Origin of the sequence: Peterkaempfera bronchialis (assembly GCF_003258605.2) — a bacterium.
GTDB lineage: Bacteria > Actinomycetota > Actinomycetes > Streptomycetales > Streptomycetaceae > Peterkaempfera > Peterkaempfera bronchialis.
Window position 1 is genome coordinate 4836106 of the sequence record NZ_CP031264.1, and the last position, 57671, is coordinate 4893776.

Below are 57671 nucleotides of genomic sequence, written 5' to 3' on the forward strand. Positions count from 1 at the left end.
CGCCCTGCGGCTCGCCGACGTCCGCGACGCCCTGCACCTGGTCACCGGCCGCGCCACCGACCGGCTCAGCCTCCAGGAGCAGGACCAGGTCGCCCGGCTGCTCGGCGTACTGGACGCCGACACCCTGCTGCGCCAGGTCTACCGGGCCGCCCGCACCGTCGCCTATGCCTCCGACGTCACCTGGCGCGAGGTCGACCGGGTGCTGCGGGCCCGCTCCCGGAGCGGGCGGCGCAGCCCGCGCCTCGGCTTCCCGTTCGGCGGCGCCGGGCGGGTCTCGGGGGCGGTCGCCCGGGGCGCCCTGGAGCGCCGCCCGCTCGCCGAGGGCGTGGTGGAGCAGGACGGCGAGGCCGTACTCGCCCAGAGCGCCCGGCCCGCCCAGGACCCGGTGCTGCCGCTGCGGGCCGCCGCATCGGCCGCGCAGGCCGGGCTCACCGTGGGGCACGCCACCGTCCGCCGACTGGCGGCGGAGACCCGCCCGCTGCCGGTGCCCTGGCCGGACGAGGCCCGCGAGCAGCTGGTCACCCTGCTGGGCGCGGGCAGCGCCTGCCTGCCGGTCTGGGAGGCGCTGGAGGCGGAGGGCCTGGTCACCCGGATGCTGCCGGACTGGGAGCGGGTACGGTGCCGCCCGCAGCGCAACGCCGTGCACCGCTGGACCGTGGACCGCCACCTGGTGGAGACGGCCGTCCGCGCCGCCGCCCTCACCCGCCGGGTCGCCCGCCCCGACCTGCTGCTGGTCGCCGCCCTGCTGCACGACATCGGCAAGGGGTGGCCCGGCGACCACGCCGAGGCCGGTGAGGTGATCGCCCGCGACCTGGCGCTGCGGATGGGGTTCGGCCGGGAGGACATCGAGGTGCTGGCGCTGCTGGTCCGCCACCATCTGCTGCTGGTCGAGACCGCCACCCGCCGCGACCCGGGCGACCCGGCGACCGTGGAGGCGGTCACCAAGGTCGTCGGCACCACCCGCACCCTGGAGCTGCTGCACGCCCTCACCGAGGCCGACGCACTGGCCACCGGGCCCGCCGCGTGGAGCGGCTGGCGGGCGTCGCTCGTCTCTGACCTGGTGTCCAGGGCCGCCGCGCTGCTGGCCGGTTCCCCGCCGCCGGTGCCGCCCGCCGCCGAGCCCAGCGCCGAGCAGGAGCGGCTGGCGGTGGAGGCCGCCCGTACCGGCGGGCCGGTGCTCACCCTCCACGCCCATGCGCAGCGCGCCGATCGGCCGGACCTGCCGGACCTTCCGGAACGGCTCGACCAGGCCGACGCGCCGGACCAGGCCGGGCGGCCGGTGGGTGACTCCATGGGCGTGGAACTCACCCTGGCGGTTCCCGACCGGCCGACGCTGCTCGGCACCGTCGCCGGGGTGCTGGCGCTGCACCGCCTCACCGTCCGCGCCGCCGCCCTCCGCGAGATCGACCCGGTCGGGGCCGGCCCGGTGGTGCTGCTCTGCTGGACCGTGACCGCCGAGTACGGCGACCTCCCGGAGGCGGCCCGGCTGCGGGCGGACATCCGGCGGGCCCTCGACGGCGGCCTGGACGTCGCCGGGCGGCTGGCCGAACGCGATGCGGCGGCCCCCGCCGCCGGGGCGCCGGCGTCCCGCCGCCCCGGGTCACGGTCGCCCCGGGCGGCGCCTCGGCCTCCGCCACGGTGCTGGAGGTCCGTGCCCACGACGCCCCGGGCCTGCTGCACCGCATCGGCCGCGCCCTGGAGGAGACCGGCGTACGGGTCCGCACGGCGCGGGTCTCCACCCTGGGCGCCGACGCGGTGGACGCGTTCTATGTCACCGACGCCGGCGGCCGTCCGCTGGCCGACGCCCGCGCGGCGGAGGTCGCGCGGGCGGTGCAGCGGGCGCTCTCCTGAAACGGCGCCCCTGAAACGGCGCCCCTGAAACGGCGCCGCCCCGCAGCCCTCGGGCGAGGACTGCGGGGCGGCGCCGGATACGGCCGGGTCGGCTAGGTCATGTGCGGGTCACTTGAGGACGACGATGCCGTCGGTGGTGATGGTGGGACGGCCCGAGGTGGCGACCACCACGATCTTCAGCTTGTGGGTGGCGCTGGTGCTCCAGTTCTTGGTCCAGACCGCCTGGCGGTAGAGGACCTTCGACGACTTCAGGTCGTAGGTGGCGACCTTCTTGCCGTCCAGGTAGATGTACGCCTGGCCGGAGTCCGACGCCCGCGAGACCACCCAGGCCACCGACCGGCCGGTGAAGGTCCAGGTGAGGCTGGCGTTCTTGGCCTTGCTGGAGTACGAGGCACCGCCCAGGTAGCTGCTGTTGGTCCGCTTGGTCCAGGTCCCGGTCTTGGCGGCTGCGGTCTCCTGGGAGATCGCCGGTGTGCGGGCCACCGAGGCGGTTGCGCTGTTGCCGGCCATGTCGGTGGCCTTGAGCGCCCAGCTGGTGGACACCCCGGACTTGGCGGTGGTGGCGTAGCTGGTGACGGTGGGGCCGAACGTCTTGGCGGCGGGGGAGGTGAGCGCGACCGACTTCAGCAGCTTGTTGTCGGTCGCCTTCCACGTCAGGGTGACCGGGACGGCCCCGGTGGACACGGTGCCGGTGCGGAGCTGCATCGCCGGAGCGGTGGAGAAGACCGGCTTGGTGGTCTCCGCAATGACGGTGGTGGCGGCGGAGGTGCTGGTGCTCTGGGCGATGTGCACAGCGCGCACGGCCACGGTGTGTGTGCCAGGAGCGAGGCTGATCGCGCCGGAGCGAGCGGTGTTCACGATGGTGGCAGCGGTCTTGCCGTCGACCAGCACCTCGAAGCGGCTGATCAGGCCGGAGGGCCAGCTTTCCGACCAGGAGACGGTGGCCTTGCCCGTGGTGTACCAGGTGGTGCCGGACTTGGTGGCTCCGGTGAGCCCGGTGACGACAGGGGCGGCGGCAGGCCCTGCGGCGTAGCTTCGAATGTCGGCGAGCTGCGGGTAGAGGGCGTTGCCGGGGCACTCGGTGGCGAAGGCGTCGCGGTGGCCGGAGATGGTGTTGAAGTCGACCTTCGTCCCCAGGGGGAACTTGACTCCCTTCCCGGCGCTGGTGGTGGGGTCCGCTCCTTCGACCAGGGTGCTCTTCCCGGTTGCCGTCAGTCCGTACATGCCGAGCTTCCAGTCGGCGAGCGCCGCGAGGGAGGTCAGCACTACGGCGGGCGCCTTGACGTCGGTGTAGGTACCGAGCACCGCGACACCCATGCTGTCGGTGTTGACCCCGAGGGTGTGGGCGCCCACGACGGGCAGGTCCGGGCCGTGGCCGTCGTCGAGCCCGCCCCATCGGCCCTCGAAGATGGTGCCGCACTTGTCGACCAGGAAGTTGTAGCCCAGGTCGCGCCAGCCGTTGGCCTTCACGTGGTAGGCGTAGTCGGCCTGGACCACCGCTGCGGAACCCGAGGGGTCAGCCGGATCGGTGCTGCACCGGTAGTCGTTGGAGTTCGCGGTGTGGTGGACGAAGACGACCTTCACCCCATTGGGCGAGTAGCTCGGCAGCGTCTGGTCGCGAAGCGTCTCGTCGGCGCCCCACTGGGCACGGGTGACAATGGCCGGCTTCGGCATTGTCGAGGTCGGCGGTGCCGGGATGTCGGGGGAGGCATCGGACAGCACGGCCGCAGCCGGCTGCGCGTCGGGCAGGGTAACCGCCCCGGTGCCTGCCTCGGCGGCAGCCGCCGCGCCCGACGCCGAGGAGTCAGCGGAGCTGCCAAGGTCGCCGGAAGCGACGAACTCCAGCCGCAGCCCGGCGGGCAGCCTGGTGGTTCCGCTGTCGGAGGTGACCCGAAGCTCCACGCCGTTGGACGGCCCGGTCCAGAGAGGTTCGGTGGCGCCGCGGGCGGGGGCGGCCTCGGCGCTTCGCGGGTCCGGCGAGGAGTCCGCGGCGGAGAGCTCCGACCAGTCGGACCACGTGCCGGTGGCCATGTCCCGGGTACGTACCTGAACGGTGCCCTTGAGCTCTGTACGGGCGTCGTCCCAGCTGACACCCAGCAGGTTGAAGGGCTGGGTACTGCGTTGGGTCAGCCCGCGCACCGGCCTGTTGCCATGGGCCCGGGGCAGCTCGCCGAGGGGGCTTCGGAAAAGCGTGGGCCTGACCGGGCCGTGGGCCCTTCCGTGCCGTCCGGTCTGGTTCGGCACGTCCGTACCGGCGAAGGCGACTGCGGTCGCTCCGCCGCCGCCCAGCAGAACGGCGCTTAAACCGAGCCAGACCTTCCCCTTGAGTCCCAGTGCTCTGTGCGCGTGCGCATTGCGCGATGCCATGTCCCGCCCTCATGAGTGTCGGCGTGGCGCATTGTGTGGCCCCGCCCTGCGCCAGGTGGATGATGCGGATCATAGGGCTCTGTGCAGCGCACGGGCGGGGGAGGGGGGCGGCCGGTCGGCCGTGGGAGGTGCGCAAGTGCCTCCGAAACGGACACCGCGCCCCGTGCGGACGGCGGCCGGATACCCTGGGGGCGACGACCGTACCCGTACCGATGCCACGAGGGACCCGCGACCGACGTGTTCGACACCCTTTCCGACCGCCTCGCAGCGACGTTCAAGAGCCTCCGGGGCAAGGGCCGCCTGACCGAGGCGGACATCGACGCCACGGCCCGTGAGATCCGCATCGCCCTGCTTGAGGCGGATGTGGCGCTCCCGGTTGTCCGGGCCTTCATCAAGCAGGTCAAGGAGCGGGCGCTGGGGGCCGAGGTCTCCCAGGCGCTCAACCCGGCCCAGCAGATCATCAAGATCGTCAACGAGGAGCTCATCGCCATCCTCGGCGGCGAGACCCGGCGGGTGCGCTTCGCCAAGCAGCCCCCCACCGTGATCATGCTGGCGGGCCTCCAGGGCGCCGGCAAGACCACCCTGGCGGGCAAGCTCGGCCGCTGGCTGACGCAGCAGAAGCACACCCCGCTGCTGGTCGCCTGCGACCTCCAGCGGCCCAACGCGGTCAACCAGTTGAAGGTGGTCGGCGAGCGGGCCGGCGTGCATGTCTTCGCGCCGGAGCCGGGCAATGGCGTGGGCGACCCGGTGCAGGTGGCCCGCGACTCGATCGAGTACGCGAAGACCAAGCAGTACGACGTCGTCATCGTGGACACCGCCGGGCGGCTCGGCATCGACACCGAGCTGATGCAGCAGGCCGCGGACATCCGCGACGCCGTGCAGCCGGACGAGGTCCTCTTCGTCGTGGACGCCATGATCGGCCAGGACGCGGTCACCACCGCACAGGCGTTCCTCGACGGCGTCGACTTCACCGGCGTGGTGCTGTCCAAGCTGGACGGCGACGCGCGTGGCGGTGCGGCGCTGTCCGTCGCTCATGTGACCGGCCGTCAGATCATGTTCGCCTCCAACGGCGAGAAGGTCGACGACTTCGACGCCTTCCACCCCGACCGGATGGCCTCCCGCATCCTCGGCATGGGCGACATGCTCACCCTGATCGAGCAGGCGGAGCGGACGTTCTCGCAGGCCGAGGCCGAGAAGATGGCCTCCAAGCTGCGCGGCGGCGGCAAGGAGTTCAGCCTTGACGACTTCCTCAGCCAGCTGGAGCAGGTCCGCAAGATGGGCTCCATCTCCAAGCTGCTGGGGATGCTGCCGGGCATGGGCCAGATCCGCGACCAGATCAACAACATCGACGACCGGGACGTCGACCGGGTCGGCGCCATCATCAAGTCGATGACGCCGATCGAGCGCGAGGACCCGAAGATCATCAACGGCTCGCGGCGGGCCCGTATCGCCAAGGGCTCCGGCGTCACCGTCACCGAGGTCAACAACCTGGTGGAGCGGTTCTTCGAGGCGCGCAAGATGATGTCCCGGATGGCCAGCGGCCAGGGCATGCCCGGGATGCCGGGCATCCCCGGCATGGGCGGCGGCGGCCCCCGGAAGCAGAACAAGAAGCAGGTCAAGGGCAAGGGCAGGCAGCGTTCCGGCAACCCGCTGAAGCGGGCGGCGGAGGAGAAGGCGGCCGCCGAGCGGCGGGCCAACCCCGACGCGCAGCCGGGAGGCGCCTTCGGCCTGGGCGCCGGCCAGGGGCCCGCCGACTTCGAGCTGCCCAAGGAGTTCAAGGACCTGCTGCCGCCCCAGTAATCCGGCACGAGTAGTCCGGCACCCTCGTCCCATGCGGCCCGCCGCCCCCCGAAAACGGGGGCGGCGGGCCGCCGCCGTGTCCGATGATGGACCCGTGCGAGTGACGATCCGAGCCCCCAAGCCCTCCGACAGCGACGCCTACGCCGACGCGGTGCTGCGGTCCGCCGACCACATCGGCCCCTGGAACCCCGTGGAGGCGGACCTCCCCGGTCTGCTCCAGCGGCAGGGCCCGGGGCTGCGCACCTTCCTGATCGTGGACACCGGCGACGGCGGCCTGGTCGGCAAGTGCAATGTGGCCAACATCGCGATGGGCCGCTTCTGCAACGCCTCGCTGGGCTACGACTCCTACCTGCCCTACGCCGGCACCGGCCGGATGACCGAGGGGATGCGCCTGGTGGTGGACCGCTGCTTTGCGCCGCAGGGCGCCGGCGGCCTGGGCCTGCACCGGCTGGAGATCAACGTCCAGCCGGACAACCAGCGGTCGACCGCGCTGGCCAAACGCCTGGGCTTCCGGCTGGAGGGCTACTCCCCCCGGATGCTCTGGATCAACGACGCCTGGCGCGACCACGAGCGCTACGCCCTGACCGCCGAGGAGTGGCCCGGCCTGCCCGGCTGACCGCTTCCCCGGCCCTGGCCCGGCCGGGTCAGGGCCCGCTCAGACCGCCTGGGCGACCACATAGCGGAAGACGTTCGCCATCCGCACGGAGCCGCCCTCCCGCCGATAGGGGTGGAGCGCCTCGGTGAGCTCCTTGACCACCAGCGCCTCACCGGAGTACGCCGCCGCCGCGTCATAGGCCCCGGTGGAGAGCAGCCCGCGCACCGCGCTCTCGAGGTCCGGATAGGCGAACGGGCAGGAGACCCGGCCGCTGCCGTCCGGGCGCAGCCCCGCCCCCACCACCAGCGACTCCAACTTTCCGGGGGCGCTTAGCCCGAACGGGTCGTACCGCCGCCCCCGGCCCCGCCGCCTCCCTGCCGACGCCGACGCCGAGGCCGAGGTCGCCGCCGGCGCGGCCAGCCGCCGGGCGACCTCCAGCACGCCCGCGCTCTGGCAGCGCTCCGGCGGCCCCCAGGTCGCCAGCACCACATGCCCGCCGCGCAGCGTGAGCCGGGCGGCGCTGCGCACCAGCGCCTGCGGGTCGGCGGCGCAGTACAGGTTCTCGAAGGCCGTGACCAGGGAGTGCGTGGTCGGCGGCGGTGCGCCGGGGGAGGCGTCGCGGTGCACATCGGCGAGCACCCGCAGCCGCCGCCCCTGGGCCAGCGAGCGCAGCTCGCCCTCCGGCTCCATGCCCGCGACCTCGGCGCCCCGGGCGGCGGCCAGCAGCAGGGCGAGCCCGGAACGGCAGCCCAGGCCCAGCACGCTGGTGGCCGGGCCCACCTCCAGCCGCTGGTAGACGGCCTCGTACAGGGGCACCAGCATGCGTTCCTGGATCTCGGCCCAGTCGCGCGCCCGCTGCTGCGCCCGCGTGAGCTCCGTGGCCGTGCTCCTCACCTGAGCAGAAGCCATCCTGCGGCCTCCCATCCGGTCCGTCGGCTGCCGTGCCGGTTCGCGGCACGATGGACGACCCCCCGCGTTGCTCCCCGAATCCCCCCGAATACAGACAACCCCCGTCGCGGCCCGGCGTCCAGAGGAGTGGCGGAGGCGCGCGCCCCCGGCGGTCGTGCGCCCCTCCGCCGTGCGCGGGCGGGACGGGAGGGGCATAGCGATTCACGGTCGGGTGCACCGGCCCCGTAACATTCGCCCCATGGCAAAGGCTCCCGTGCTCACTCCCCAGGCGGACGACTTCCCGCGCTGGTACCAGGACCTGATCAACAAGGCCGAGCTGGCCGACAACGGCCCGGTGCGCGGCACCATGGTCATCCGACCGTATGGCTACGGCCTGTGGGAGCGGATGCAGCAGGAGATGGACGCGCGGATCAAGCGCGCCGGAGCCCAGAACGCGTACTTCCCGATGTTCATCCCGCAGTCCTATCTGACCCGGGAGGCGGAGCACGTCGAGGGCTTCGCTCCGGAGCTGGCCGTGGTCACCCACGGCGGCGGCAAGGAGCTGGAGGAGCCGGTCGTGGTCCGGCCCACCTCCGAGACCATCATCAACGAGTACTTCTCCAAGTGGGTGCAGAGCTACCGCGACCTGCCCCTGCTGATCAACCAGTGGGCCAATGTGGTCCGCTGGGAGCTGCGGCCCCGCGTCTTCCTGCGCACCACCGAGTTCCTCTGGCAGGAGGGCCACACCGCCCACGCCACCTACGAGGACGCGCGCGCCTACGCCGACATGATCCACCGCGAGGTGTACGGCGACTTCATGGTGAACGTCCTCGCCATCGACGTGGTGCTGGGCCGCAAGACCGCCCGGGAGCGCTTCGCCGGCGCCATCAACACCCTCACCCTGGAGGGCATGATGGGCGACGGCAAGGCGCTGCAGATGGGCACCAGCCATGAGCTGGGCCAGAACTTCGCCAAGGCGTTCCACACCCAGTACCTCTCCGGCGAGGGCAAGCAGGAGCACGTCTGGCAGACCTCCTGGGGCAGCTCCACCCGTATGGTCGGCGGCCTGATCATGTCGCACGGCGACGACAACGGCCTGCGGGTGCCGCCCCGGCTGGCGTCGGTGCAGGTCGTGGTGCTCGCCATCAAGGGCGATGACGCGGTGGTCGCCAAGGTGCGGGAGATCGGCGCGGCGCTGGAGGCGGCCGGCGTCCGGGTGGTCGTGGACGACCGCACCGATGTGCCGTTCGGCCGCCGCGCGGTGGACTGGGAGCTCAAGGGCGTCCCGGTGCGCATCGAGGTGGGCCCCCGCGACCTGGAGGCCGGTACCGCGATGCTGGCCCGCCGCATCCCCGGCGGCAAGGAACCGGTCTCCATCGATGCGCTGACGCAGCTGGTACCGGCCGTGCTGGAGGAGGACCAGGCGCTGCTGCTGCGCCAGTCGCGCGAGCGCCGGGAGGCCCGGACCGTCGATGTGACCTCCATCGAGGAGGCGGTCGAGGCCGCCGCCACCGGCTGGGGCCGCATCCCCTGGGCCGACCTCGGCCCGGAGGGCGAGGCCAAGCTGGCGGAGCAGGGAGTCTCGGTGCGCTGCCTGGTCGCGGCCGACGGTTCGGTGCCGGAGGCCGACGATCAGTCGGGCAACATCGCGATCGTCGCCCGCGCGTACTGAGCGGGCGGATATCGTGTTCGGCCCGTGGTCATGTTGTGGTGGCCACGGGCCTTACCCTCACCCTCCGTACGGGGCTCAATGGGCCGCGTAGGACAGGAGTTTGACGTTGTATCAGGTGCTCGATAGACGCCTCTGCGCAGCTCGGGGCGTACTCCGCGATCAACGGGGATCGCGATCGTTCGGCTGTGGACGGAACATCGGACCGCTCTCTATCGTTGGCATAGCGTGAGCACGACACAGCCTCTCGTCCTCGCGGCCGAACTTGCCGCCGCCTGGAGCGACATCCAGCGCCATCACCCCGACCTGCCCGATCTCGCGGCCCCGGAGTCGCTGATCGGCGAATCCTCCTCCGCCTGCGGCACCGAGCTCAGCTTTGAGCGGCTGCTGCACGAGGCGGCGCACGGACTGGCCGCCGCCCGTGGTATCCGCGACACCTCGCGGGCCGGGCGGTACCACAACCGGCGCTTCCTCGGCATCGCCGACGAGCTGGGCCTGGCCCATCCGGTCGAGCCCCATCCCAGCAGCGGCTTCTCGCTGGTGACCATGGAGCCGGAGACCAGGGCCCGGTACGCGGACACCATCGAGCGCCTGGACAGGGCGCTCGGGGCACACTCCGAGGCCGTCAGCGGGGACGGCCGCGGCCGCGCCTTCCGTGGCCCGGCCACCCGCCATGGCTCGTCCGGCGGCGGCGTCCGCGTCAAGGCGGTCTGCGGCTGCGGGCGGAACGTCCGGGTGGTCCCCTCGGTGCTCGCTCAGGCATCCATCGTCTGCGGCGCCTGCCAGCAGCCGTTCCGGATCGCCGAGCCGGCTTCGGAGTCCTGAGCCCGGAGTCCTGGGCCCCGGCGTCCTGAGCCCGGCGTCCTGCCGGGTGTCCTGAGCCCGCAGGTCGGGCCCGGGACCGCCGCACGGCACCGCGAGGCGCGTCTCGCGGCGCCGCGATGGCGGCTGCCCGGATCCGGCGGCGCCGGGCGCGGTCGGGAGAGCGCCCGCGCTGTGGCACAATGGGCAGCTGAGTACTCGGCAGCCGAGCAGGACCCCTCTCTCCTCCGGCTGGCGTGTCAGTCGAGCAGCCGACGTCCGCAACCCCACGTGGAGCGCGCGGCCGCTCACCCACGTCAAGACCAGGAGACCCCACTCCAGTGGCAGTCAAGATCAAGCTGAAGCGTCTGGGCAAGATCCGCGCCCCGCACTACCGCATCGTCGTCGCCGACTCGCGCACCAAGCGCGACGGCCGCGCCATCGAGGAGATCGGCGTCTACCAGCCGACCTACAACCCCTCGAAGATCGAGGTCGACTCGGACCGCGCCCAGTACTGGCTGAGCGTCGGCGCCCAGCCGACCGAGCCGGTGCTCGCCATCCTCAAGCTCACCGGTGACTGGCAGAAGTTCAAGGGCGAGCCGGCTCCGGCTCCCCTGAAGGTTGCCGAGCCCAAGGTCGAGGACTACAGCCACCTCTTCGCCAAGGCCGTCCAGGGCTTCGAGGACAGCACCACCGGTGCCGCCATCACCCCCAAGGCCAAGAAGTCGGACAAGAAGGACGAGGCCGCTGAGGCCGAGACCGCGTCCAGCGAGGCCTGAGGATGCTCGAGGAAGCCCTCGAGCACCTGGTGAAGGGCATCGTCGAGAACCCCGATGAGGTCCAGGTGCGGTCACGCAACCTGCGCCGGGGGAACACCCTTGAGGTGCGGGTGCACCCCGAGGACCTCGGCAAGGTCATCGGCCGTGGTGGCCGCACCGCCCGTGCGCTGCGCACCGTGGTCGGCGCGCTGGGTGGACGGAACGTCCGCGTCGACCTGGTCGACGTCGACAACGTCCGCTGAGCCGCACGGCTCCTCTTCAGGGCCGATCCTCTTCAGGGCCGATCGGGACGCACCTCGTCCCGGTCGGCCCTGCCGCATTCACCAGTCCCAACCAGTCGTGAACCACAGGAGCGCGATCACCGTGCAGCTCGTCGTCGGCAGGATCGGCCGTGCCCACGGCATCAGAGGGGATGTGACCGTCGAGGTCCGCACCGACGAGCCGGAGCTCCGGCTCGCACCCGGCGCGGTGCTGCTCACCGACCCGCCCTCCGCCGGACCGCTCACCGTGGAGTCCGGCCGGGTGCACAGCGGCCGGCTGCTGCTGCGCTTCGCGGGGGTGGGTGACCGCAACGCCGCCGAGGCGCTGCGCAACACCGTCCTGATCGCCGAGGTCGACCCCGCCGAACTCCCCGACGACCCCGACGAGTACTACGACCACCAGCTGGTCGGCCTCGATGTGGTGCTGCGCGACGGCACCCGGGTCGGCGAGGTCTCCGAGGTGGTCCATCTGCCGTACCAGGACCTGCTCTCGGTGACCACCGGGGACGGCCGCGAGGTACTGGTGCCGTTTGTGGAGCGAATCGTCCCCGAGATCGACCTGGAGGAGCAGCGGGCCGTCATCGACCCGCCGCCGGGGCTGATCGACCCCGACCGGGCCGAGACCGCCGGCTCCGACGCAGGTCAGGAGTAACCCGCGCCCATGCGCATCGATGTCGTCACCATCTTCCCCGAGTACCTCGAACCGCTGAATGTGTCGCTGGTCGGCAAGGCCCGGGCCCGTGGCCGACTCGACATCCACCTCCACCACCTGCGGGACTGGACCACCGATGTGCACCGCACGGTGGACGACACCCCGTACGGCGGCGGCCCCGGCATGGTGATGAAGCCGGAGCCCTGGGGCGCCGCCCTGGACGCCGTGCTGGAGCGCGGCGCCGAGGAGCTGGCCGGCCGGGGCCTCGGCGAGGGCGCCGTACCCACCCTGGTGGTGCCCACCCCCAGCGGCCGCCCCTTCACCCAGGAGCTGGCCCAGCGGCTGGCCGCCGAGCCGTGGCTGGCGTTCGCCCCCGCCCGCTACGAGGGCATCGACCGCCGGGTCATCGAGGAGGCCGCCGACCGGATGCCCGTGGTGGAGGCGTCCATCGGCGACTATGTGCTGGCCGGTGGCGAGGTCGCGGTGCTGGTCATGGTGGAGGCGGTGGCCCGGCTGCTGCCGGGGGTGCTCGGCAACGCCGAGTCGCACCGCGACGACTCCTTCGCCGCCGGGGCCATGGCGGATCTGCTGGAGGGCCCGGTCTACACCAAGCCCGCCGAGTGGCGCGGCCGTGCCGTCCCCGAGGTGCTGCTCAGCGGCAACCACGGCCTGATCGCCCGCTGGCGCCGGGAGCAGGCGTTCCGCCGGACCCTGGCGATGCGCCCGGACCTGGTGGGCCGCTGGGAGAAGGCCGCGTTCGACAAGCACGACCGCAAGGCGCTGGACGCCCTCGGCGTGACCTGGGACGAAGCCTGCGGCCGATTTCGGCCGGAACCGGGTGGTGTGGAAGAATAGGCCGCTGCTGCATGCCGTTGCCCCTGCCACGGGGGGAACACCGTCCGCCGGCCTCGCCGGTGCGCAGCAACCCCCATCCTTACGAATTCCGTGGGTGACCCGTGGCGCCCATGATGGAGAGTTCCGATGAGCAATCTGCTCGACGTCATCGACTCCGCGTCGCTCCGCGACGACGTCCCCGCCTTCCGTGCCGGTGACACCCTCAAGGTGCACGTCCGGGTCATCGAGGGCAACCGCTCCCGTGTCCAGGTCTTCCAGGGCGTCGTCATCCGCCGCCAGGGCGCGGGCGTCCGCGAGACCTTCACCGTCCGCAAGGTCAGCTTCGGCGTCGGCGTCGAGCGCACCTTCCCGGTGCACACCCCGATCGTGGAGAAGATCGAGGTCGTGACCCGGGGTGCCGTCCGCCGCGCCAAGCTGTACTACCTGCGCGACCTGCGCGGCAAGGCCGCGAAGATCAAGGAGAAGCGCGACCGCTGAGGTCGGCTGCTCGGTCCCGGCTCCGGTCGGGGAGGGGAACCCTCGTACGAGGCCGGATAGGCTTCGCCCGATGAGCACCCACGAACCACTCGCGGACCGCGACAGCGCCCCCGCCCCCGAAGACGGGGCAGGGGCGTCGTCGCGGTCCGCGGCCGTTCCGGCGCTCCCCGACGCCGGGCGTCCCCGCCGGTGGGTCGGCGGGCTGCTGGTGGCCGTGGTCTGCGTGCTGGTGCTGGCCCTGGTGAACGCCTTTGTCGCCCAGCCCTTCGCCATCCCCTCCGGGTCGATGGAGAACACCCTGCGGGTGGGCGACCGGGTGGTGGTCAACAAGCTCGCGTACCGCTTCGGCGGCACCGTGCACCGGGGTGACGTGGTGGTCTTCGACGGCCGGGACTCCTTCCTCCAGGACGACGGAGCCGGGTCTGGCGGACTGGGCGGCGCCCTGCGGCAGCTCGGCTCCTACCTCGGCCTGGCGTCCCCCTCCGAGACCGACTTCGTCAAGCGCGTCGTCGGCGTGGGCGGGGACCGGGTGGTCTGCTGCGACCGGCAGGACAGGATCACCGTCAACGGCGTGCCGGTGGACGAGTCCGGGTACCTCTTCCCTGGTGACACCGCCTCCTCGGTGCCGTTCGACATCGAGGTGCCGGACGGCAGGCTGTGGGTGATGGGCGACCACCGCAGCGACTCCCGGGACTCCCGCGACCACCTCGGGGAGCCCGGTGGCGGCACCGTGCCCGAGGACCGGGTGATCGGTCGGGCCGACTGGGTCGTATATCCCGTCGGGCGCTGGCACCACCTCCGGCGCCCCGGTGGGTACGACGCGGTGGACGCGGCAGGGAGGGGCGGTCGGCATGGGGACCAGGGGTAGGCTGCGGGTCGCCGAACCGCCGGAGGGGAGCAGCGCCGCCCCCGAGTCGGCGACCGACGGCGGCGGGGCGCCCGGACGCGGCGAGAAGCGCCGCCGCACCTCGGGGATGGGACGCGCCGAGCGCCGCCGCATCGCCCGCCGCGCCGCCCGCCGCCGCAAGCGCTCCTTTCTGCGTGAGGTGCCGCTGATCGCCGTGGTGGCGCTGGTGATCGCGCTGCTGCTGAAGACCTTCCTGGTCCAGGTGTTCGTGATCCCCTCGGGGTCCATGGAGGACACCATCCGGATCGGCGACCGGGTGGTGGTGGACAAGCTCACCCCCTGGTTCGGCAAGGACTACAAGCGCGGCGATGTGGTGGTCTTCAAGGACCCGGGCGGCTGGTTGGAGCAGGACCACAAGACGTCCGAGGACGGTCCGGTGATGCGCGGGGTGAAGCACGCCTTCGCCACCATCGGCCTGCTGCCCTCCGACAACGAGGGCGACCTGATCAAGCGGGTGATCGGGGTCGGCGGCGACACCGTGGTCTGCTGCGACGCCGGTGGGCGGCTCACGGTCAACGGCACCCCGGTCGACGAGCCGTATGTCGCCCCCGGCAACCCGGCGTCACGGATCACCTTCACCGTGACGGTGCCGCGCGGCAGGCTCTGGGTGATGGGCGACCACCGCGACTTCTCCGCCGACTCGCGCTTCCATATGACCGACTTCGGCAATGGCACCATCCCACTCTCCAATGTCATCGGCCGCGCCTTTGTGATCGCCTGGCCGGTCTCCCGGTTCCACCGGCTGCCGGAGCCCGACACGCTGGCGTCGCTGCCTCCGCCGCCCGGGAGTGTGATCGACGCGGCCCGCGCGCCCTCCGGTCGGGGTCCCGCCTCCAGTCAAAATCTTGGCCAACCCTCCACCGCCGTGCCCGCCGGGCCGGATCCCGGGGAACCGTCGCTCGTTATGGGTGTGGTGGCTGCGCTGCCCTTCGCTGCCCGCCGATGGCGGAGGGGCGTCGCCCGTCGCGGCTGAATGACGGGGGACGCCGTGTGTGCTGGCGCTGGGCGGCCCCACCGGGTGATAGAGAGGTGCAGGTGTGCGGCGCGATGCGTCGGGCACCTGGAGGACGTCGGGCCGCGGTCAGCCATGCGGGTCCGGGAACCGCGGTGCCGCCGGATGGCACCGCATCGGCGTGGGCGCGGTCGCGTCCGCAGTGCAGGGAGGAGATGTCGTGGGGGATCTCGTGATCGGCGCCCGTTCGGGTGCCGGTGAGCCCGAGGACCCCGGCAGCCGTACCGCGGATTCCGTGGGCGACCCGGGAGCCGGCGGACAGCAAGCGGACCGGAGCGGTGGCAGGACGGCGGCCGGAGTGGCCGCCGAGTCCGGTACCGGCGACGACGAGGCGGCGGACACCCCGGGGGAGGCCCGGCCGGCGAAGTCCGACACGGCCTCCCGGGAGCACAAGCAGCGCTCGTTCTGGAAGGAACTGCCGATCCTGATCGGCATCGCGCTGGTCCTGGCGCTTGTCATCAAGACCTTCTTCGTGCAGGCGTTCTCCATCCCTTCGGAGTCCATGCAGGACACCCTTCAGAAGGGTGACCGGGTGCTGGTGGACAAGCTCACCCCGAGGTTCGGCGCCAAGCCGGAGCGCGGCGACGTGGTCGTCTTCCACGACCCGGGCGGCTGGCTCAACAAGGAGCCGGAGCAGTCCGGCAACGGGGTGCTGCGCGGTGTGCAGAACGTCCTCAGCTTTGTCGGGCTGATGCCCTCCGCCGATGAGAAGGACCTGATCAAGCGGGTCATCGCGGTCGGCGGCGACACCGTGGAGTGCCAGGGGAGCGGCCCGGTCAAGGTCAATGGCGTGGCGCTGGACGAGCCCTATGTCTACCCGGGCACCACGCCCTGCGGTGACAAGCCCTTCGGGCCGGTCAAGGTGCCCGACGGCGGCATCTGGGTGATGGGCGACCACCGCAATGACTCGCTGGACTCCCGCTTCCACATGGACCAGCCCGGCGGCGGCAGCGTCCCGGTCGGCAATGTCGTCGGCCGCGCCTTTGTGATCGCCTGGCCGGCCTCCCGCTGGAACACCCTGCCGGTGCCCGACACCTTCAGCCAGCCCGGCCTCTCGGCCGCCGGAGCGTTCGCCCCGCCGGCGCTCGGCCTGGTCGGAGCCGTGCCGGTGACCCTGCTGATCCGCCGCCGCAGGCGCCGGGCGGAGGCAGCCGGCTGACGGAGCGCGCCCGGGCGGCGGCGTCCGAGGCATTGCGCGGGCCGTGGTACCGACGAGTAGTCTGCTCGGGCGTACCACGGCCCGCCTGCTTTCCGCCCGCCGGCCCCGGTACGGCTGTCGCGACCGGCGGCCCCTCGCGGGCGGTCGGCAGGAGCAGGCCGGCCCCTGGGCCCGGCCGAGGGGGGACGGCGCCGATGAGCGGGACCGCCGGTGGGACCACGGACCAGGCCCCGGACCGGACCGGTCCGGGGGCGGGAGCAGCCGCCGCCCCCGATACACCCGGCGGCCGGCTGGGCCGGGTACTCCAGGGCGTCGCCCTCGCCCTCGGTCTGCTGCTGATGGTCGGCGGCTTCGCGCTGATCGCGGCCGACTACCGGCCCTACAACGTCCCCACCGACTCCATGGAGCCCACCGTGCGCCCCGGGGACACCGTGCTGGCGCGCAACAGCGACGGCAGCGACATCGGGCGCGGTGACGTGGTGGTCTTCCGGGACTCCGAGTGGGGCGGCGCCCTGATGATCAAGCGGGTCGTCGCGGTCGGCGGGGACACCCTGGTCTGCTGCGACGCCCGGCAGCGGCTCACCGTCAACGGCACGCCGGTCGACGAGCCGTACCTCGCCAGGGGCTACAACGGCGGCGCGTTCACGGCGCGGGTGCCGCAGGGGCGGATCTTCCTGCTGGGCGACAACCGGCTGGGCTCGCTGGACTCCCGGGTCCACCTGGACCGGGCCTCCGGCACGGTCCCCGCAGCCGATGTGCTCGGCCGGGTGGAGGGCACCGCCTGGCCGTTCGCCCGGATGGGCGGCATCGACCGGACCGCCGCCTTCGACCCGGTCGGCGGCTCCCGGGCCTCCCGGCCCGGACCGCTGGTGGCGGCTGCCTGGGCCTCGGTCTCCGGGGCGGTGCTCGTCCTGGTGACCGCCGCCCTCGGCCCGGCGGCGGCGTTCCTCCGCCGACTGCGCCGCAGTGGACCCTAGGGGGCCTGCCGAGGCTCTCCGCCACCCGCCGGTGGTCCACAATGGGAGGACACGACAGCTAAGGGGACGTGGGGATGAGTGCCGAGGACCTCGAAAAGTACGAGACCGAGATGGAGCTCAAGCTCTACCGGGAGTACCGCGACGTCGTCGGCCTGTTCAAATTCGTGATCGAGACCGAGCGCCGCTTCTACCTCACCAATGACTACGAACTCCAGGTCCACTCGGTGCAGGGCGAGGTCTTCTTCGAGGTGTCCATGGCCGACGCCTGGGTCTGGGACATGTACCGGCCCGCCCGCTTCGTACGCAAGGTACGGGTGCTGACCTTCAAGGACGTCAACGTCGAGGAGCTTGCCAAGACCGATCTGGAGCTCCCCTCCGACGACGCCGGATTCGGCCGCTGACCGTACCCGCTGTCAAGCCCCCGCCCGCTTATTGACCCCTGCGGGGGAACGCGCTTTTCCACAGCCCCGGGTTGTCCACAGGAATCCGGCCGCCCCTCGCGCTCCCGGCCCGCCACCGGCACGCTCCGTGCCGGAGGTGACCGCCATGACCAATCCCCGCACCGCCCTCGGCCGCTACGGCGAGGAGGTGGCCGCCCGCCGCCTGGTGGAGGCCGGCCTGACCGTCCTGGAGCGCAACTGGCGCTGCCGGGAGGGCGAGCTGGACATCGTCGCCCTGGAGGGCGACACCCTCGCCGTCTGCGAGGTGAAGACCCGCCGCGAGACCGGCTTCCAACAGCCCGCCGAGGCCGTCACCGAGGCCAAGGCCGAACGGCTGCGCAGACTCGCCGCACGCTGGCTCGACGAACGCTGGCCGGTCCACCGGGCCCGGCTCGGCGGCGCCGCCGCCGGCCCGCCGCGCCCCGCCCCACCGCCACCCGGCGGCGTACGCATCGACCTGATCGCGGTCACCGGCCGCCTCCGGGGCGCCGCCCTGGTCGAGCACCTGCGCGGGGTGGTATGACCGTGGCCTTCGCCCACACCTGCTCCGTCGCCCTGCTCGGCGTCGACGGGGTGGTCGTCGAAGTACAGGCCGACCTCGAACCCGGCGTCGCCGCCTTCACCCTGGTCGGCCTGCCCGACAAGGCCCTCAGCGAGGCCCGCGACCGGGTCCGCGCCGCCGTCGTCAACAGCGGCGAGAGCTGGCCGCAGCGCAAGCTCACCGTCGGGCTGAGCCCCGCGTCGGTACCCAAGAGCGGCAGCGGCTTCGACCTGGCGGTCGCCTGCGCGGTCCTCGCCGCAGCCGAACGCCTGGACCCCGCTGCCATCGCCGACCTGCTGATCGTGGGCGAACTCGGCCTCGACGGCCGGGTCCGGCCGGTCCGCGGAGTACTGCCGGCCGTTCTCGCCGCCGCCGACGCCGGCTACCGGCAGGTCGTCGTCCCCGAGCAGACCGCCTCCGAGGCCGCCCTGGTCCCCGGCATCTCGGTGCTCGGCGTACGCAGCCTCCGCCGACTGATCGCCGTCCTCACCGGCGACCCCCCGCCCGACGAACCCGACGACCGCACCGCCCCCGGCCGCCCCGACCCGATGATGGCCGGGCTCACCCTCCCCGGCGTCGGCGCCCGGGGCCTCACCGGGGAACGGACCCACCACCTGGACATGGCCGATGTCGCCGGCCAGTACGAGGCCCGCCGCGCCCTGGAGATCGCGGCGGCGGGCGGCCACCACCTCTACCTCAAAGGACCGCCCGGCGCCGGCAAGACCATGCTGGCCGAGCGGCTGCCCGGACTGCTGCCACCGCTGCGCCCGAAGGAGGCCCTGGAGGTCACCGCCGTGCACTCGGTCGCCGGACTGCTGCCGCCCGGACGCCCGCTGATCGACACCGCCCCCTACTGCGCCCCGCACCACTCCACCACCATGCCCGCGATCATCGGCGGCGGCAGCGGACTGCCCCGGCCCGGCGCGGTCTCGCTGGCCCACCGGGGCGTCCTCTTCCTGGACGAGGCCCCCGAGTTCCCCGTCCGGGTCCTGGACGCGCTGCGGCAGCCGCTGGAGTCCGGCGAAGTGATCGTGGCCCGGTCGGCGGGGTCGCTGCGGCTGCCCGCCCGCTTCCTGCTGCTGCTCGCCGCCAACCCCTGCCCCTGCGGGCGCTACTCCCGGCGCGGCGAGGGGTGCGCGTGCACCCCGGCCATGGTGAGCCGCTATCAGGGGCGGCTCTCCGGCCCGCTGCTGGACCGGGTGGACCTCCAGGTCGAAGTGGAACCGGTGACCCGGGTGCAACTGCTGGACCGCGACACCACCGCCGAGACCACGGCCACCGTCGCCGCCCGGGTCCTGGCCGCCCGTGGGCGGGCCGCCGCCCGGCTCGCCGACACCCCCTGGCACGGCAACGCCGAGGTGCCCGGCCACGAACTGCGCACCCGCTGGCGGCTGGCGCCCGGGGCCCTGGACGACGCCGAACGCGAGATGCAGCGCGGCCTGCTCACCGCGCGCGGCCTGGACCGGGTGCTCCGGGTCGCCTGGACCGTCGCCGACCTGGCCGGCCGCGACCGCCCCAACCGCACCGACATCCGCACCGCCCTGGTCCTCCGCACCGGCGTCCACCGCGGCCTCCCCCTCCCCACCCCCTGACCCGCCCCTCGCCGCCACCCCCGCCCCCGTCCCGTTCACCCGACCCCGCCCCGCTCACCCGATCACCCGACCCCTGCCTCCGCCCCGCTCACCCGCCGGACCTGCCCGCTCACCTGACCTCCCGCCGAGCCCCCTCCCCCGATCACCCGCCCCCGCCCTGCTCACCCGACCCTCGCCGCCGAGCCCGCCCCGCTCAGCCGCCGGACCTGCCCGCTCCCCCGACCTCCCGCCACCGAGCCCGCCCTGCTCACCCGATCTCCCGCCGTCGAGCCCCCGCCCCCGCCCCGCTCAGCCGCCGGACCTGCCCGCTTGGCGTGGGCCCGGGTCTCCGGCCGTGGCCGGGCCGGGCGTCACCCCGCCCGGGCACCCCGATTCCCCCCCACACGTAGAAAGGCCGTCTCCGGTGACTCCGATCCAGATCCCTCTCGACCTCGAAGGAACCGACCCCGAGGAGGCCGCGCCGCCTACCGGCCCCGACGACCGGGAGCGGCTGGCCAGGGTCGCGCTGACCCGGCTTGCCGAGCCCGGCGACCTCACCGTCGGGCAGTGGATCGCGGAACTCGGCGCAGCCCGCCTGCTGCGCACCATCGAGACGGGTGGCAAGCCCCCCGGAGCCACCGCCGCCCGGCTGGCCCGCTACCGGGTCCGCGCTCCCGGGCTTGACCCGGCCGCCGACCTGGAGCGGGTCCGGGCCCTGGGCGGCCGGTTCGTCATCCCGGGCGATCCGGAATGGCCGACCCAACTGGACGACCTCGGACCGGCCCGGCCCATCGGCCTCTGGACGACCGGCGCCGCCTCGCTGCGGCTGCTGGCCCTGCGCTCCGTGGCCGTCGTGGGTGCCCGCGCCTGTACGGCCTATGGCGCACATGTCGCCGGGGAACTCGCAGCCGGACTGGCCGAACGCGGCTGGGTGGTGGTCTCCGGCGCCGCGTACGGGATCGACGCCGCCGCCCACCGGGGCGCCCTGGCGGTCGGCGGCCCCACCGTCTCCATCCTCGCCTGCGGGATCGACATCGCCTACCCGCGCGGCCACACCGAACTGATCCGCCGCATCTCCCAGCAGGGCCTGCTGGTCAGTGAACTGGCGCCGGGTGAGCACCCCAACCGCTTCCGCTTTGTGCTGCGCAACCGCGTGATCGCCGCCCTCACCCGGGGGACCGTGGTCGTCGAAGCGGCCCTGCGCAGCGGCGCGCTGAGCACCGCCCGCCGGGCCAGGGACCTCAACCGGCTCACCTGCGGCGTCCCCGGCCCGGTGACCTCGGAACTCTCCGGCGGCGTCCACGCCCTGCTGCGCAGCGGCGCGGCGACGCTGGTCACCGACGCGGCCGAGGTGGTGGAGCTGGTCGGCGGGATCGGCGGCGACCTTGCTCGGCCGCAGCAGGGCCCGGTGCTGCCGTGGGATGTGCTGCCCCCCGAGGCCCGCCGGGTCCTGGAGGCACTGCCGGCCGCCGCCGACGGTGCACCGGTCGAGGCGGTCGTCCGGGCCGCCGGGCTGCCGCCGGACGAGGTGCTGCACCGGCTCTATGAGCTGGCCTCGCTGGGGTTTGCCGAGCGCTCCGGAGCGCACTGGCGTACCGCCCGCCGCCGCAGGGGCGACCCGCCCGGGTGACAGCGGGTCCCCCGATCGATATCGAACGCAACACCGTACGGCGGCCAGGTGGGGGGAATCCTGGCGGAGGCGCCACACGGCTCCCGCAGCCCCCGGCGCACCCGCCCGACCTGCGCATACCCACCACCAGATCGAGGGATGGACAGGAGTGGGTAGCTCTCAGCACTCGTCCGATCACGCTACGCTCGCCACGACTTCCATACGGACACACGACTCGGCAGAACGGCGCACAAGGACGCATGCCCACACACATTCCCCGGCGGAGAGCGACCGGCGGCGACAGAGCCCTGACGGCTTCGGCTGCTGGGCCGGGGCCTGCCCCCGAGATCCACTCGGCGGTGGCGGGGGCGGCAGCTGCGGCCGGAGGCGCCGGACCCGCCCGGTCCGGGCTCAGCGGGCAGAGCGCCGCCCCGGCTCCGGCCGTGGAGGCAGCCGCTCCGCCGCCGACGGCCTCGTCCGAGCCTCCGAGGCCGCCCGGCGCCCGGCGCGGCGGTGCGGCCGCCGAGCGCCCGGCACTCGACCAGCTGTGGCGCTCCTATAAGTCGACCGGCGACGGCCGCCTGCGGGAGCAGCTGATCCTGCACTACTCACCGCTGGTCAAGTACGTGGCCGGGCGGGTCGGGGTGGGCCTGCCGGCCAATGTCGAGCAGGCGGACTTCGTCTCCTCGGGCGTTTTCGGGCTGATCGACGCCATCGAGAAGTTCGATCTCGACCGCGCCATCAAGTTCGAGACCTATGCGATCAGCCGCATCCGTGGTGCCATCATCGACGAGTTGCGGGCGCTGGACTGGATCCCCCGCTCGGTGCGGCAGAAGGCGCGGGCGGTGGAGCGCGCGTACGCGACCCTGGAGACCCGGCTGCGGCGCACCCCCCATGAACCCGAGGTGGCCGCCGAGATGGGCATCCCGGTGGAGGAGCTGCACGCCATTTTCAGCCAGTTGTCGCTGGCCAATGTGGCTGCTTTGGACGAGTTGCTGCACCCGGTGGGCGAGGGCGGCGACGGGCTCAGCCTGCTGGACACCCTGGTGGACACCGCTGCGGACGACCCCGTGGAGGTGGCCGAGGACCGGGAGCTGCGCCGGCTGCTCGCCCGTGCGGTCAACACCCTGCCGGACCGGGAGAAGACGGTGGTGACCCTGTACTACTACGAGGGCCTCACCCTCGCCGAGATCGGCCAGGTGCTCGGGGTCACCGAGAGCCGGGTGAGCCAGATCCACACCAAGGCAGTGCTGCAACTGCGCGCCAAGCTCTCCGACGCCAGGTAGCCGCAGCGGGCCTGTTCCCGTGCCGCCCTGGGACGCACCGCCGCTGCCTCCGTACAGTGGACAGGTGCCAAAGATCCGAGCGGCCAACCTGGCCGCGCACCGCGAGATGCAGCGCACCGCCCTCCTCGCCGCCGCGCGCGCGCTGCTCGTCGAAGGCGGCGTGGATGCGCTGACCTTTCCCGCGCTCGCCTCGCGCACCGGTCTGGCGCGGTCCTCCGTGTATGAGTACTTCGGCTCCCGGGGTGCGGTGGTCGAGGAGCTCTTCGCCGCCGACTTCCCCGTCTGGTCGGCCCGGATCGAGACCGCGATGGCCGAGGCAGCGACCCCCGAGGCCCGGGTGGAGGCGTATGTACGCACCCAGCTGGCCCTGGCCGGGGACCCCCGGCACCGCGCGGTCACCGCGATCTCGGCCGCCGAACTGGACGATGACGCCCGCGACCGCATCCGGGCCGCCCACGGCCGACTGGTCGAGCTGGTGGTCTCCGCGCTGCGGGAGCTGGGCCATGAGCAGCCGGGGCTCGCCGCCGGGCTGCTCCAGGGGCTGGTGGAGTCGGCCGCCCGCAGGCAGGAGCTGGGCGCCGCCGAGGACCCCGAGGTGATCGCGGACGCCGCGGTGGAGCTGGCCCTGCACGGTGTGGCCGCCGGTGCGCCCGGGCGGGGCCACGCCGCCGGTGCCGCCTGCTGCACATGGGACGGCAGCAGCCGGACCCGGCCGAGGCCGAGCAACGCCAGCGGGTCCAGGTAGCGGCGGCCGCGCAGCAGTCCCCAGTGCAGGCAGGGCGTCCGGCAGTGGCCACCGCCGGCCGACCCGCCTGTCTCAGGCGGCCCGTCCGCCCGAGGCTGTCCGTCCGCCTCAGACTGTCCGCCCCTCTCCGACTGTCCGCCCGCCTCCAGCCGGCCGACCGTCTCCCCGGCCGCGACCCGGGCGCCGACCGGCAGCGCGGCGGCCACCGGCAGATAGGTGGTCCGCAGCGGAGGCTCACCGGTCCCGGGGTGGACCACGGTCACCGCGCCCCGCCCGCCGACCCTCCCCGCGAAGGCGACGATCCCGGCCGCCGCCGCCCGCACCTCGGCACCCCCTGCCGAGGCCAGGTCCACCCCGCGATGCCCCGGTAGCCAGGGCAGCGGCGGCGGATCGAAGCCGCGCAGCACGGCGATCCGGCCGCCCAGCGGCCAGGCCCGTGCGGGCCCACCCCCGTCGCGGCCGGCGGCTTCGGCGGCCCGGTGCGGCGGAGCGAGGCAGAGCGCCAAGGTGAGCACCAGCCCGCCGAGCAGGGCCAGCACCCTCCGGTCGGGGACGGGCGGTGGCAGCGGTCCGGCGCAGCCGGGGAGCACGCAGCGGGGGAGTACGCGGCCGGGGAGCAGCAGAGGACGAGGACCGGTCATGGCCGGTACGGTGCCTGCGACCGCCCCGGCCCGCCACCGCCCTTCGCCATCCTGTGGACGACTCGCGGGGTGTGGATAAACGTGTCACCCGCAGGAGGGGCGCAGCCGACCGGGCCGGGCGTCCCCGGGCCCGCGCGGCGCTGTGTCGCCTGCCATGCCGCCTGTCCCGTACACTTCTGTCGCGACCCGGCGTGCCGGGTCGACTTCGCACGCCCCGCCACCGATGCGTCAGCACGCGGTTCGCAATCCGCGTCAGCACGGTGCGAGTGCCGCTCGGTCCGATGAGCCGTGGCGCAGCCTCCGCTGCACCCGGTCCCCACGGCAGGCACGGCCGGGGCGTCAGGCGCGGTGGCCACCCGGTCGCCGCGGACAACCGAGCCTGACTCCGTCCGCCACGGCGCGACGGGGGCACGATCCGAGGAGTACGGCAATGGCCGTCGTCACGATGCGGGAGCTGCTGGAGAGCGGCGTCCACTTCGGTCACCAGACCCGCCGTTGGAACCCGAAGATGAAGCGCTTCATCTTCACGGAGCGCAACGGCATCTACATCATCGACCTCCTGCAGTCGCTGAACTACATCGACCGCGCCTTCGAGTTCGTCAAGGAGACCGTTGCCCACGGCGGCAGCGTCCTCTTCGTCGGCACCAAGAAGCAGGCCCAGGAGGCCATCGCCGAGCAGGCCACCCGCGTGGGCATGCCCTACGTGAACCAGCGCTGGCTGGGCGGCATGCTCACCAACTTCTCGACCGTCTACAAGCGCCTCCAGCGCCTGAAGGAGCTTGAGGAGATCGACTTCACCGATGTCGCGGGCTCCGGCCTCACCAAGAAGGAGCTGCTCGTCCTGCAGCGCGAGCACGAGAAGCTCGAGCGCACCCTGGGCGGCATCCGCGACATGCAGCGCGTCCCGAGCGCCGTCTGGGTGGTCGACACCAAGAAGGAGCACATCGCGGTCGGCGAGGCCCGGAAGCTCAACATCCCGGTTGTCGCCATCCTCGACACCAACTGCGACCCCGACGAGGTCGACTACAAGATCCCGGGCAACGACGACGCCATCCGCTCCGTCACTCTGCTGACCCGCGTGATCGCCGACGCCGTGGCCGAGGGCCTGATCGCCCGTTCCGGTGCCGCCACCGGTGACGCCAAGGCCGAGCCGGGCGCCGACCAGCCGCTGGCCGACTGGGAGCGCGAGCTCCTGGAGGGCGAGAAGAAGGCCGACGAGGCTCCGGCCGCCGAGGCGCCGGCCGCTGCCGAGGCCCCCGCTGCCGAGGCTTCGGCCGACGAGGCCCCCGCTGCCGAGGCCGCCGAGGCCACCGAGGCTCCGGCCGCCGAGGGCGAGCAGCAGGCCTGACGTTCCGCAGTCGAGGGGTACGGCGGCCGCCGCAGCACGCGTCGGCCGCCTACCCCTCGCACCTGTGCCGGGCGCGGTGGCGACCCCGCCGGCCCGGTGCCACCCCAGCAGACACGCGAGACGCGAGAAGAGATTCACAACCATGGCGAACTTCACCGCCGCGGACGTCAAGAAGCTCCGTGAGCTCACCGGCGCCGGCATGATGGACTGCAAGAAGGCGCTGGACGAGGCCGAGGGCAACGTCGAGAAGGCCGTCGAGATCCTGCGCATCAAGGGCCAGAAGGGCGTGGCCAAGCGCGAGGGCCGCGACGCCTCCAACGGCGCCGTCGTCTCCCTCCTGGAGGGCGGCAACTCCGGCGTCCTGGTCGAGCTGAACTGCGAGACGGACTTCGTCGCCAAGGGCGACCGGTTCGTCGAGGTGGCCAACGCCATCGCCGCGCATGTCGCCAAGGCCGCCCCGGCCGATGTCGACGCCGCGCTGGCCAGCGAGATCGAGCCCGGCAAGACCGTCCAGCAGTTTGTGGACGAGGCCAACGCCTCCCTCGGCGAGAAGATCGTCTTCCGCCGCTTCGCGCAGTTCGCCGGTGACGGCTACGTCGCCGTCTACATGCACCGCACCTCTCCGGACCTGCCCCCGCAGGTCGGCGTCCTGGTCGAGCTCGACAAGGAGAACGCCGAGGTCGCCAAGGACGTCGCGCAGCACATCGCCGCCTTCGCGCCGAAGTTCCTCTCCCGTGAGGACATCCCGGCCGAGGTGCTGGAGAGCGAGCGCCGCGTCGCCGAGGCCACCGCCCGCGAGGAGGGCAAGCCCGAGGCCGCCCTGCCGAAGATCATCGAGGGCCGCGTCACCGGTTTCGTCAAGGAGAGCGCCGTGCTGGAGCAGGCGTTCGCCAAGGACAACAAGAAGACCGTCCAGAAGGTTCTGGACGAGGCGGGCGTCACCCTCAAGCGCTTCGCCCGCTTCCGCGTCGGAGCCTGAGGTCGTTCCGGGGATCTACCCCTAGGGTAGAGAGCGGAACACGTCGAACAGCCCTCCGACGCCCTGGGGGAGCGGGTTCGACACCATGAACGACGAGGAGGCCATTGCCGTGCAGGTGACCATACCGGTTCCCACGGCGGTGGCCTCCTCATCTGTACGTGCTGGAGAAGGAGTCGTCCCATGCAGATGACCGGGCGGGAGACCACTGAGGACGGCGTACGCCGCCGCGTGCTGCTCAAGCTGTCCGGCGAGGCGCTCGCCGGGGGAGGCGGCCTCGGCGTCGATCCCGATGTGGTGCACGCCATCGCCCGCGAGATCGCGGCGGTGGTCCGCGCGGGCACCCAGGTCGCCGTGGTGGTCGGCGGCGGCAACTTCTTCCGTGGCGCGGAGCTTCAGGTCCGTGGCATGGACCGGGCGCGCTCCGACTACATGGGCATGCTCGGCACGGTGATGAACTGCCTCGCCCTCCAGGACTTCCTGATCAAGGAGGGTGTGGAGACCCGGGTGCAGACCGCCATCACCATGGGCCAGGTCGCCGAGCCCTACCTTCCGCTGCGTGCCGTGCGGCACCTGGAGAAGGGGCGCGTGGTGATCTTCGGCGCCGGTATGGGCATGCCGTACTTCTCCACCGACACCACCGCCGCCCAGCGGGCGCTGGAGATCCACGCCGAGGCCCTGCTGATGGGTAAGAACGGGGTGGACGGCGTGTACGACTCCGACCCCAAGACCAACCCGGACGCGGTGAAGTTCGACGCCCTGGAGTACTCCGAGGTGCTGACCCGCGACCTCAAGGTCGCCGACGCCACCGCGATCACGCTCTGCAGGGACAACGCCCTGCCGATCCTGGTCTTCGAGCTCCTCACCGAGGGCAACATCGCCCGTGCGGTGCGGGGTGAGAAGATCGGCACGCTGATCAGCCGGGAAGCAGGCAGGGCCTGACCGCGCCACGCGGCCCGGCGAGTTACGACGTTACGGACCCCTGGCCCCGCCATTCGGGCGCGGGAGGGGACGAGCAGGGAACCGGACAGGAGCAGACTGTGATCGAAGAGACCCTCCTCGAAGCCGAGGAGAAGATGGAGAAGGCGGTCCAGGTCGCCAAGGACGACTTCGCCGCCATCCGTACCGGCCGTGCGCACCCGGCGATGTTCGCCAAGATCACCGCCGACTACTACGGCGCCCCGACGCCGATCAACCAGCTCGCCTCCTTCTCGGTGCCCGAGCCCCGGATGGCCGTCGTCACCCCGTTCGACAAGACGGCGCTGCGGGCCATCGAGACCGCCATCCGCGACTCCGACCTCGGCGTCAACCCGACGAATGACGGTTCCCTCATCCGGGTGGTGTTCCCGCAGCTGACCGAGGAGCGCCGCCGGGAGTACATCAAGGTCGCCCGCCACAAGGGCGAGGACGCCAAGATCTCCATCCGCAGCGTGCGCCGCAAGGCCAAGGAGACCCTGGACAAGCTGGTCAAGGACGGCGAGGCCGGCGAGGACGAGGTGCGCCGCGCCGAGAAGGAGCTCGAGGACGTCACCGCCCGCTATGTGGGCCAGGTGGACGAGCTGCTCAAGCACAAGGAAGCCGAGCTGCTCGAAGTCTGATGAACCACGCCACGACTCCTCCCGGCGGGTCATCTCCCGGCTCCGGGACCTCCCCGCAGGGCCCCGACGGGCCCGACCTGCCAGGCCGCCCCGCCGCCGGGGTCGCGGCGCACCGACAGTGGGCCGGCCGCCAGGCGCCGGCCCACTCGGACCTGTCCCCGACCGACCCCGGCGCCGGGCACCTCCCCGGGCAGGAGACTCCCGTGGCCCCACCGGACGACCAGCAGCCCCGCAAGCCGCGCGCGGGCCGCAACCTGCCGGCCGCGATAGGGGTCGGCGTCGGCCTGGGCGCGGTCATCGTCGCCTCGCTCCTCTTCGTCAAGGTGCTCTTCCTCGTCGTGGTGATGGCGGCGGTCGGCATGGGCGTCTGGGAGCTCACCAGCCGCCTGGCGGAGCGCAAGGACATCCGGGTACCGCAGATCCCGCTGGTCGCGGGCAGCGCGGCGATGCTCGCCGCCGGGTATGCGTTCGGTCCTGAGGGCTCGGCGGCGGCGCTGGCGCTCACCGCGCTGGTGGTGCTGGTGTGGCGGATGCGGGAGGCCCCGGAGGGCTACCTCCGGGATGTCACCGCAGGCATCTTCACCGCCTTCTACGTACCGTTCCTGGCCACCTTTGTGGCCCTGATGCTGCACGCCGACGACGGCCCTCGGCGGGTGCTGCTCTTTCTGCTGATCACGGTCTGCAGCGACACCGGCGCCTATGCGGTGGGCTTCAAGTTCGGCCGCCACAAGCTGGCGCCCCGGATCAGCCCCGGCAAGACCCGCGAGGGTCTGGCGGGCGGCGTCGCGCTCTCCATGGTGGCCGGTGCGCTGGGCATGCAGCTGATGATCGAGGGCGGTGCCTGGTGGCAGGGCCTGGTGCTCGGCGGCTGCGCTGCGGTCGTCGCCACCCTGGGCGACCTGGCCGAGTCCATGATCAAGCGGGATCTGGGGATCAAGGACATGGGCACCCTGCTCCCCGGCCACGGCGGCATCATGGACCGGCTGGACTCCCTGCTGCCCACCGCCCCGGTCAGCTGGCTGCTCTTCGCCGCCTTCGTCGGAGCCTGACACCCTTCCCGTAGCACCCCGTACGTCCACGGCGGCCCCGGCGACCGGCCCGGGGCCGCCGCCGTCTCCGGGCCCGGCCCGGGCATGCGCGCGCATCTGAGACACTGGGGGAACCATGCCTGCACCCGGAGAACTCACCTTTGCCGCGCCGCGCGGTGCCAAGCCGCCGCGCCACCTCGCCGACCTCAGCGCCGCCGACCGCCGGGAGGCGGTGGCCGAGCTGGGGGAGAAGCCGTTCCGCGCCAACCAGCTGTCCCGCCACTACTTCGGGCGGCTCTCCGCCGACCCCGCCGAGTGGACCGACATCCCCGCGGCCTCCCGCGACCGGCTGGCCGAGGCGCTGCTGCCGGACCTGATGTCCGTGGTGCGGCATGTCTCCTGCGACGGCGACACCACTCGCAAGACGCTCTGGAAGCTCTTCGACGGCACCCTGGTGGAGTCGGTGCTGATGCGCTACCCGGACCGGGTGACCATGTGCATCAGCTCCCAGGCCGGCTGCGGTATGAACTGCCCCTTCTGCGCCACCGGCCAGGCCGGGCTGACCCGCAACCTCTCCACCGCCGAGATCGTGGAGCAGATCGCCGCAGGCATGCGCGACCTCCGGGCCGGAGCCCTCGGCGGGCCTGCGGAAGCGCCGGAGAGCACCCCCGGCGGGCCGACGCGGCTCAACAACGTGGTCTTCATGGGCATGGGCGAGCCGCTGGCCAACTACAACCGGGTGCTGGCCGCCATCCGCCGGCTCACCGACCCCGCGCCCGACGGCTTTGGCCTCTCCCAGCGCGGTATCACCGTCTCCACCGTCGGCCTGGTCCCGGCGATGCACCGGCTGGCCGACGAGGGCCTGAGCGTACGGCTGGCGCTGTCGCTGCACGCCCCCGACGACGAGCTGCGCGACACCCTGGTCCCGGTGAACACCCGCTGGAAGGTGTCCGAGGTGCTGGACGCCGCCTGGACCTACGCGGAGAAGTCCAACCGCCGGGTCTCCATCGAGTACGCGCTGATCAAGGACATCAACGACCAGGCGTGGCGTGCCGACCTGCTCGGCCGCAAGCTGAAGAACCACCGGGTGCACGTCAACCTGATCCCGCTGAACCCCACGCCCGGCTCCAAGTGGACCGCCTCCCGTCCCGAGGACGAGCGCGAGTTCGTCCGCCGGCTGGAGGCCCACGGCGTTCCGGTCACCGTCCGCGACACCCGTGGCCAGGAGATCGACGGCGCCTGCGGCCAGCTCGCCGCCGCCGGCTGACCCACGGCGGTACGCCGCCTGTCAGCGGCCCAGCGGCCCAGCGGCCCAGCGGCCCAGCGGCCCAGCGGCTCAGCGGCTCAGTGCCAGCGCCGTCAGCCCGGCCGCTGCGGTCGCGGTGACCAGCACCACGGCGCTCGCGGCGGCGGCCCGCAGCAGGGCCGCGCTGCGCAGCAGGCCGGCGGGGGCGCCCAGGCGGCGTACGGCGGCGAGCAGCGGGCGGCGGACGGTGCGGGTCTCGATCAGCGTCACGCCGACTGCGGCCACCGCGCAGAGGCCGATCAGCACGGCCTCGACCACCGGCAGCGGCCCACCCGGTCCGCTGCCGGTCGCCCAGCGCACCCCGGCGGCGGCCACGGCGGCGAGGGTGAGCGACAGCAGCCCCAGGGGCGTCCCGAGCCGCAGGGCCTCGGCCTCCAGACCCCGGCCGGCCAGCAGCCGGGCGGCCCGGGGGTGCCGTGCGACCAGCAGCCGGCCCGCCAGCGAGAGCTTCAGCGGCACGGTGAGCGCCAGTCCCAGCAGCGCCAGCGCCCAACCGCAGGCCGCGACGGCGGTGGTGGTGCCCAGCCCGGCCGCCACCCGCAGCGGGCGGGCACCGCTGTGCAGGCCGTAGAGCTCGATGGCGACCCCGACCACCACGGCGGCCAGTGCCACGACGGTGCGGAGCGGCCCGAGCGGGCGTACGGCCGGTTCGGTGGGCCGCCCGGGCAGGGTGTCGCGGGCCGGTACGGCCCCGGCGGCGGCCGCCGCGCCCATCAGCGGTACCAGCAGCAGCAGGGTGAGCGGTGCGGCGGTGGGGAGCCCGGTGCCCATGCCCACCTCGGGGGCGAGGGTGGCCCCGGCGATGTCATTGCGCAGTACCAGGAAGCCGAGCAGCGCCAGCAGGCTGCCCGCCGTGCAGGCCAGGGCGGTCTCACCGGCCACCAGCAGCCGGATGCGGACGGGTCCGGCACCGGCGGCGGTCAGACCGGCGATGCGCTCGGGCCGCTGCCCCGGCAGGGCGCGGGCGCAGGCGGCGGAGAGCCAGCCGATCACCGCGAGCGGTGGCAGGCACCAGCCGAGCCGGGCGGCCGAGACCGCGGCGGCGGTACCGGGCGGGTCGACCAGGGCGCGGCCGAGGGCCCGGAGCAGCAGCGCTGCGGCGGCTGCGGAGACGGCTGCGGTGAGGATCCAGCGACCGAGGTCGAGGACCCGGTAGCCCCGGGCCAGGCGGAGGTAGAACACCGGTGGACGGCTTCCTTCCAGGTCCGACCGCCCGGGTGGGCGGTCGGGCGGTCGGGTGGGCGACGGTGCGTCAGGCGCGGTGCGTGCCGGTGCGTGACGGTGCGTCGGGTGTGCGACGGTGCGGCGGTACGTCAGGCGGGGGTGGCGGCGGCCGTCACGGCGGCGGCCACGGGTGTGGCGACCGGAGCCGGGAGGTGCCCGTCCAGCAGCGCCACGACGCGGTCGGCGTGCTTGGCCTGCTCGGGTTCGTGCAGCGCCAGTACCAGGGTGAGGTCATGCGAGCGGGCGGCCGTGGTGAGTATCCGCAGCACCTGCTCCTGGGCCTCGCGGTGGAGCGGCGCGGTGGGGTCGTCGGCGAGGACCACCCGGGGCTGCGGCGCCAGGGCGCGGGCGACGGCGATCCGCTGCCGCTGGGACTGGATCAGCTCGGCGGGGCGGCTGCGGGCGCAGTCGGCGACGTCCAGGCGCTCCAGCCACTCGTAGGCCGCCGTGGTGGCGGCCCGGTGGCCGGCGCCGGCCAGCAGCAGCGGCAGGGCGACATTCTCCCTGGCGGTGAGTTCGGGCAGCAGCTGGGGCTCGGAGCCGACCCAGCCGAAGTTCTCCAGGCGCAGCCGCTCGCGGGCCGCCCGGGGGAGGGAGTGGACGGGGATGTCGTCGAACCAGACCTCGCCGTCGTCCACCGGCAGCAGACCGCCGAGGCACCCCAGCAGGGTGGTCTTCCCGGATCCTCGGGGGCCGGTGACCGCCAGGACCTCGCCCTGGCGCACCCCGAGCGAGACGCCGCGCAGTGCGGGGGTGCCGTCGTGGGACTTCACCACGCCGCACGCCCGGAGCATGTCGTTGTCCGGCGGGGCCGCTGTCAAGAGAACCTCCGGCTCTAGGTGTCGGATGTCAGATTAGAACGACAAGGACACGAAGAGGTCGCGGCACACGGTGCGAAGTACATCCAATCAGACATATAGGACCGCATGGATGCGCCAAAGGGCGGTTCCCATTGCCGGGAACCGCCCCTGGGCGGAGGGTGGGACAGAAGGTCCTCGTCCGATCCTGCGGATCAGATCTTGGTCCACGCCTCGGTGAGGGTGGCCCGCAGGATCTGCTCGATCTCGTCGAAGGTCGACTGGTCGGCGATCAGCGGCGGGGCCAGCTGGATCACCGGGTCGCCACGGTCGTCGGCGCGGCAGTACAGGCCGTTCTCGTAGAGCTTCTTGGAGACGTGGCCGTACAGGACGCGCTCGACCTCGTCGTCGTTGAAGGACTCCTTGGTGGCCTTGTCCTTCACCAGCTCGATGCCGTAGAAGAACCCGTTGCCGCGCACGTCGCCGACGATCGGCAGGTCGTGCAGCCGCTGGAGGGTCGACAGGAACTTGTGCTCGTTGTCGAGCACATGCTGGTTGAGGCCCTCGCGCTCGAAGATGTCGAGGTTGGCCAGCGCCACCGCCGCGGAGACCGGGTGGCCGCCGAAGGTGTAGCCGTGCAGGAAGGTGTTGTCGCCCTTGTAGAACGGCTCGGCGAGGCGGTCCGAGATGATCGTGGCGCCGATCGGGGAGTAGCCCGAGGTCATGCCCTTGGCGCAGGTGATCATGTCGGGCTGGTAGCCGAACTTGTCGGCGCCGAACATGGTGCCCAGCCGGCCGAAGGCGCAGATGACCTCGTCCGAGACGAGCAGCACATCGTGGCGGTCGCAGATTTCGCGGACCCGCTGGAAGTACCCGGGCGGCGGCGGGAAGCAGCCGCCGGCGTTCTGCACCGGCTCCAGGAAGACGGCGGCGACGGTCTCCGGGCCCTCGAAGAGGATCTGCTGCTCGATCTGGTCGGCGGCCCAGCGGCCGAAGGCCTCCGGGTCGTCGCCGTGGATCGGGGCGCGGTAGATGTTGGTGTTGGGGGCCTTGTGGGTGCCCGGCACCAGCGGCTCGAACGGGGCCTTCAGGCCCGGCAGGCCAGTGATGGAGAGGGCGCCCTGCGGGGTGCCGTGGTAGGCGACGGCGCGCGAGATGACCTTGTACTTGGTCGGCTTGCCGGTCAGCTTGAAGTACTGCTTGGCGAGCTTCCAGGCGGTCTCGACCGCCTCGCCGCCGCCGGTGGAGAAGAAGACCTTGTTCAGGTCGCCCGGCGCGTAGTTCGCCAGCCGCTCGGCCAGCTCGATCGCCTTCGGGTGGGCGTAGCTCCACACGGGGAAGAAGGCGAGCTCGGCGGCCTGCTTGGCGGCGACCTCGGCCAGCTCCCGCCGTCCGTGGCCGGCCTGCACCACGAACAGGCCGGCGAGGCCGTCGAGGTACTTGCGGCCCTCGGCGTCGTAGACGTAGGTGCCCTCGCCCCGGACGATGGTCGGGACGGGAGCGTTCTCGTACGACGACATCCGGGTGAAGTGCATCCACAGATGGTCGTAGGCAGACTTCGACAGGTCCTTTTGGGCCGGGTTCGCGGTCATCTGGTGCCCCAGGTGTAGGTCTGTTTCCGGAGCTTCAGGTAGACGAAGCTCTCGGTGCTCCGCACCCCGGGAAGGGCGCGGATGCGCTTGTTGATCAGTTCGAGGAGATGCTCGTCGTCCTCGCAGACCAGCTCGGCGAGCAGGTCGAACGAGCCTGCGGTGGCGACGACGTAGTCCACCTCGTCCAGTGCGGCCAGTGCGTCGGCGACGGGGTCGATGTCCCCTTCGATGGTGATCCCGACCATCGCCTGCCGGGTGAAGCCGACCGTGAGGGGGTCGGTGACGGCGACGATCTGCATCACGCCCTGGTCGAGCAGCTTCTGGACGCGCTGCCGCACCGCTGCCTCGGACAGGCCGACGGCCTTGCCTATGGCGGCGTAGGGGCGGCGCCCGTCCTCCTGCAACTGCTCGATGATCGCCTTCGATACGGAGTCGAGGGGAACGCTGCCGTTCCGGTCGCGGTTGGCCACGGCCACCACTCTGCACGATTGATCGCCCATTAGCAAGGGAATCCGTTGCAGATGTTCCGGATCATCACTGATTCCATCGTTGTGGCTGCGGAGGTATGTCGATACCGTCGCCTCCAGCGCTAGGCTGGGCCATATGTACGGGCAGCAGGACTGCCTGTCCGCAATCCGTACATACTTCAGTGCACCGTGCATCGCCCGGTGCGGCCACCCGGCGACCCGAATGCAGGATTCGAGGAGAGGTCCGTGAGCGATCTTCGCGCGCTGCGCAACTACATCAACGGTGAGTTCGTCGACGCGGTGGACGGCCGCACCCTCCAGGTGATCGACCCCACCACCGGCGAGGCGTACGCCACCTCCCCGCTCTCCGGCGAGGCCGACGTCGACGCCGCCATGGCCGCCGCCGCCGAGGCGTTCACGACCTGGCGCGACACCACTCCCGCCGCCCGCCAGCTGGCGCTGCTCAAGATCGCCGACGCGATCGAGGCCCGGGCCGAGGAGCTGATCGAGGCCGAGTGTCGCAACACCGGCAAGCCCCGGGAGCTCACCCGCTCCGAGGAGATCCCGCCGATGGTGGACCAGATCCGGTTCTTCGCCGGTGCGGCCCGCCTGCTGGAGGGCAAGTCGGCCGGTGAGTACATGGAGGGCCTGACCTCCTTCGTCCGCCGTGAGCCGGTGGGCGTCTGCGCCCAGGTGGCGCCGTGGAACTACCCGATGATGATGGCGGTCTGGAAGTTCGCGCCCGCCATCGCGGCCGGCAACACCGTGGTGCTCAAGCCGTCCGACACCACCCCGGCCTCCACCGTGCTGCTCGCCGAGATCATGGGCGAGGTCCTGCCCAAGGGCGTCTTCAACGTCATCTGCGGCGACCGCGACACCGGCCGCCTGATGGTGGAGCACAAGACCCCCGCCATGGCCTCCATCACCGGCTCCGTACGGGCCGGCATGCAGGTCGCCGAGAGCGCCTCCAAGGACCTCAAGCGGGTCCACCTGGAGCTCGGCGGCAAGGCCCCGGTCGTGGTCTTCGAGGACGCCGACATCCCGGCCGCCGTCGAGGGCATCTCGGTGGCCGGCTTCTTCAACGCCGGCCAGGACTGCACCGCCGCCACCCGGGTGCTGGTGCACGAGTCGGTGCACGACGAGTTCGTGGCCGCCCTCGCCAAGGCCGCCGCCGAGACCAAGACCGGCGGCATCGACGAGGAGGACGTGCTCTACGGTCCGCTCAACAACGCCAACCAGCTGAAGCAGGTCAGCGGCTTCATCGAGCGGCTGCCCGAGCACGCCAAGGTCGAGGCCGGCGGCAAGCGGGTCGGCGACCGGGGCTACTTCTTCGCCCCCACCGTGGTCTCCGGGCTGCGCCAGGACGACGAGATCATCCAGAATGAGGTCTTCGGCCCGGTCATCACCGTGCAGAAGTTCACCGACGAGGAGCAGGCCGTCGCCTACGCCAACGGCGTGGACTACGCGCTCGCCTCCTCGGTGTGGACCAAGGACCACGCCCGCGCCATGCGGATGTCCAAGGTGCTCGACTTCGGCTGCGTCTGGATCAACACCCACATCCCGCTGGTCGCCGAGATGCCGCACGGCGGCTTCAAGAAGTCCGGCTACGGCAAGGACCTCTCCGCCTACGGCTTCGAGGACTACACCCGCGTCAAGCACGTGATGTCGGCGATCTGACCCACCCGGCGATCCGGCGCCACGCGATGTGAGCGGCCCCGGAAGGCAGTGCCTTCCGGGGCCGCCGCACACCCCGGCTCAGCCCACGTCCCACAGAAAGCGGTGGGTGTGGATGGAGAAGTACGGGAAGGTCTCCACCCCGGTCACGCCCTCGATCGGCCGCACCACGTCATTGACCAGGTCCAGCAGGTCGGCGGGCTGACGGCACACCACCTCGGCGAAGAGGTCGTACGGACCGGCGGTCAGCACCATGTAGACGACCTCCTCGCACCCCGCCAGCTCGTCCGCGACCGCCCGGGGGTCGCCGTCGACCGAGATGCCCAGCAGCGCCATCGACTGCCGGCCCATCGCCATCGGGTCGGTGACCCCGACGACCTGCACCATCTTGGAGTCCAGCAGCCGCTGCAACCGCTGCCGGGCCGCCGAGGCGGAGAGGCCCACCTTGGGGCCGAGGTCCGCGTAGGCGATGCGGCCGTCACTCTGCAACTCCTTGAGGATCGCCCGGTCGATGTCGTCCACGTGCCCCGCCGTCCCTGTCCTGTCGGTGTCTGGCCTGTCGGTGTCTGGGTGTTGCTGTGCCGCGGCGGCTCCGAGCCGCCGCCACTCTCGCTCGGCTGCTGCCGAACTGTACCCACGGCCCCGGCGCCGGGTCAGCCCACGGGCCCACCCGTCCGCAGGCCCCGGCCTACAGAGTGTCAGCCGAGGCGGCCTGCCGACGACGCCCTGGGAGTTGCCCGGTCGGGCCCCGCCCGGACATGCTGCGATCCTCCCTCCGATCCTCCCTCCTCCCCCCGCCGGTCCCCCCGCCCCTCCCAGGAGCCAGAACTCATGCGCCGTACCGCCCGGCCCGCCGCCACCCCCGCCCCGAGCCGCCGCACCGTGCTCCGCACGGCCGGCGCCGGAGCCGCCGGACTGCTGGGCGGTGCCGCCCTGGCCGGCTGCGGCGTGCCGTCCGCCTACGTCGCCGAGGACCGGCGCTCCGCCGCCGACCGCTCGGCCCGCGACCGGCTGCTGCGCTTCTCCAACTGGACGCTCTACATCGACGTCGACGACGAGAACCCGAACAAGCGGCCCACGCTCGACGCCTTCAGCAAGGAGACGGGCATCAAGGTCGCCTACACCGAGGAGATCAACGACAACGACGAGTTCTTCGGCAAGATCAGCCCGGCGCTGATGAACGGCCAGGACCCGGAGCGCGACCTCGTCGTCATCAGCGACTGGATGGCCTCCCGCTATGTCGCCCTCGGCTGGGTCCAGACGCTGGACAAGGCCAACCTGCCGCATGTCGTCAAGAACCTCGACCCGCAGCTGCGCCACCCCGCCTTCGACCCGGAGCGCGCCCACAGCGTGCCCTGGCAGTCCGGTATCACCGGCATCGCCTACAACCGGAAGAAGCTCGGCCGGGAGCTGAAGAGCAGCGCCGACCTGTGGGCAGCCGACCTCAAGGGCCGGGTCACCCTCTTCTCCGGCATGGACGAGGCGCTCGCGCTGCTGCTGCTCGCCCAGGGGAGCGACATCGCCCGCTTCACCGCCGACGACTACCACCGCGTGGTGGCGCACCTCCAGAAGATGGTGGACACCCGGCACATCCGCCGGTTCACCGGCAACGACTACACCAAGGACCTCACCACCGGGGACGTGCTGGCCTGCCAGGCGTACTCGGGGGATGTGATCCAGCTCCAGGCGGACAACCCCGACATCGAGTTCGTGGTCCCGGAGGAGGGCGGCGAGCTGTGGTCGGAGAGCCTGATGATCCCCAACCGCGCCGAGCACAAGCGCAACGCCGAGCGGCTGATCGACTACTACTACCGGCCCGAGGTCGCCGCCGAGCTGGCCGCCTGGGTCAACTACCTCTGCCCGGTGCCCGCCGCGCAGGCCGTGCTCGCCGACAGCGACGACGAGGAGACCGCCGAGCTGGCCGACGACCCGCTGATCTTCCCCACCGCCGAGCTGCGCAGGCGGCTGCATGTGATGCGTGACATCACCGCCGAGGAGCGCCCGGAGTTCCACCGCACCTGGGACAAGATCGTCGGCCTGTAAGGCCCCGCACAGCGCCCCCTGTCCCGCCGCTACCGCCGTACCGCGTCCAGCGCCAGCAGCGCCACATGGAGCGACAGGCAGGACTCCACCTGGTCCAGGTCGACCCCCAGCACCCGCTCGACCTTGTGCAGCCGGTCGTAGAACGACGGCCGGGAGAGGTGCGCGGCATCCGCCGCCGCCGACTTGTTGCGCCCCTGCTCCAGGTAGACCCGCAGCATCCGCACCAGCTGGGTGGAGTGCTCCGCGTCATACGCCAGCAGCGGCCCCAGCTCCCGCTCCACATACGTCTGCAACCGGGCGTCGTCCCGCAGCAGGTGCAGCAGGCCGCGCAGCCGCACATCCGGCAGCCGGTAGTACGAAGCGCCGCGCGCCCCCGGGGCGGCGACATGGACGGCGGAGTCCGCGACCTGGGTGGCCTCCAGCAGGGTGCGCCGGGCGTCCCGCACCGATCCCACCGAGGAGCCGACGGCCACCACCGGCTCCGGGGCCGCCCCCTGCCCTGCCCCCGCGCCCTGCCCGACCAGCCGGCGCAGCGCCGCGGTGAAGCCCTCCAGCGAGGCATGCTCGTCGTCATGCGGCCCCAGCGCCACCAGCAGGCCGACGCTCTCGTCGTCCAGTGCGCCGACCAGCGCGGTCATCCGGCGCTCCTTGACCGCCGCGGCGGCGGTCTCCGCGAAGTCCCGCAGCCGGGCCTGGGCCTCCAGCGCCGCCGTGGCCGCCCCGTACCGCCGCCGCAGCACCACGCCGACCAGCCGCCGCCCCTCAAGTGGCACGCCGAGCGCGGTGGCCCGCAGGGAGACCTCGGAGACCGTCAGGGCATGGGTGAGGATGCCCGACAGCAGGGTGCGGTGGGTCTGCCGCTCCAGGCTCTCCCGGTCGCGCACCAGCAGCCGGTTGAGGGCCAGCGTGGAGGCGCCGCGCTCCAGCAGCATCGCATGCCGGTGCGGGACCGCCGTGCCCGCTTCCGCCCCCGCCCCCTGTGCCGCCTCCGCCCCCTGTGCCATCTGGGCCTCCGGCGCCGGGCCGGGCTCCCCGACCAGGACCAGCCGCCCCCAGTCATGGCCGCGCGCCCCCACCGTGGTGACCAGCCAGCCGGTCCTCGGGTCATGGCCGGTACGCCCGGCCGGCCGCACCCCGCGCGAGCGCTGCTCCCACCCCTCCAGCAGCTCCTCGGCCTCTCCGCCGGCGGTGTCGTACGCGAGCACCTGGTGGGCGAGGTTCTCCAGCACCACCGGCAGGCCCGACATCAGCGCCACCTGGCGGACCACCTCCGCAGGCTCCGCGCCCTCCACGGCCAGCTCGTTGAACGTCTGGTGCACCGCCTCCGACGCCCGCAACTCCTCCAGCTGCGCATTGACCACCAGGGCGTGCACCGCCTCGGTCACCGCGACAAAGCGCAGCTCGCGGCGGAGCGCGATCAGCGGCAGGCCGCGCTGCTCGGCGGCGTACACCAGGGCGCGCGGCAGAGTGTCGAAGTACCGGCGCCCGAACTCCACCACCAGCCCCGCCGCACCGACCTCGGCCAGTTCCCGCACATAGCGGGCCAGGCCGTCGCGGTCCTCGGGCAGCGCGATGCCGGTGGTGAGCACCAGCTCCCCGCCCTGGAGCAGACCGGCGACATCCGGCAGTTCGCTGACATGTACCCAGCGGACCGGACGTTCCAGCCGGTCACGCCCGGCCAGCACCACCGGCAGTCCTCGGCGGACGACGTCCAGGTCCAGCACATGGGCGACGGTGGGGAACAACGGCTTGCCTCCTGGAGCAGGGTGTCAGGGGAATCATGCATCTCCGCGACGACCTGTTGCCTCGCGGCGGCATTCGCAAGGTGTAAGTGCGATGGCGCTTCACCTGTCAGAGTGATAGTTGTCCCTTTCACGCCGTAGACGGCATGGTCACGGGGTCGACAGTGGTGGCAACCGTGATCAGTCGCAGATTCCGTCGATTTACCCAATGGCAACAACGGAATCCCTTGCCGCATCGGCCGGGCTCTGCGAGGATCGCGCAATCCCGGCGTTCGACACTACAGACAAGGCGCGGGCTGCTACACGCCGATCCATCGGCGCAGCGGCGCAAGGGCCCGGCAGGGCCGGTGACACTCGGGCGGCCTCCCCAGCCGCCCACCGGGGCGCGGGACACGCGCATGGAGGACAGACACATGGACCGGACAGCTGTCGGCACTCGCCTCGCGGCGGGGACCCCGAAGTTCCCGGGGGCCCAGTACATCGCCGGAGAGCTGCGCGAGGGCACCGCCGAGGAGGAGTTCGACGTCGTCGACCCGGCCGACGGCTCGCTGGTGCAGCGGGTGCGCCTGGCCTCCGCCGAGGACGTCGACGCCGCCGTCGCCGCCGCCCGGCAGGCCCTCCCCGAGTGGTCGGGCGCCACCCCCGGCGCCCGCTCCGAGGCGCTCTCCCGGCTCTCCGCCCTCCTCGCCGAGCGCGCCGGCGACCTCGCCGCCGTGGAGAGCGCCCAGACCGGCAAGCCGATCAAGCTCTCCACCGAGTTCGACGTGCCCGGCACCGTCGACAACGCCGCCTTCTTCGCCGGCGCCGCCCGCAATCTGGAGGGCAAGGCCGCCGGCGAGTACTCCGGCGACCACACCTCCTACGTCCGCCGCGAGGCCGTGGGCGTGGTCGGCTCCATCGCGCCGTGGAACTACCCGTTGCAGATGGCCGCCTGGAAGATCCTTCCGGCCATCGCAGCCGGCAACACCATCGTGCTCAAGCCCGCCGAGCTCACCCCGCTGACCTCGCTGATGTTCGCCCAGGCATGCACCGACGCGGGCATCCCCGACGGCGTCGTCAACATCGTCACCGGCGCCGGCCGCACCGCCGGCGAGCACCTGGTCTCCCACCCCGGCGTGGCCATGGTCTCCTTCACCGGCTCCACCGGCGTCGGCAAGCGGGTCGCCGAGCTGGCCACCCGCACCGTCAAGCGCACCCACCTGGAACTCGGCGGCAAGGCCCCCTTCGTCGTCTTTGACGACGCCGACCTGGACGCCGCCGTGCACGGCGCCGTCGCCGCCTCCCTGATCAACAGCGGCCAGGACTGCACCGCCGCCACCCGCGCCTATGTGCAGCGGCCGCTGTACGACGCCTTCGTGGCCGGCGTCGCCGAGCTCTACGGGCAGGTCCGCCTCGGCAACCCGTACCACCCGCAGACCGACCTCGGCCCGCTGGTCTCGCACACCCAGCGCGACCGCGTCGCCGGCTTCGTGGACCGGGCCCGCGCCGCCGGAGCCGTGATCGTCACCGGCGGCGAGGCCCCCGAGACCGGCCACGACGGCACCGACCTGCGCCCCGGCGCCTACTACCGGCCCACCCTGATCACCGGCGTCGGCCAGGACGCCGAGGTGGTGCAGAGCGAGATCTTCGGCCCGGTCCTGGTGGTCCTCCCGTTCGACAGCGACGACGAGGGCCTGCGGCTGGCCAATGACACCCCGTACGGGCTCGCCGCCTCGGCCTGGACCCGCGACGTCCACCGCTCGCTGCGCGCCACCCGCGACCTCCAGGCCGGCTGCGTCTGGATCAACGACCACATCCCGATCATCAGCGAGATGCCGCACGGCGGCTACAAGTCCTCCGGCTACGGCAAGGACATGTCGCAGTACTCCCTGGACGAGTACACCCAGGTCAAGCACGTCATGTACGACACCACCGCGGTCGTCCGCAAGGACTGGCACCGCACCATCTTCGGAGACAGATAACCACCCGGGCCGGCCGCCCCGCGACGGCGGCCGGCCCACCCAGACCGCACCCGGGAGGGCTGCACCACATGGAGCTGCACGAAGGACTGTCCGAGCCGGTTCGCAAGGCTTGGGAACGCAGCCTGACCCAGGGGCGGGCCGCCCTCACCCGCCGGTCGCTGCTCCGCGCCGCAGGACTCGGCGCGCTCGCCGCCGGGACCCTCACCGCCTGCGGCATCCCGGCTGCCCAGGGCAACACCGGAGCCTCCTCCGGCACCGAGGACGACTCCGCCAAGGAGAAGGTCGTCAACTTCGCCAACTGGCCGCTGTACATCGACGTCGATGAGAAGGACAAGGGCCGCCGCCCCACCCTCGACGCCTTCACCAAGGCCACCGGCATCCAGGTGAAGTACACCGAGGGCATCAACGACAACGTCGAGTTCTTCGGCAAGATCCGGCCGCAGCTCGCCGCCGGCCAGAACACCGGCTACGACCTGATGATCCTCACCGACTGGATGGCGGCCCGCATCATCCGCCTCGGCTGGGCCGAGAAGCTCGACCCCTCGCGCCTCCCGCACGCCTTCGCCAACCTGGAGCAGCGCTTCCGCAGCCCCGACTGGGACCCCGGCCGCGGCTACAGCTACCCCTGGGCCGGCGTCACCACCATGATCGCGTACAACCGCAAGGCCACCGGCGGCAAGCCTGTCACCAGCGTCACCCAGCTGCTCACCGACCCCTCCCTCAAGGGACGGGTCACCTTCCTCTCCGAGATGCGCGACTCCATCGGCCTCACCCTGCTCGACATGGGCAAGCGGCCCGAGTCCTTCACCACGGACGACTTCGACGCCGCCCTCGCCCGCCTCCAGAAGGGCGCCGACAGCGGCCAGATACGCCGCTTCACCGGCAACGACTACGGCGACGAGCTGGCCAAGGGCGACATCGCCGCCTGTGCGGCCTGGGGCGGCGACCTGGTCCAGATGCGGATCGACAACCCGGACATCGAGTACGTCATCCCCGAGGCCGGCTACATCACCTCGACCGACAACATGATGGTGCCGCGCAAGTCCAGGCACCTGCGCAACGCCGAGGCGCTCATCGACTGGTACTACCAGCCCAAGATCGCGGCCGAACTCGCCGCCGGGATCACCTTTGTGCCGCCCGTGATCGGCACCAAGGAGGAGCTGGAGAAGATCGACAAGGAAGCCGCCGCCAACCCGCTGATCGTGCCCGACCAGAACATGGTCACCAAGGGACACCCCTTCCGGGCACTCTCCGAGGCCGAGGAGACGGCCTACGAGGCCAAGTTCGCCAAGCTCATCGGCGCCTGACCAGCCGTCCGCCCCCCCAGCCCTACAGGGACAGCGAGAGAACATGACAGAGCAGACCACCGGCGGCGCCGGCCAGGACGTCCGCCTCACCGGCATCAGCAAGGTCTTCGGCGACTTCACCGCCGTCCAGCCGCTCGACCTGACCATCCCCGCCGGATCGTTCTTCGCCCTGCTCGGCGCGTCCGGCTGCGGCAAGACCACCACCCTGCGGATGATCGCCGGCCTGGAGGAGCCCACCACCGGCGCCGTCCTCCTCGGCGACCAGGACGTCACCCACCTGCCGCCGTACAAACGGCCGGTCAACACCGTCTTCCAGAACTACGCCCTCTTCCCGCACCTCGACATCTACGAGAACGTCGCCTTCGGCCTGCGCCGCCGCGGCATCAAGTCGGTGCGCAAGCAGGTCGAGGACATGCTCGAACTGGTCGAACTCGGCCCGTACGCCCGCCGCAAGCCGCACCAGCTCTCCGGCGGCCAGCAGCAGCGCGTCGCCGTCGCCCGCGCCCTGATCAACCACCCCCGGGTCCTCCTCCTGGACGAACCCCTCGGCGCCCTCGACCTCAAGCTCCGCCGCCAGATGCAGCTGGAGCTCAAGCGCATCCAGACCGAGGTCGGCATCACCTTCGTCCATGTCACGCACGACCAGGAAGAGGCCATGACCATGGCCGACACCATCGCCGTGATGAACGCCGGCCGGGTCGAGCAGCTCGGCGCCCCCGCCGAGCTCTACGAGAACCCCTGCTCCACCTTCGTCGCCAACTTCCTCGGCCAGTCCAACCTGCTCACCGCCGACGTCACCGGCAAGCAGGACGGCGACCTGCTGCTCACCGTCCACGGCCACCGCCTGGCGATGCCCACCGCGCGCTCCTCCGCCGACGGCACCAAGGTCCTGGTCGGCATCCGCCCCGAGAAGATCACCATCGCGCACGCCGACACCGCCGACACCGTCGCCGACAGCCGCAACCGCCTCACCGGCACCATCGCCGACTCCAGCTTCATCGGCGTCTCCACCCAGTACGTCGTCCGCACCGCCTGGGGCCAGGAGGTCGCCGTCTTCGAGCAGAACATGGAGCGCGACGCCCGCCTCGTCCCCGGCGCCGAGGTCGTCCTGCACTGGAACCCCGCCCACTCCTTCGGCATCGACGCCCAGCAGGACATCGACGCCGGCACCGGGGAGGACGCGGCCTGATGACCACCGCTGCCCCCGCCACCCCGCTGCCCGCAGGCGGCGGACCGGCCCCGGCGGACCAACCGCCCACCGCCGACCACCGCCCCTCCCGGCGCCGCCGCGCCATCCCCTACCTGCTGCTGCTCCCCGGGATCGCCTGGCTGCTGGTCTTCTTTGTCGCGCCCACCGTCTACCAGGCGTCGACCTCCGTGCAGACCGGCTCGCTGGAGAAGGGCTACCAGGTCACCTGGCACTTCGCGACCTACGCCGACGCCGTCGCCGAGTACTGGCCGCACTTCGCCAAGTCCTTCTTCTTCGCGGCCATCGCCACCGTGCTCTGCCTGGCGATCGGCTACCCGCTCGCGTACACCATCGCCTTCAAGGCCGGCCGCTGGCGCAACGTCATCCTGGTCATGGTGATCGCGCCCTTCTTCACCAGCTTCCTGATCCGCACCCTGGCCTGGAAGACCATCCTCTCCGACGGCGGCTATGTGGTCCGGGTCCTGGACACGCTGCACATCCTCGCCGTCACCGACGCGCTGCACTTCACCCAGGGGCACCGGCTGCTCGCCACCCCCTTCGCGGTGGTCTGCGGCCTGACCTACAACTTCCTGCCCTTTATGATCCTGCCGCTCTACAGCTCCCTGGAGCGGATCGACCCACGGCTGCACGAAGCCGCCGGCGACCTCTACGCCCGGCCCTTCACCACCTTCCGCAAGGTCACCTTCCCGATCTCGCTGCCCGGTGTGGTCGCCGGCACCCTGCTCACCTTCATCCCGGCGTCCGGCGACTACATCAACGCCCAACTGCTCGGCTCCACCAACGACAAGATGATCGGCAACGTGATCCAGTCGAAATTCCTCACCGAACTCGACTATCCGACCGCCGCCGCGATGTCGTTCATCCTCATGGCGATCATCCTGGTGATGGTCACCGTCTACATGCGCAAGGCCGGGACGGAGGAACTCGTCTGATGGCCACTCCCACTGCCACCGCCCCGCCGTCCCTCCCCGTAGCCGACGGCCGGAAGCCCAACCCGGTACTGCGCTGGATCCGCCGGCACCTGGTGGTCATGGCCGCGATCCTGGCGCTCGCGTACATGATCGTCCCCAACCTGGTGGTGCTGCTCTTCTCCTTCAACAAGCCCAACGGCCGCTTCAACTACGCCTGGGAGCGCTTCTCCACCAACGCCTGGAAGAACCCCTGCGGGGTCGCCGACCTCTGCGGCTCCCTCGGGCTCAGCCTCCAGATCGCCGTCTACTCCACCATCTGCGCCACCATCCTCGGCACGATGATCGCCTTCGCGCTCGTCCGCTACCGCTTCCGCGGCCGCCCCGCCATCAATGCGCTGATCTTCCTGCCGATGGCCATGCCCGAGATCGTGATGGCCGCCTCGCTCGGCACCCTCTTCCTCAATATGCGGGTGGCGTTCGGCTTCTGGACCATCCTCATCGCCCACATCATGTTCTGCCTGAGCTTTGTGGTGACCGCCGTCAAGGCCCGGGTGATGTCCATGGACCCCCGGCTGGAGCAGGCCGCCCAGGACCTCTACGCCACCCCGGCGCAGACCTTCCTGCGCATCACCCTGCCGCTGGCCGCCCCCGGCATCGCCGCCGGAGCGCTGCTCAGCTTCGCCCTCTCCTTCGACGACTTCGTCATCACCCAGTTCAACTCCGGGTCCACCGTCACCTTCCCGATGTTCGTCTGGGGCTCGGCCCAGCGCGGCACCCCCGTCCAGATCAACGTCATCGGCAGCGCGATGTTCATCCTGGCCGTGCTGCTCACCTTCGTCGGCCAGCTCATCGCCAACCGGCGGAAGGCCCGTAGCTGACCGGAGGCCCCGGACCCACCGGCATCCCCGGGCGCTCTCCACGGGCGGAGCGCCCGGGGCCACCCACGACACCCACCAGCCCGACCGCAGAAGGCAGTTGATAATGCATGGATCCCGCCCGTTCGCTCGCTGACGCCAGGCCGACGCCGTTCTGGCTGGAGGATCCCGGCAGGCCCCAGCCCCTCCCCGCACTCGTCGGAGACATCCACTGCGACCTGCTGGTGGTCGGCGGCGGCTACTCCGGGCTGTGGACGGCGCTGATCGCCAAGGAGCGCGACCCCTCGCTGGACGTCGTCCTGGTGGAGGGCCATGAGATCGGCTGGGCCGCCTCCGGGCGCAACGGCGGCTTCTGCGCCGCCAGCCTCACCCACGGCTTCGGCAACGGCCTGCAACGGTGGCCCGCCGAACTCGCCGAGCTGGAGCGACTGGGCGCCCAGAACCTCCAGCACATGGAGGAGGCCCTCACCCGGCACCGGATCGACTGCGAATGGGAGCGGACCGGCGAGATCGACGTCGCCACCGAGCCCTACCAGCTCGACGACCTGCACGAGGTGGCCGAACAGGTCGCCGCGTACGGGATCGACCTCACCGTCCTCGACACCGAGGCGGTACGCGCCGAGGTCGACTCGCCGACCTTCCTCGGCGGCCTCTGGGACAAGGACGGCGTGGCCATGCTCCACCCCGCCAAGCTCGCCTGGGGCCTCAAGCGCGCCTGCCTCGACCAGGGGGTGCGCATCTTCGAGCACACCCGGGCCGAAGCCCTCGCCGAGAACGGCACCGGCACGGCCGTCCGCACCCCCTACGGCCGGGTCTTCGCCCGCCGCGTGGCGCTGGGCACCAATGTCTTCCCCTCCCTGGTCCGGCGGGTCCGCCCGTACATCGTCCCGGTCTACGACTACGCCATGATGACCGAGCCGCTCAACGCCGAGCAGCTCGCCGCCGTCGGCTGGCGCAACCGGCAGGGCGTGGGAGACTCCGCCAACCAGTTCCACTACTTCCGGATGACCGCCGACAACCGCATCCTCTGGGGCGGCTACGACGCGGTCTACCACTACCGAGGCCGGGTACGGAGCGAGCACGACCAGCGCCCCGAGACCTTCCGCAAGCTGGCCGGGCACTTCTTCCGGACCTTCCCGCAGCTCGAAGGGGTGCGCTTCACCCACACCTGGGGCGGAGCCATCGACACCTGCACCCGCTTCTCCGCCTTCTTCGGCACCGCATACGGCAACCGGGTCGCCTACGCCGCCGGATACACCGGCCTCGGCGTCGGCGCCACCCGCTTCGGCGCCGAGGTCATGCTCGACCTGCTCGCCGGGGAGCGCACCGAGCGCACCGCCCTGGCGATGGTGCGCGACAAGCCGCTGCCCTTCCCGCCGGAGCCCTTCCGGTGGGCCGGCATCGAACTCACCAAGTGGTCGCTGGACCGCGCCGACCACCGCGCCGGCCGCCGCAACCTCTGGCTGAAGACGATGGACCGGCTCGGCCTCGGCTTCGACAGCTGAGCCCACGCCCGGCCCCCGCCTCCCGGCGGCCCGCGCAACCGCTGTAAGGATGCGGCCCCCATGGCCTCTCACCTGTGGAATCCCGGCAACCACCGGGATTCCACAGGTGAACCAGCGGAAGCGGAGGACGCCATGGGACAGAGCACGGGGGCCACTGGCGCGGCGGGGTGGCTGGCAGCCGCCGCACCCGACCCCGAGGCATGCCGTCGGGAGTGGGACCGCAACCCCCCGGGAGTCGCGCTGCTCCCGGCCGGACGGCTCTGGGACGTCCTGACCGTCCCCGCCGCCCTCGGCCGACCCGCCCTGGAGGTGCTGCGCCGCCGACCCACCTCGCCCGGCCCGGTCCTCGCCCGCTCCGCCGACTCGGCCGACTCCACCGACATGGCCGACATGGCCGACTCCAGCCTTGGCTTCCTGGTCCCGCCCGGCACCACCGCCCGCTGGATCGGCACCGGGATGCACGGCGCCGGCGACGGCACCCTGGTCGCCGTCCCGCACCCGCGCCGCAGCGCACACGGGCTGCGCTGGCTGGTCGCCCCGGACGGCTCCGGACGGCTCACCGACCCGGTGGCGCTGGAACTGGCCCTGCACGAGGCCGCCGCCACGCTCGCCGAAACGCCCGACCCCGGCCGCGATACGCGACACTGACCCCATGGCTGCACGGAACGCGTCCGCCCACCGCCCCACCGGGCGGTCCGACGAGCCCGCCGCGATCCTCGGGCCCGGCCACGCCGAGCTGCTGGAGATCCTGCTCCCCGTCTGCGTACGCCACCACCTGGCCCTCGCCGGCGGACCGGCGGCCCGTGCCCACGGCCTGGGCACCCCCGCCCCCCGTACCGAGGAGCTGGAACTCGCCACCGGCGAGTCCACCCCCGTCGCAGCCATCGCCGACGCGGTCGCCCATGCCTGCCGGGACGCCGGCTGCGTCGTCGCAGCGCAGCCGCCGGGCACCGCGCTGCTGGCGAACCTGCTGGTCACGCCCCCGTACGAACCGTCGAGTCGGCCGATCGGGGTCACCGTCGTCAAGAAGCCTCTGGCGCACCCCCCGGTCTGGATGGACGCGGCGGGCCTGGACAGCCCCGTCCCCTTTGTCTCCGCAGAGGACGCCGCCTGTATGACCCTGGTCGCCCTCACCGACCGCACCGTCCCCGGCGACCTGCTCACGGTGCACTCCATGGCCGACCGGTTCACCCCGGGGGAGCTGCTGGCCATGGCCTCCTCCTTCGACGAGGACTTCCGCCCCGGCGCGCTGGCCGAGCGCCTCGACAAGCTCGCCGGACTCGACGACGAGGCATACCAGCGGTACGGGACGGCCGTGGAGGACGTGGGCGAGGTCAAGCGGTGGGCGCTCGCCTGGGCGCACGACATCACGCTGGACCTCCTGGAGGGGCGCGAGGACCCCGACGCCTACTACGACAGCCCCGACCCCGACGCTCCCCCCGGCCCGGCCGACGACCTGTAAGGCACTCGGCGGATCCGGCGTCACTGTGCTCGTTGAGCGGGGCGCCGGTCCGCCGGAGACTGGACACCGCGAGGCATTCCCCGCGATCCGCCCGTACCGCAGGCCGCGCGCGACTTCGGAGGCAGACGACCTTGAGCAAGCACATCACCCACTGGATCGGGGGCGCCCCGGTCGCCACCGCCGGCGCCGCACCGCGCCGCGGCGACATCTTCGACCCGGCGACCGGCAAGGTCAGCGGGCAGGTGGACTTCGCCGAGATCGCCGAGGTGGACCAGGCGGTCAGCGCGGCCGTGGAGGCGTGCGCCAGTTGGCGGCACACCTCGATCGCCAAGCGCACCCAGGTGCTCTTCGCCTTCCGCGAGCTGCTCAACGCCCGCAAGGACGAGCTTGCCGCGATCATCGTCTCCGAGCACGGCAAGGTGCACTCGGACGCGCTCGGCGAGATCGCCCGTGGCCAGGAGGTCGTGGAGTACGCGTGCGGCGTACCGCAGCTGACCAAGGGCGGCTTCACCGAGCAGGCATCGACCGGCGTCGACGTCTACTCGATCCGCCAGCCGCTCGGTGTCGTCTCGATCATCTCGCCGTTCAACTTCCCGGCCATGGTGCCGATGTGGTTCTTCCCGCTCGCCATCGCCGCAGGCAACGCGGTCGTGGTGAAGCCCTCCGAGAAGGACCCGTCCGCCGCGATCTTCCTGGCCGAGCTGTGGAAGGAGGCCGGCCTCCCCGACGGCGTCTTCAATGTGGTCCACGGTGACAAGGTCGCCGTCGACCGCCTGCTGGAGCACCCCGACGTCAAGTCGGTCAGCTTTGTCGGCTCCACCCCCATCGCGCGCTACGTCTACGAGACCGGCACCCGCTACGGCAAGCGCGTGCAGGCCCTCGGCGGCGCCAAGAACCACATGCTGGTCCTCCCCGACGCCGACCTGGACCTCGCCGCCGACGCCGCCGTCAACGCCGGCTTCGGCGCCGCCGGCGAGCGCTGCATGGCGGTCTCCGTCCTGGTGGCGGTGGACCCCATCGGCGACGAGCTGGTCGAGAAGATCAAGCAGCGGATGGCCACCCTCAAGGTCGGCCCCGGCTGCAACGGCGACTCCGACATGGGCCCCCTGGTCACCGGCCAGCACCGCGACAAGGTCACCTCCTATGTCGACTCCGGCCTCGCGGACGGCGCCGAGCTGGCCGTCGACGGCCGCCGCCACCCCATCGCCGAGAGCGACGCCAACGGCGAGCCCACGGCGGACGGCTTCTGGCTCGGCCCCACCCTCTTCGACCACGTCAAGCCCGGCATGTCCGTCTACAACGACGAGATCTTCGGCCCGGTGCTCTCGGTGGTGCGGGTCACCTCCTATGAGGAGGGCCTGGAACTCATCAACGCCAACCCCTACGGCAATGGCACCGCCATCTTCACCAACGACGGCGGCGCCGCCCGCAAGTTCCAGAACGAGGTGGAGGTGGGCATGGTCGGCATCAACGTCCCGATCCCGGTGCCCGTCGCCTACTACTCCTTCGGTGGCTGGAAGGCGTCCCTCTTCGGCGACACCCACGCCTATGGCGCCGACGGCATCCACTTCTTCACCCGGGGCAAGGCCATCACCCAGCGCTGGCTCGACCCCTCCCACGGCGGCCTGAACCTGGGCTTCCCGACCAACAGCTGACCCACAGTCCGATCGGCGGGGCGCCACCCAGCGGGTGGCGCCCCGCCGATTTGCGCTCTGCCGCGGGCGGGCCATAGAGTGCTCAGGTCGCTCAGCGGGGACAGAGTCCCGGAGCGGCACTCCCGGAAACACCAGCGCAGGATGAGCATGCTCATTTTGCGTGGTGTTCTGGAATTGCAGTGCCCCGCCAGCGGGGGTCGGAAAAGCGGTCAGCGGATCTGATAAGCTGGAGACACAAGAAGGGAAGCGCCCGGAGAAACCCGAAGGGGTTTCGATGGAAGCGTCCGTTCCTTGAGAACTCAACAGCGTGCCAAAAGTCAACGCCAGATATTTGAACCCTTTGGGTTCCTTTGAATGAAGTGCAGCGAGGACGCTGTGCGCGGGTCCGGCTTATTCCGCCGGATGCCGTGCCGCTCTTCCGCGAATGAGACATTCACGGAGAGTTTGATCCTGGCTCAGGACGAACGCTGGCGGCGTGCTTAACACATGCAAGTCGAACGGTGAAGCCCTTCGGGGTGGATCAGTGGCGAACGGGTGAGTAACACGTGGGCAATCTGCCCTGCACTCTGGGACAACACCGGGAAACCGGTGCTAATACCGGATACGACGTACCTCCGCATGGGGTGTGCGTGGAAAGCTCCGGCGGTGCAGGATGAGCCCGCGGCCTATCAGCTTGTTGGTGGGGTGATGGCCTACCAAGGCGACGACGGGTAGCCGGCCTGAGAGGGCGACCGGCCACACTGGGACTGAGACACGGCCCAGACTCCTACGGGAGGCAGCAGTGGGGAATATTGCACAATGGGCGAAAGCCTGATGCAGCGACGCCGCGTGAGGGATGACGGCCTTCGGGTTGTAAACCTCTTTCAGCAGGGAAGAAGCGCAAGTGACGGTACCTGCAGAAGAAGCACCGGCTAACTACGTGCCAGCAGCCGCGGTAATACGTAGGGTGCGAGCGTTGTCCGGAATTATTGGGCGTAAAGAGCTCGTAGGCGGCCTGTCGCGTCGGATGTGAAAGCCCGGGGCTTAACCCCGGGTCTGCATTCGATACGGGCAGGCTAGAGTTCGGTAGGGGAGATCGGAATTCCTGGTGTAGCGGTGAAATGCGCAGATATCAGGAGGAACACCGGTGGCGAAGGCGGATCTCTGGGCCGATACTGACGCTGAGGAGCGAAAGCGTGGGGAGCGAACAGGATTAGATACCCTGGTAGTCCACGCCGTAAACGTTGGGAACTAGGTGTGGGCGACATTCCACGTCGTCCGTGCCGCAGCTAACGCATTAAGTTCCCCGCCTGGGGAGTACGGCCGCAAGGCTAAAACTCAAAGGAATTGACGGGGGCCCGCACAAGCGGCGGAGCATGTGGCTTAATTCGACGCAACGCGAAGAACCTTACCAAGGCTTGACATACACCGGAAACTGGCAGAGATGTCAGCCCCCTTGTGGTCGGTGTACAGGTGGTGCATGGTTGTCGTCAGCTCGTGTCGTGAGATGTTGGGTTAAGTCCCGCAACGAGCGCAACCCTTGTTCTGTGTTGCCAGCGAGTAATGTCGGGGACTCACAGGAGACTGCCGGGGTCAACTCGGAGGAAGGTGGGGACGACGTCAAATCATCATGCCCCTTATGTCTTGGGCTGCACACGTGCTACAATGGTCGGTACAATGGGCTGCGATACCGCGAGGTGGAGCGAATCCCAAAAAGCCGGCCTCAGTTCGGATTGGGGTCTGCAACTCGACCCCATGAAGTCGGAGTCGCTAGTAATCGCAGATCAGCATGCTGCGGTGAATACGTTCCCGGGCCTTGTACACACCGCCCGTCACGTCACGAAAGTCGGTAACACCCGAAGCCGGTGGCCCAACCCTCTGGGAGGGAGCCGTCGAAGGTGGGACCAGCGATTGGGACGAAGTCGTAACAAGGTAGCCGTACCGGAAGGTGCGGCTGGATCACCTCCTTTCTAAGGAGCATTGGCCGGCTTCGAGCGAGTGTCTCGGAGCGGTTGCTCATGGGTGGAACGTTGACTATTCGGCACTGTCTGGAAGCTTCTTCTCAGTACTGCGTCTCTTCGGGGGTGTGTGGAACGGTCGGGGTTCTGGGTGGTGTCGGGCGCGCTGTTGGGTCCTGAGGGAACGGTTGGTTGTTTCCTCTGGTTGTGCCGGTCCCATGCTTGTTCTGGGTGGGTGGCTGGTCGTTGTTTGAGAACTGCACAGTGGACGCGAGCATCTGTGGCCAAGTTTTTAAGGGCGCACGGTGGATGCCTTGGCACCAGGAACCGATGAAGGACGTGGGAGGCCGCGATAGGCCCCGGGGAGCTGTCAACCGAGCTTTGATCCGGGGGTGTCCGAATGGGGAAACCCGGCAGTCGTCATGGGCTGTCACCCGCTGCTGAACACATAGGCAGTGTGGAGGGAACGCGGGGAAGTGAAACATCTCAGTACCCGCAGGAAGAGAAAACAACCGTGATTCCGGGAGTAGTGGCGAGCGAAACCGGATGAGGCTAAACCGTATGTGTGTGATACCCGGCAGGGGTTGCGCGTGCGGGGTTGTGGGAGCGTACTTCAGTCGTCTGCCGGCGGCTGGGCGAGTCAGAAACCGTACAGGTAGTCGAAGGGCATGCGAAAGGCCCGGCGTAGAGGGTAAGACCCCCGTAGACGAAATCTGTGCGGCTTGCTTGTGCGTTTCCCAAGTAGCACGGGGCCCGAGAAATCCCGTGTGAATCTGGCGGGACCACCCGCTAAGCCTAAATATTCCCTGGTGACCGATAGCGGATAGTACCGTGAGGGAATGGTGAAAAGTACCGCGGGAGCGGAGTGAAATAGTACCTGAAACCGTGTGCCTACAAGCCGTGGGAGCGTCGTTCGTCAGCTTGCTGACGGGCCGTGACTGCGTGCCTTTTGAAGAATGAGCCTGCGAGTTTGCGGTGTGTGGCGAGGTTAACCCGTGTGGGGTAGCCGTAGCGAAAGCGAGTCCGAACAGGGCGTTCTTAGTCGCATGCCCAAGACCCGAAGCGGAGTGATCTAGCCATGGGCAGGGTGAAGCGCGGGTAAGACCGTGTGGAGGCCCGAACCCACCAGGGTTGAAAACCTGGGGATGACCTGTGGTTAGGGGTGAAAGGCCAATCAAACTCCGTGATAGCTGGTTCTCCCCGAAATGCATTTAGGTGCAGCGTCGTGTGTTTCTTGCCGGAGGTAGAGCACTGGATAGGCGATGGGCCTCACCGGGTTACTGACCTTAGCCAAACTCCGAATGCCGGTAAGTGAGAGCGCGGCAGTGAGACTGCGGGGATAAGCTCCGTGGTCGAGAGGGAAACAGCCCAGAACACCGGCTAAGGCCCCTAAGCGTGTGCTAAGTGGGAAAGGATGTGGAGTCGCAGAGACAACCAGGAGGTTGGCTTAGAAGCAGCCACCCTTGAAAGAGTGCGTAATAGCTCACTGGTCAAGTGATTCCGCGCCGACAATGTAGCGGGGCTCAAGTACACCGCCGAAGCCGTGTCACTCACACAAATAGCCTTAACGGGTGTGTGGGTGGGTAGGGGAGCGTCGTGTGCCGGGTGAAGCGGCGGCGGGAGCCAGTCGTGGACGGTATACGAGTGAGAATGCAGGCATGAGTAGCGATACAAGAGTGGGAAACTCTTGCGCCGATTGACCAAGGGTTCCTGGGTCAAGCTGATCTGCCCAGGGTAAGTCGGGACCTAAGGCGAGGCCGACAGGCGTAGTCGATGGACAACGGGTTGATATTCCCGTACCCGCTGTAGAGCGTCAACGCTGAACCTCTGAATGCTAAGGCCGTGAAGCCGCCCCGGAGTCTTCGGACAAAGGGGAGTGGTGGAGCCGCCGGTCCAACAGGGTAGTAGGTGAGCGATGGGGTGACGCAGGAAGGTAGTCCAGCCCGGGCGGTGGTTGTCCCGGGGTAAGGGTGTAGGACGTGGGGTAGGCAAATCCGCCCTGCATATAGTCTGAGACCTGATGCCGAGCCGATTGTGGTGAAGTGGATGATCCTATGCTGTCGAGAAAAGCCTCTAGCGAGTTCTATGGCGGCCCGTACCCCAAACCGACTCAGGTGGTCAGGTAGAGAATACCGAGGCGTTCGGGTGAACCGTGGTTAAGGAACTCGGCAAAATGCCCCCGTAACTTCGGGAGAAGGGGGGCCATTGCTGGTGAGGGGTCTTGCACTCTGAGCTGGTGGTGGCCGCAGAGACCAGCGAGAAGCGACTGTTTACTAAAAACACAGGTCCGTGCGAAGCCGTAAGGCGATGTATACGGACTGACGCCTGCCCGGTGCTGGAACGTTAAGGGGACCGGTTAGTCATGATTCGTCGTGGCGAAGCTGAGAACTTAAGCGCCAGTAAACGGCGGTGGTAACTATAACCATCCTAAGGTAGCGAAATTCCTTGTCGGGTAAGTTCCGACCTGCACGAATGGCGTAACGACTTCTCGACTGTCTCAACCACGGGCCCGGTGAAATTGCATTACGAGTAAAGATGCTCGTTTCGCGCAGCAGGACGGAAAGACCCCGGGACCTTTACTATAGCTTGATATTGGTGTTCGGTTCGGCTTGTGTAGGATAGGTGGGAGACTGTGAAGCTGTGACGCCAGTCATGGTGGAGTCATCGTTGAAATACCACTCTGGTCGTGCTGGATGTCTAACCTGGGTCCGTGATCCGGATCAGGGACAGTGTCTGGTGGGTAGTTTAACTGGGGCGGTTGCCTCCTAAAGGGTAACGGAGGCGCCCAAAGGTTCCCTCAGCCTGGTTGGCAATCAGGTGTTGAGTGTAAGTGCACAAGGGAGCTTGACTGTGAGACCGACGGGTCGAGCAGGTGCGAAAGCAGGGACTAGTGATCCGGCGGTGGCTTGTGGAAGCGCCGTCGCTCAACGGATAAAAGGTACCCCGGGGATAACAGGCTGATCTTCCCCAAGAGTCCATATCGACGGGATGGTTTGGCACCTCGATGTCGGCTCGTCGCATCCTGGGGCTGGAGTAGGTCCCAAGGGTTGGGCTGTTCGCCCATTAAAGCGGTACGCGAGCTGGGTTTAGAACGTCGTGAGACAGTTCGGTCCCTATCCGCTGTGCGCGTAGGAGTCTTGAGAAGGGCTGTCCCTAGTACGAGAGGACCGGGACGGACGGACCTCTGGTGTGCCAGTTGTTCTGCCAAGGGCATGGCTGGTTGGCTACGTTCGGGAGGGATAACCGCTGAAAGCATCTAAGCGGGAAGCCTGCTTCGAGATGAGGGCTCCCACCACCTTGAGTGGGTAAGGCTCCCAGTAGACGACTGGGTTGATAGGCCGGGTGTGGAAGCCTCGTGAGGGGTGGAGCTGACCGGTACTAATAGGCCGAGGGCTTGTCCATAGTTGCTCCGCGTCCACTGTGTTGTTCTGAAGCAATGACCTGTGCCGGTTGCCGGTGGGTCAACTTCATAGTGTTTCGGTGGTCATAGCGTGAGGGAAACGCCCGGTTACATTCCGAACCCGGAAGCTAAGCCTTACAGCGCCGATGGTACTGCAGGGGGGACCCTGTGGGAGAGTAGGACGCCGCCGAACAATCTTTGACGGGAGGGCCCCGTAGCCGGAAGGCTACGGGGCCCTTTCGCATGCCCGGACCAAGGCTCAAGGCTCAGTGGCCGAAGAGGTGCAGCCGATGCCGTCCCCCCGAGCGGGTGTCCCGGGAGGCCCCGGAGAGCGTGGGGTCGGTGGTGGTGTCCCCCCTGTCATCGAGCCGCGCGGCCAGTTCATCGCGCTGTGCGGTGGCCACGGCGGCGTCCCTCCGGGCGGCGCGCAGACGCACGCTCTTCCGGCGGTGATGCGCGAGGCCCGCCGCCAGCATTGCCAGGGCCAGGCCGAACACCAGCGTCAGCGCGATGCCGGCCAGAAAGGCCCCGAGGTGGTTGAGCGTGACGAGGTTGTGGCCGAACATGGTCACGGTGTACCCGGGTCCGCTCGACAGGTTGTAGGCGATCAGCAGTCCGACAAATGCGGCCGTCGCTGCGGCCAGCAGCAGTCCCAGCAAAAGCATGTCACTCGCCTCGTTCTGCGCTTGCTTCCCTTGGCTGTTCCTTGGGCGGCTACCCGAGGTGGGAGGCTTGACACCCGACAGCGGGGCCCGGGTCAGCCGCGATCGGCGAGCCGGGGCAGCAGGCGGCCGAGGGTCCAGAGCACCAGGCCCGACAGGCACCAGCTCGCGACCACGTCCAGGAACCAGTGGTAGTCGCACCACATCAGGCCCGCACCCACGCCCGTGCCGAGCAGCAGCGCCCCCGCCCGGAGGGCGGTCCGTACCCCGCTGCGGACGGTGGCCCGGGCCAGCAGCAGTGCCGAGGTGCCATAGGCGATGGCGGCGGTGGCGGTGTGGCCCGAGGGGTACCAGCCCCACTGGTCGGGCAGCAGCACCAGGCCGTCCGGACCGGGGCGGGCGAAGTATGCCTTGGCCGGGACCACCAGCAGCGGGATGAGCAGCGAGGTCAGCGCGGCTGCGGCGACGGGGAGCCACCACCGGGGTACGCGGCCACGCAGCGACCGCCAGGTGGACAGCAGGGAGCAGGCCAGCAGGAAGGGGATGGCGACCAGTGAGCCGCCCAGGTCGGAGAGCAGCTGGGCGATGTGGTCGGCGGCGGGCCGCACGGTCTGTGCCGGAAGTGCCCCGTCGGTGCGGGCGATGGCGTCGCGGACCTGGTCGTCGATCCGCAGCAGCGGGCCGTGGCCGGCCACCTGCCAGCTGATGGCGAGCAGCAGGGCCAGCAGGACCAGGGGCACCCAGGGGGCGAGCAGACGAGGCAGCCGCCCCGGAACAGGGGGGAGAGTTCCGGGGCGGCTGGGGTGATCGCCGTTCCGCACGTCCCGGGGGGTGTGGGCCGGGCGGTCGGTCGATCGGCTCTGCGGCGGCGGACCGGAGTCCGCCGGGTTGTCCTCGGAGGTGGATCGCCAGCTGGTCTCGGTAGGAGACATCACCGACGGTTGCTCGTTCTCCATCTGCCATGACATTACGACACCGATCCGGCGTTCCGGTCGCGGAACACGGGGTCGGCACAGCATCTTCACCGTGCGGAGTACAACCTCCACCCCGCGTGAGCCGAGGGTCGGACCGGCAGGTCAGAGCGAGGCGAAGGCACCCTCAAGGATGTC

Annotated in this window: 46 protein-coding genes, 3 rRNA genes and 3 pseudogenes (2 of these 52 only partly in view); 40 read left to right on the forward strand and 12 right to left on the reverse strand. The window is 70.9% G+C overall.

The genetic code is table 11. The features are described from left to right. Positions 1-1851: pseudogene (locus tag C7M71_RS21580) on the forward strand ([protein-PII] uridylyltransferase) (it extends 731 nt beyond the left edge of the window). A gap of 108 nt (positions 1852-1959) precedes the next feature. Here C7M71_RS21580 and C7M71_RS21585 read toward each other — a convergent pair. Continuing rightward, positions 1960-3882 (reverse strand): peptidoglycan recognition protein family protein, encoded by a 1923-nt coding sequence (locus C7M71_RS21585; protein ID WP_229758837.1) that lies wholly within the window; start codon positions 3880-3882, stop codon positions 1960-1962. Positions 3883-4455: 573 nt separating this feature from the next. On the opposite strand from C7M71_RS21585, the gene ffh reads away from it, so the two are divergent. Both ffh and C7M71_RS21595 read left to right on the forward strand, forming a co-directional pair. Beyond that, complete coding sequence (gene ffh / locus C7M71_RS21590; protein WP_111491615.1) at positions 4456-6018, forward strand: signal recognition particle protein; 1563 nt, start codon at positions 4456-4458, stop codon at positions 6016-6018. 94 nt (positions 6019-6112) lie between these two features. Further along, positions 6113-6634 carry a GNAT family N-acetyltransferase gene (locus C7M71_RS21595; protein WP_229758838.1) on the forward strand — a complete coding sequence of 174 codons (522 nt, stop codon included), beginning with the start codon at positions 6113-6115 and terminating at the stop codon, positions 6632-6634. 39 nt (positions 6635-6673) lie between these two features. Here C7M71_RS21595 and C7M71_RS21600 read toward each other — a convergent pair whose 3' ends face one another. Beyond that, a complete protein-coding gene (locus C7M71_RS21600; protein WP_111491612.1) occupies positions 6674-7522 on the reverse strand; it encodes a class I SAM-dependent methyltransferase in 849 nt (282 codons plus the stop codon). Positions 7523-7760: 238 nt separating this feature from the next. Here C7M71_RS21600 and proS point away from each other — a divergent pair, with 238 nt between their 5' ends. From proS to C7M71_RS21685, 17 genes and pseudogenes are all read left to right on the forward strand, one after another. Continuing rightward, positions 7761-9173: a proline--tRNA ligase gene (proS, locus tag C7M71_RS21605; RefSeq protein WP_111491610.1), complete on the forward strand. Its 1413-nt coding sequence runs from the start codon at positions 7761-7763 to the stop codon at positions 9171-9173. Positions 9174-9398: 225 nt separating this feature from the next. After that, positions 9399-9995: a hypothetical protein gene (locus C7M71_RS21610; RefSeq protein WP_111491608.1), complete on the forward strand. Its 597-nt coding sequence runs from the start codon at positions 9399-9401 to the stop codon at positions 9993-9995. Positions 9996-10312: 317 nt separating this feature from the next. Continuing rightward, positions 10313-10750, forward strand: a complete 438-nt coding sequence (gene rpsP, locus C7M71_RS21615; protein WP_111491607.1) for a 30S ribosomal protein S16 — start codon at positions 10313-10315, stop codon at positions 10748-10750. A 2-nt stretch (positions 10751-10752) separates the two neighbouring features. Then, positions 10753-10992, forward strand: a complete 240-nt coding sequence (locus tag C7M71_RS21620; protein ID WP_111491605.1) for an RNA-binding protein — start codon at positions 10753-10755, stop codon at positions 10990-10992. A 121-nt stretch (positions 10993-11113) separates the two neighbouring features. Next, on the forward strand, positions 11114-11662 hold the full coding sequence (rimM, locus tag C7M71_RS21625) for a ribosome maturation factor RimM (protein ID WP_111491603.1): 549 nt from the start codon (positions 11114-11116) through the stop codon (positions 11660-11662). 9 nt (positions 11663-11671) lie between these two features. Then, a complete protein-coding gene (trmD, locus tag C7M71_RS21630) occupies positions 11672-12517 on the forward strand; it encodes a tRNA (guanosine(37)-N1)-methyltransferase TrmD (RefSeq protein WP_111491601.1) in 846 nt (281 codons plus the stop codon). 126 nt (positions 12518-12643) lie between these two features. After that, positions 12644-12994 (forward strand): 50S ribosomal protein L19, encoded by a 351-nt coding sequence (gene rplS / locus C7M71_RS21635; protein WP_111491599.1) that lies wholly within the window; start codon positions 12644-12646, stop codon positions 12992-12994. A 70-nt stretch (positions 12995-13064) separates the two neighbouring features. Then, entirely contained in the window at positions 13065-13862 is a 798-nt protein-coding gene (lepB, locus tag C7M71_RS21640; RefSeq protein WP_111491597.1) for a signal peptidase I, read from the forward strand. Further along, a complete protein-coding gene (gene lepB / locus C7M71_RS21645) occupies positions 13846-14874 on the forward strand; it encodes a signal peptidase I (protein ID WP_111491595.1) in 1029 nt (342 codons plus the stop codon). The genes lepB (C7M71_RS21640) and lepB (C7M71_RS21645) overlap by 17 nt, the downstream gene beginning before the upstream one ends. A gap of 199 nt (positions 14875-15073) precedes the next feature. Beyond that, positions 15074-16072: a signal peptidase I gene (gene lepB / locus C7M71_RS21650; protein WP_111491593.1), complete on the forward strand. Its 999-nt coding sequence runs from the start codon at positions 15074-15076 to the stop codon at positions 16070-16072. A gap of 194 nt (positions 16073-16266) precedes the next feature. Further along, positions 16267-17049: a signal peptidase I gene (gene lepB, locus C7M71_RS21655; protein ID WP_111491591.1), complete on the forward strand. Its 783-nt coding sequence runs from the start codon at positions 16267-16269 to the stop codon at positions 17047-17049. A 74-nt stretch (positions 17050-17123) separates the two neighbouring features. Next, positions 17124-17450 carry a DUF2469 domain-containing protein gene (locus tag C7M71_RS21660; RefSeq protein ID WP_111491589.1) on the forward strand — a complete coding sequence of 109 codons (327 nt, stop codon included), beginning with the start codon at positions 17124-17126 and terminating at the stop codon, positions 17448-17450. A 145-nt stretch (positions 17451-17595) separates the two neighbouring features. After that, a complete protein-coding gene (locus C7M71_RS21665; protein WP_111491587.1) occupies positions 17596-18012 on the forward strand; it encodes a YraN family protein in 417 nt (138 codons plus the stop codon). A 2-nt stretch (positions 18013-18014) separates the two neighbouring features. Next, on the forward strand, positions 18015-19622 hold the full coding sequence (locus tag C7M71_RS21670) for a YifB family Mg chelatase-like AAA ATPase (RefSeq protein ID WP_114914715.1): 1608 nt from the start codon (positions 18015-18017) through the stop codon (positions 19620-19622). Positions 19623-20025: 403 nt separating this feature from the next. Further along, complete coding sequence (gene dprA, locus C7M71_RS21675) at positions 20026-21231, forward strand: DNA-processing protein DprA (protein WP_111492967.1); 1206 nt, start codon at positions 20026-20028, stop codon at positions 21229-21231. Between the two features lie 239 nt (positions 21232-21470). Continuing rightward, on the forward strand, positions 21471-22496 hold the full coding sequence (gene whiG / locus C7M71_RS21680; protein WP_322975184.1) for an RNA polymerase sigma factor WhiG: 1026 nt from the start codon (positions 21471-21473) through the stop codon (positions 22494-22496). Between the two features lie 88 nt (positions 22497-22584). Beyond that, positions 22585-23133 (forward strand): annotated as a pseudogene (locus C7M71_RS21685) (TetR/AcrR family transcriptional regulator); the annotation flags it as partial. Positions 23134-23426: 293 nt separating this feature from the next. On the opposite strand, the pseudogene C7M71_RS32965 reads toward C7M71_RS21685, so the two are convergent. After that, positions 23427-23882, reverse strand: a pseudogene (locus C7M71_RS32965) (M23 family peptidase); the annotation flags it as partial. 430 nt (positions 23883-24312) lie between these two features. Between C7M71_RS32965 and rpsB the strand changes: the two are divergent. From rpsB to rlmN, 6 genes are all read left to right on the forward strand, one after another. Then, positions 24313-25230, forward strand: a complete 918-nt coding sequence (gene rpsB, locus C7M71_RS21695; protein WP_111492969.1) for a 30S ribosomal protein S2 — start codon at positions 24313-24315, stop codon at positions 25228-25230. A 142-nt stretch (positions 25231-25372) separates the two neighbouring features. Beyond that, positions 25373-26209: a translation elongation factor Ts gene (tsf, locus tag C7M71_RS21700; protein WP_111492970.1), complete on the forward strand. Its 837-nt coding sequence runs from the start codon at positions 25373-25375 to the stop codon at positions 26207-26209. A gap of 180 nt (positions 26210-26389) precedes the next feature. Next, positions 26390-27148, forward strand: coding sequence for a UMP kinase (gene pyrH, locus C7M71_RS21705; protein ID WP_407675930.1), 759 nt, complete (start codon positions 26390-26392; stop codon positions 27146-27148). A gap of 98 nt (positions 27149-27246) precedes the next feature. After that, the gene (gene frr / locus C7M71_RS21710; RefSeq protein ID WP_111492971.1) at positions 27247-27804 is read left to right on the forward strand and encodes a ribosome recycling factor; all 558 of its coding nucleotides are present in this window, start codon (positions 27247-27249) and stop codon (positions 27802-27804) included. Further along, on the forward strand, positions 27804-28853 hold the full coding sequence (locus C7M71_RS21715; RefSeq protein WP_111492972.1) for a phosphatidate cytidylyltransferase: 1050 nt from the start codon (positions 27804-27806) through the stop codon (positions 28851-28853). The genes frr and C7M71_RS21715 overlap by 1 nt, the downstream gene beginning before the upstream one ends. A 115-nt stretch (positions 28854-28968) precedes the next feature. Beyond that, positions 28969-30099 carry a 23S rRNA (adenine(2503)-C(2))-methyltransferase RlmN gene (gene rlmN, locus C7M71_RS21720; RefSeq protein WP_111492973.1) on the forward strand — a complete coding sequence of 377 codons (1131 nt, stop codon included), beginning with the start codon at positions 28969-28971 and terminating at the stop codon, positions 30097-30099. A gap of 69 nt (positions 30100-30168) precedes the next feature. On the opposite strand, the gene C7M71_RS21725 is transcribed toward rlmN, so the two are convergent. The 4 genes from C7M71_RS21725 to C7M71_RS21740 all read right to left on the reverse strand — a co-directional run bounded on the left by C7M71_RS21725 (position 30169) and on the right by C7M71_RS21740 (position 34251). After that, complete coding sequence (locus C7M71_RS21725; RefSeq protein ID WP_114914482.1) at positions 30169-31320, reverse strand: hypothetical protein; 1152 nt, start codon at positions 31318-31320, stop codon at positions 30169-30171. Positions 31321-31451: 131 nt separating this feature from the next. Next, a complete protein-coding gene (locus C7M71_RS21730) occupies positions 31452-32156 on the reverse strand; it encodes an ABC transporter ATP-binding protein (RefSeq protein WP_111494334.1) in 705 nt (234 codons plus the stop codon). 218 nt (positions 32157-32374) lie between these two features. After that, a complete protein-coding gene (locus C7M71_RS21735) occupies positions 32375-33751 on the reverse strand; it encodes an aspartate aminotransferase family protein (RefSeq protein ID WP_111494328.1) in 1377 nt (458 codons plus the stop codon). Continuing rightward, positions 33748-34251, reverse strand: coding sequence for an Lrp/AsnC family transcriptional regulator (locus C7M71_RS21740; protein WP_175607719.1), 504 nt, complete (start codon positions 34249-34251; stop codon positions 33748-33750). The genes C7M71_RS21735 and C7M71_RS21740 overlap by 4 nt, the downstream gene beginning before the upstream one ends. Positions 34252-34464: 213 nt before the next feature. On the opposite strand from C7M71_RS21740, the gene C7M71_RS21745 reads away from it, so the two are divergent. Further along, positions 34465-35895 (forward strand): gamma-aminobutyraldehyde dehydrogenase, encoded by a 1431-nt coding sequence (locus tag C7M71_RS21745; protein WP_111494330.1) that lies wholly within the window; start codon positions 34465-34467, stop codon positions 35893-35895. A 78-nt stretch (positions 35896-35973) separates the two neighbouring features. Here the strand turns inward: C7M71_RS21745 and C7M71_RS21750 are convergent, their stop codons facing one another. Then, entirely contained in the window at positions 35974-36414 is a 441-nt protein-coding gene (locus tag C7M71_RS21750; protein ID WP_111494332.1) for an Lrp/AsnC family transcriptional regulator, read from the reverse strand. A gap of 309 nt (positions 36415-36723) precedes the next feature. Here C7M71_RS21750 and C7M71_RS21755 point away from each other — a divergent pair, with 309 nt between their 5' ends. Further along, the gene (locus tag C7M71_RS21755) at positions 36724-37935 is read left to right on the forward strand and encodes a polyamine ABC transporter substrate-binding protein (protein ID WP_114914483.1); all 1212 of its coding nucleotides are present in this window, start codon (positions 36724-36726) and stop codon (positions 37933-37935) included. A 29-nt stretch (positions 37936-37964) separates the two neighbouring features. On the opposite strand, the gene C7M71_RS32715 is transcribed toward C7M71_RS21755, so the two are convergent. Then, entirely contained in the window at positions 37965-39680 is a 1716-nt protein-coding gene (locus tag C7M71_RS32715; RefSeq protein ID WP_111492276.1) for a PucR family transcriptional regulator, read from the reverse strand. Positions 39681-40090: 410 nt separating this feature from the next. On the opposite strand from C7M71_RS32715, the gene C7M71_RS21765 reads away from it, so the two are divergent. The 12 genes from C7M71_RS21765 to rrf all read left to right on the forward strand — a co-directional run bounded on the left by C7M71_RS21765 (position 40091) and on the right by rrf (position 56093). Then, on the forward strand, positions 40091-41638 hold the full coding sequence (locus C7M71_RS21765; RefSeq protein WP_111492275.1) for a gamma-aminobutyraldehyde dehydrogenase: 1548 nt from the start codon (positions 40091-40093) through the stop codon (positions 41636-41638). A 68-nt stretch (positions 41639-41706) separates the two neighbouring features. Then, positions 41707-42945 (forward strand): polyamine ABC transporter substrate-binding protein, encoded by a 1239-nt coding sequence (locus C7M71_RS21770; protein WP_111492274.1) that lies wholly within the window; start codon positions 41707-41709, stop codon positions 42943-42945. Positions 42946-42988: 43 nt separating this feature from the next. Next, complete coding sequence (locus tag C7M71_RS21775; protein WP_111492273.1) at positions 42989-44134, forward strand: ABC transporter ATP-binding protein; 1146 nt, start codon at positions 42989-42991, stop codon at positions 44132-44134. After that, a complete protein-coding gene (locus C7M71_RS21780; RefSeq protein ID WP_111492272.1) occupies positions 44134-45087 on the forward strand; it encodes an ABC transporter permease in 954 nt (317 codons plus the stop codon). Before C7M71_RS21775 ends, C7M71_RS21780 begins: the two co-directional genes overlap by 1 nt. Positions 45088-45185: 98 nt before the next feature. Then, a complete protein-coding gene (locus tag C7M71_RS21785; RefSeq protein ID WP_229759191.1) occupies positions 45186-45944 on the forward strand; it encodes an ABC transporter permease in 759 nt (252 codons plus the stop codon). 107 nt (positions 45945-46051) lie between these two features. Beyond that, on the forward strand, positions 46052-47446 hold the full coding sequence (locus tag C7M71_RS21790) for an NAD(P)/FAD-dependent oxidoreductase (RefSeq protein WP_111492270.1): 1395 nt from the start codon (positions 46052-46054) through the stop codon (positions 47444-47446). Between the two features lie 132 nt (positions 47447-47578). Next, complete coding sequence (locus C7M71_RS21795; protein ID WP_111492269.1) at positions 47579-48094, forward strand: hypothetical protein; 516 nt, start codon at positions 47579-47581, stop codon at positions 48092-48094. A 4-nt stretch (positions 48095-48098) separates the two neighbouring features. Beyond that, positions 48099-48908 (forward strand): hypothetical protein, encoded by an 810-nt coding sequence (locus tag C7M71_RS21800; protein ID WP_111492268.1) that lies wholly within the window; start codon positions 48099-48101, stop codon positions 48906-48908. A 131-nt stretch (positions 48909-49039) separates the two neighbouring features. Beyond that, entirely contained in the window at positions 49040-50563 is a 1524-nt protein-coding gene (locus C7M71_RS21805; protein ID WP_111492267.1) for a CoA-acylating methylmalonate-semialdehyde dehydrogenase, read from the forward strand. A 432-nt stretch (positions 50564-50995) separates the two neighbouring features. Next, a 16S ribosomal RNA gene (locus C7M71_RS21810) occupies positions 50996-52512 on the forward strand. 270 nt (positions 52513-52782) lie between these two features. Continuing rightward, a 23S ribosomal RNA gene (locus tag C7M71_RS21815) occupies positions 52783-55902 on the forward strand. 74 nt (positions 55903-55976) lie between these two features. Then, positions 55977-56093: ribosomal RNA gene (rrf, locus tag C7M71_RS21820) — 5S ribosomal RNA — on the forward strand. The 16S, 23S and 5S rRNA genes sit together here, the layout of an rRNA operon. Before the next feature lie 73 nt (positions 56094-56166). Here rrf and C7M71_RS21825 read toward each other — a convergent pair. The 3 genes from C7M71_RS21825 to gabT all read right to left on the reverse strand — a co-directional run. After that, positions 56167-56565, reverse strand: a complete 399-nt coding sequence (locus C7M71_RS21825) for a hypothetical protein (RefSeq protein ID WP_229758840.1) — start codon at positions 56563-56565, stop codon at positions 56167-56169. Positions 56566-56657: 92 nt separating this feature from the next. Beyond that, positions 56658-57302 carry a phosphatase PAP2 family protein gene (locus tag C7M71_RS21830; RefSeq protein ID WP_162824328.1) on the reverse strand — a complete coding sequence of 215 codons (645 nt, stop codon included), beginning with the start codon at positions 57300-57302 and terminating at the stop codon, positions 56658-56660. Positions 57303-57638: 336 nt separating this feature from the next. Then, positions 57639-57671 carry the 3' portion of a 4-aminobutyrate--2-oxoglutarate transaminase gene (gene gabT, locus C7M71_RS21835; protein WP_111494366.1) on the reverse strand. The gene runs 1353 nt beyond the window's last position, so the window shows 33 of its 1386 coding nt (coding positions 1354-1386); its start codon lies beyond the right edge, outside the window; it ends in the stop codon at positions 57639-57641.

Bases quoted from the DNA above. Each gene is read 5' to 3' on its own strand.
- lepB (WP_111491597.1), top strand. From the start codon at position 13,065: ATGAGCACCCACGAACCACTCGCGGACCGCGACAGCGCCCCCGCCCCC.
- C7M71_RS21660 (WP_111491589.1), top strand. From the start codon at position 17,124: ATGAGTGCCGAGGACCTCGAAAAGTACGAGACCGAGATGGAGCTCAAG.
- C7M71_RS21620 (WP_111491605.1), top strand. From the start codon at position 10,753: ATGCTCGAGGAAGCCCTCGAGCACCTGGTGAAGGGCATCGTCGAGAAC.
- C7M71_RS21715 (WP_111492972.1), top strand. From the start codon at position 27,804: ATGAACCACGCCACGACTCCTCCCGGCGGGTCATCTCCCGGCTCCGGG.
- rplS (WP_111491599.1), top strand. From the start codon at position 12,644: ATGAGCAATCTGCTCGACGTCATCGACTCCGCGTCGCTCCGCGACGAC.
- C7M71_RS21765 (WP_111492275.1), top strand. From the start codon at position 40,091: ATGGACCGGACAGCTGTCGGCACTCGCCTCGCGGCGGGGACCCCGAAG.
- rlmN (WP_111492973.1), top strand. From the start codon at position 28,969: ATGCCTGCACCCGGAGAACTCACCTTTGCCGCGCCGCGCGGTGCCAAG.
- C7M71_RS21785 (WP_229759191.1), top strand. From the start codon at position 45,186: ATGGCCGCGATCCTGGCGCTCGCGTACATGATCGTCCCCAACCTGGTG.
- C7M71_RS21600 (WP_111491612.1), bottom strand. From the start codon at position 7,522: ATGGCTTCTGCTCAGGTGAGGAGCACGGCCACGGAGCTCACGCGGGCG.
- trmD (WP_111491601.1), top strand. From the start codon at position 11,672: ATGCGCATCGATGTCGTCACCATCTTCCCCGAGTACCTCGAACCGCTG.
- C7M71_RS21585 (WP_229758837.1), bottom strand. From the start codon at position 3,882: ATGGCCACCGGCACGTGGTCCGACTGGTCGGAGCTCTCCGCCGCGGAC.
- C7M71_RS21790 (WP_111492270.1), top strand. From the start codon at position 46,052: ATGGATCCCGCCCGTTCGCTCGCTGACGCCAGGCCGACGCCGTTCTGG.
- pyrH (WP_407675930.1), top strand. From the start codon at position 26,390: ATGCAGATGACCGGGCGGGAGACCACTGAGGACGGCGTACGCCGCCGC.
- C7M71_RS21770 (WP_111492274.1), top strand. From the start codon at position 41,707: ATGGAGCTGCACGAAGGACTGTCCGAGCCGGTTCGCAAGGCTTGGGAA.
- C7M71_RS21780 (WP_111492272.1), top strand. From the start codon at position 44,134: ATGACCACCGCTGCCCCCGCCACCCCGCTGCCCGCAGGCGGCGGACCG.
- C7M71_RS21825 (WP_229758840.1), bottom strand. From the start codon at position 56,565: ATGCTTTTGCTGGGACTGCTGCTGGCCGCAGCGACGGCCGCATTTGTC.
- lepB (WP_111491595.1), top strand. From the start codon at position 13,846: ATGGGGACCAGGGGTAGGCTGCGGGTCGCCGAACCGCCGGAGGGGAGC.
- C7M71_RS21665 (WP_111491587.1), top strand. From the start codon at position 17,596: ATGACCAATCCCCGCACCGCCCTCGGCCGCTACGGCGAGGAGGTGGCC.
- rpsB (WP_111492969.1), top strand. From the start codon at position 24,313: ATGGCCGTCGTCACGATGCGGGAGCTGCTGGAGAGCGGCGTCCACTTC.
- whiG (WP_322975184.1), top strand. From the start codon at position 21,471: ATGCCCACACACATTCCCCGGCGGAGAGCGACCGGCGGCGACAGAGCC.
- C7M71_RS21800 (WP_111492268.1), top strand. From the start codon at position 48,099: ATGGCTGCACGGAACGCGTCCGCCCACCGCCCCACCGGGCGGTCCGAC.
- lepB (WP_111491591.1), top strand. From the start codon at position 16,267: ATGAGCGGGACCGCCGGTGGGACCACGGACCAGGCCCCGGACCGGACC.
- proS (WP_111491610.1), top strand. From the start codon at position 7,761: ATGGCAAAGGCTCCCGTGCTCACTCCCCAGGCGGACGACTTCCCGCGC.
- C7M71_RS21735 (WP_111494328.1), bottom strand. From the start codon at position 33,751: ATGACCGCGAACCCGGCCCAAAAGGACCTGTCGAAGTCTGCCTACGAC.
- C7M71_RS21730 (WP_111494334.1), bottom strand. From the start codon at position 32,156: ATGCTCCGGGCGTGCGGCGTGGTGAAGTCCCACGACGGCACCCCCGCA.
- C7M71_RS21740 (WP_175607719.1), bottom strand. From the start codon at position 34,251: ATGGGCGATCAATCGTGCAGAGTGGTGGCCGTGGCCAACCGCGACCGG.
- C7M71_RS21775 (WP_111492273.1), top strand. From the start codon at position 42,989: ATGACAGAGCAGACCACCGGCGGCGCCGGCCAGGACGTCCGCCTCACC.
- tsf (WP_111492970.1), top strand. From the start codon at position 25,373: ATGGCGAACTTCACCGCCGCGGACGTCAAGAAGCTCCGTGAGCTCACC.
- C7M71_RS21755 (WP_114914483.1), top strand. From the start codon at position 36,724: ATGCGCCGTACCGCCCGGCCCGCCGCCACCCCCGCCCCGAGCCGCCGC.
- C7M71_RS21795 (WP_111492269.1), top strand. From the start codon at position 47,579: ATGGGACAGAGCACGGGGGCCACTGGCGCGGCGGGGTGGCTGGCAGCC.